The sequence below is a fragment of the Gordonia sp. NPDC003424 genome (assembly GCF_053588655.1).
In genome coordinates this window covers 254937-312607 of record NZ_JBSFQJ010000005.1, presented here as the reverse complement: position 1 = coordinate 312607, position 57671 = coordinate 254937, and the positions used below count along the sequence as shown (strand labels likewise).

The following is a 57671-nucleotide window of genomic DNA, read 5'->3' as shown; positions in this document are numbered from 1 at the left end:
CAGACGCGCCGTGATGTTGTCCCGCAACTCTTCCAGGGTGTCGCCGTGAATGACATGGGAGTCGTCGGTGCCGGGTGGCGGGATCAAGCGCCCGTACTCGGTGTCGGCGCTGTGCTGTTGACTGCGGTCATCCCAGATCTGGATCATCACGAGGTTCGGGTATTCGGCGCGCTGCGCGTCCCACTCGAAGAATCGTTGCGCGAGTTCGTTGTACTGCAGTTTCTCGTTCATCGTCCGGTGTCCGTACTTGTTCACGAACAGCGTCGAATCGCCTGCGACGCAGAAGCTTCCGATGAGTGACACGGGATCGTGGACCGCCTTCTCCAGCGAGAGCGGACACATCCAGGCGTAGTTCATGCTTCGGGTCTGTGCCCCGGCGAACGCCGCGATCCGAACGAAGTCACCCTCGTTGGTGGTTGCCGCGCACCCCGGGAACAGCGGTGCCGAGAGGAAGTTGCGGCGCAACTCGGCGTCGTGGGTGAACCCGCCGGTGGCGAAGACGACTGCCTTGCGCGCCAGGACCGTCACGGTCTGGCCATCGGCGGTCGTGGCCTGGACACCGATCACGCGGCCGTCGTCGATGATGGTGCGTTGCACACGGTGTCCGACGCGGATGTCGACACCGTCACGCTCGGCGGCGGCCGTCATGCTCTCGATGCTGCGCAGGCCGCCGTCGGCCATGGTCTCCTTGGCATCGGCGTGGATGAGTACTCGGCCCTGGGGCGTCTTGTCCTCCTCGATCTCCGACCAATAGTCGTACGCGTCGGGCACATGCCGGTAGGGCAGTGCCCCCTTCTCCGCCAGTAGTTCCGCTGCCGGAGAAGCACTCTCGTAGATGGCGCGGTACGCCGCGTACTCGCTCGGCGGAACACCGAGAGTCGGGCTCGACGGATCGTAGAGCGTCGGCCGGGACAGCCGCGCCACAAACCGGAGGTAATCCTCCTCCCGGTCTTCGATGCCCGCCTCGCGCAACGGGCGGTTGTTCGGCACCCAGTACCAGAACGCGGCTTTGCGGGCGGTGCCGCCCAACTGGTCCGCCTTCTCGAGCAGGACGACGTCGTCTCCGTGCCATCGGCCGAACAGTGCCGCCGGCAGACCGCCACCACCGCCTCCGACGACGATGATGTCGGTCACGACGTCGGCGCGCGGAGTAGAGACGATCGGTGCGGCGGATTCGCGTCGAGCGGTGTGAGTGGTCATGGATTCACTTTCCTGTGGTGGCGGTGGCAGAGTGGAGGATTGCGTCGAGGGCGGTCCGCAGGGACTCGAGGGGTTCGTCGGTGAGACTGGCTGTACGCCAGGCGATATGGTGGTCGGGACGCACCAGTAGTGCTCCGTCGTAGCCGATCTCGCGCAGGCCGGTCCAGGTGCGGAGGGTGTCGCTGTATTCGCATCCGACGCCGACGTGGCGGACGGGCAGATCGATGCCGAGTTCGTCGGCGAGTTTCGCTGCGGCGTCTGCCCATTCCTGCCCGCCCTCGCCGACCAGTACGGTCAGCGCGCCGTGGCCGGTGATGTCCATCGTGGACACCTCGCCGGTGCCGTGCTGCAGCCAGGCGTGCGGCAGTCGCGCACCCGGGTGGGTGGTGGGGTGGTAGTAGAGTTCGGGGTCTCTTGTCGGTGTCGGCCACCCGGTCCCGTCGCCTACCACCGCCGACGATGAATAGTGTTGTCCCAGTTCAACTCCGTGTGCGTTGAACTGGTAGTTCTGCAGTTCGACGGCGGCGTCGAGTTCGCGCCGGCGCTCCTCACCGCGGACAGTTGGCGCGAAGATCTCCTCCAGAGTGCGCCAGCCGTCCTCCGAACTCTGACCGGGCTCGAAACCGAGCGCCTGGGAGATCGGCAGCATGTCGCGAACGCTCTGCATCGCGCGGTCGACGACCTGCTCGCCCACGGGCTGGCGTTCGGCGGTGTAGGTGTCGAGCAGTTCCGTACCGGCCCAGCCGTGCAACACAAACGACAGCTTCCAGGCCAGGTTGAAGGCGTCCTGCACCGAGGTGTTGGTGCCGAGCCCGTTGGCCGGCGGATGCCGGTGCGCGGCGTCCCCGGCGAGGAACACCCTTCCCTTGCTGAAGGTGTCAGCGATGACGTGGTTGATCTGCCACTTGCTGACGGACTTGATGCGGATGTCGATCGAGTCGTCGCCGATGGTCGTGCGGGCACGTTCGATCACCGCCGCCTCCGACGTGTCGGGTTCGCCTTCGGTCGGGTCGTACATACAGAGCAGCACCCATTCCGTCCACGGCTTCACACAGATCCAGGTGCCGCTGCCGACCCAATAGTCGTTGCCCGGCTGCGCCATCCAGTACAGCGTGCCGGGACGATGCGCGGTGTACTCGGTGAGATCGGCCTCGAGCCAGATGTTCATCGCCGCACCGAGTCCCATCTCGCCGCGCATCGGGAACTCCAGTTGCTCGGCGACGGTGGATCGTCCGCCGTCGGCGCCGATCAGATACTTTGCGCGAATCCGGTATTCGGCACCGGTGGTGCGTTCGCGGACGACGGCGTCGACGTGGTCGTCGGTCTGGCTGATCGACACGGCCTCGGTGTTGAACCGCAACTCGGCGCCGTTCTCGCGGGCGGCCTGCAGCAGGATCGGCTCGAGGATGTGCTGCGGGATGTTGCACATCTTGGTCGGGCTGGCCGCGGTGTAGTCGGCGAGCCGGAAAGTGCCGGAGCCCCACGACTTCAGACGGGCGATCTCGGTGCCGGCGAAACTGGTGGCCCAGACGTTGTTGCCCATGTACTCGTTGGGCACGGCCGCCGCGCGTACCCGATCTTCGATGCCGAGATCGCGGAAGACCTCCATCGACCCCTGGTTGGTGATGTGGGCGCGCGGGGAGTTGGCGGTGCCGGAGTAGCGGCTGACGGTGAGCGCGTTCACGCCGTACTTGGCGAGCAACGCCGCTGCGGTGAGACCGGCAGGACCGGCCCCGATGATCAGGACATCGGTGCTGATCGTTTCCATGACTGATCGACCTCCGTGGAAAGGGGAGAGGGTGATGGGAAGTGTTGTGGTGTAAGAGGGTTCAGCGGGCGCTGTGCGCGCCGGTCATCATGGCGGCGAGATCCTCGGGTGCGAGGAAACTGGGAGGTGGGGGTGGGCCCCAGTTGAACAGTCCGCGGGCGCCTTCGAGGTCCTCCGGCGTCCACAGTTCGTCCTCGGGGATGCAGTCCATGTCCGCGTAGTACTCCGAGAAGTTGCCGGCCGGATCCTTGAGATACCAGAAGAAGTTCGAGCCGGCGTGGTGGCGGCCGAGACCCCAGACGTGGCGTTCGGGGTTGCCCTCCAACATCGCGTGGGCACCGCGTCCGACGTCGTCGATGTCGTCGACCTGCCACGACGTGTGATGCAGATAGTTGACGGGCGCCTGCAGCACCAGGATGTTGTGGTGGTCGGTGGAGCAGCGCAGGAACGAGCCGTGTCCCTTGATGTGATCGCTGACCCGGAAGCCGAGGCCGTCGACGAAGAATCGCCGGGTCACCTCGTAGTCGGTCGAGCCGATCACCGCGTGTCCGAGTTTGCGGGGCGTGATCGGGGTGTCCCGCAGCACGCCCGGTGCCCGCCCGATGCGGTCGACTCGGCCCGGACCGTTGTACGGCGTGGGTTCGGTCCGTTCCTGGACGATCCGCGGAAGCACCTTCACCGTCGCACGGATGTTGGCCACCGGCTCTTCGGCGATGACGGCATCGCCTTCGCGTCGGGCGAGAAATCCCTGGGCTTGCAACTCGTGGTCGATGCGGTCGATGTCATCGAGATCGTCGGCGCCCACCACGAGTTCGAGAAGCCGGCGGGTGGGTGCGGCGACGATGCGTAACTGGTCGCCGCCGTCACGGGTGGACAGCCATCCGTCGTTGCCGGTGGTCAGGCCGAACTCGCTGTAATAGTCACGTGTTTCGTCGACGTTGGGGACGCCGATGGTGACCGAGGCCAGTCGATGCAGTGACATGGGATCACTTGTCCCGCTTGTCGGCGGCGACGAAGCGCTGCTCGATGGTGCCGATCCCGGCGATCCGGGAGTTGAGCACGTCGCCGTCGGTGAGGAAGCGTTGCGGAGTGCGTCCGAGGCCGACACCGGAGGGTGTTCCGGTGAAGATCACGTCACCCGGCAGCAGCGGAGTGATAGACGAGAGGTACGAGACCAATTGCGGCACCGAGAAGATCATCTCCGAGGTGCGTCCCTTCTGGACCTGTTCGCCGTTGATGGAGCAGCCCAGTTCGATGTCGTCGCGGTCGGTCAGTTCGTCGGGGCTCACCACCACCGGTCCCATCGGCGAGAACTTCGGATAGGACTTGCCCAGGCCGAACTGTGGTGGGGTGGCATTGAATTGCGTGGCCCGTTCGGAGATGTCCTGTCCGACGGTGAGTCCGGCGACGTAGTCCCAGCCCTCGGATTCCGGGACCCGGTGGGCGTGACGGCCGATGACCGCGACCAGCTCGACCTCCCAGTCGACCTTCGGCCCGGGGAGTTCGACGGTCTCGTCCGGGCCGGCCAGTGAGGTGCGGTACTTGGTGAAAACCGGCGGGAGATCGGGGATTTCGTACTTGGACTCGGCGGCGTGCTCGGCGTAGTTCAGCCCTATTGCGAATACCTGCCGCGGTTCGGGGATCGGATTCTCCACCGCCGACGCATCGATCGCGCTGCCCTCTGCGGGAGTCGCCGATGCGGCCCACTCGGCGAAGGCCGCCCAGTTGTCGTAGATCGCCATCGGGTCGGGTCCGAATCGGCCGCCGCTTGCCGTGGCCACGTCGACGCCGTGTTCGATCGCCTCGTCGACCAAGAGGGTTCGGCCCTCGATGACTGCCAATCGCATTGCTTCTCCTTCGTTCTGACGTGACCGCGGTCACGTGCTCTGACTCATGTCTACGCCGACACATTCGGCAAAGCAATAGATTTTCGAAAATAATTCCCATACGCGTAAATCGGCCGGTTTTACGCTAGGGTGCACACATGAAGGTCGATCAGCGAAAGCGCACGCGCAGCGACTCTGTCTACGAGTGGCTGCGCGCGGGAATCCTCAGTGGACGGTTCCTGCCCGGGACGCGGCTGAAGTTCTCCGAGCTCGCCGCCGAGTGCGACGCGAGCATGAGCGTGATTCGTGAGTCGTTGACCAGGCTGGCCGCGGAAGGCCTGGTGACCACCGAGCCCAACATCGGCTTCACCGTCACCGACATCTCGACCGATCGGTTGCTCGAACTGACCGACGCGCGTCTCGAGCTGGAGGGATTGGTGTTCGCGCGCGCCATCCGCGACGGCGATCTGGCCTGGGAATCGCACGTGGTGGCCGCGCATCACCGGATGGAGGGAACCCCGTTCCTCACCGGCTCGGAGCCGGTTCGCATCACCGAGGAGTGGGCACGGGCGCACGCCGATTTTCATCGTGCACTGCTCGAGGGCTGCGCGAACCGCCGGCTGTTCCACATGGCGAACGGCCTGCGCGACGAGGCCGAACTGTATCGGCGGTGGTCGCAGCAGTTGGGTAGCGAGAAGGACCGCGACCTCGCCGCCGAGCATCGTCGGATCATGGAACTCGCGCTCGCTCGCGACGCTGATGGTGCCGTCGAGGCGCTGCGCGAGCACATCGCGCACACCACTCGGCTGCTCGTGGAGGTGGGGGAGGCGATACATGCAGCCGACGTTGCCGAGCCGAAGGCCAAGCACGTTGGCTGACGCGCGATGCATCGGGCTGATGCCGGCGTCCGCTCTTGCTCGTCTACCTGCCTTCGCGCGGAGTTTCCGCTGAGTAAGGCTTACTCATCCCATGAGTAAGAGGCTCCAGGTTGTGCTCGACGATGCCGAGCCCGCCGAAATCGAATCAGTCGCCCAGCGGCAGGGTGAGACCGTGTCGCAGTGGGTGCGGGCGGCCTTGCGCGAGGCGCGTGCGCAGCAGCCCCGCACTCCATCCGAACCGCGACCGAGCCCGCGACGTCTTGGACCAATTGATCCTCAGCGAGACCAGGCTGGTTGCTGATGCAGAGGTGTATCAGGAGGTGCTGCGCCGATATGCCGCGATCGATCGGCGGGGGGCGATCGAACCTGCATGCACCGCTCTCGACGAACTCATCGACGATGTTTCAGTATCGGCCGTGACGAAATCGAAACCGCCGGGTCGCTTGTGCTCGACGGCGCCGGCGCTTTCCACGTCGCGACTATGCGCGCCAACGACATAACGCGCATCCTCACCTTCGATCGCGGCTTCGACCGGTTCGACGGTGTGGACCGGTTGCACTGAGTCACAGCTTTGCGAGGTACTCCTCGACCTTGTCGGCAACCACCAACGCCGACAACGTGAATCGGAGTTGCGCGGCGATGTAGCGGTCCAGGTCATAGCCGGCATCTGATCGGCCCGCTCGCTGCGCTCCCGGCGCCGGCGCGAAATGCCAATGCTTGAGCGCCCACCCGTGCGCCAGCATCATCAGGTCGAACACCACCAGATCGATGTCGACGTCGTTCATCAGTCCCGCCTCGACGCCTGCGTCGATCGCCTCGCGCATCGGGGCCGACGTCTCCACCTCGAGTTCCTTGATGCGGTCGCGCCCGGCAGCGTCCAACGTCCGACTCTCGCGGTAGGTGAGCACCACTGCGTCACGGTTCTGGTCGACGATGGTGGTGTATTGCCTGAACCCGGCGACCAGGCGCATCACCGGGTCGTCGCCCGCCACGTCCATGGCGGGCTGCAGCTGGTCGCGGAACTTTTCCAGGATGTCCACGATCGCCGCCAGGAGGATGTCCTCCTTGCTGCCGAAGTACTTGTAGAACAGGCCCACGCTGACCTGCGCCTCGTCGGCCAGCGCCTGCATCGACATCGAGTGAAAGCCGGTGCGGCCCATCACCGTGACCGCGGCATCGAGAAGCTGCCGTCGCCGCGACGACGCGCGGACGGCCCGCACGGCCGCCTGAACGTCGTCGGATGTCGTGGTCATGCCTGCAATCCTCTCAGATGCCCAGATCCTTGGCGATGATCGTCTTCATGATCTCGGTGGTGCCGCCGTAGATCGACTGGATGCGGGCGTCGACGAACGCCTGCGACACCGGGTATTCACGCATGTAGCCGTAGCCGCCGTGCAGCTGAAGACACCGGTTGGCGGTGCTGAACTGCAGCTCGGTGGCCCACCACTTGAGCTTGGCCGCGCGCGCCGGGGTGAGCTTGCCCGCGACGTGCTCGGCGATGCAGTCGTCGAGGAAGGTGCGGGCGATGTCGAGTTCGGTGGCCAGTTCCGCGAGGACGAACTGGGTGTTCTGGAACGACGAGATCGGGGACCCGAATGCGGTGCGCTCCTTCACATATTCCAGCGTCTTGGCAAAGGTGCCCTCGGCTGCGGCCACCGCGCCGATCGCCAGCGACAGCCGCTCCTGCGGCAGGTTGTGCACCAGTTGGTAGAAGCCCTGACCTTCCTCGCCGAGCCGGTTCGCGACGGGCACCCGCATGTCGGTGAACGACAGCTCGCTGGTGTCCTGGGCGTGCAGGCCGATCTTGTCGAGGTTGCGGCCGCGTTCGAAGCCGGGGGTGTCGGCTTCGACGACGAGCAGCGTCAGCCCCTTGTGCTTGTCGGGGCTGGTGCGGGTGGCGACGACGAACAGATCGCCGTTGCGGCCGTTGGAGATAAAGGTCTTGGAGCCGTTGACGACGTAGTGGTCGCCGTCGAGGACCGCGGAGGTGCGGATGCCGGTGAGGTCGCTGCCGGTGCCCGGCTCGGTCATCGCGATCCCGAGCACGGTGTCACCCGCCACGACACCCGGGAGCCAACGCGCCTTCTGTTCCTCGTTCGTCATCTCGACGAGGTAGGGCAGCACGACGTCGTTCTGCAGCGAGAATGCGATGGCCTCGGCTGCCGCACCGGTTTTCGCGGTCTCCTCGATGACGATGGCGTTGTAGCGGAAGTCGTCGACGCCGGGCCCGCCGTGTTCCTCGGGGACCGGGAACCCGAGCAGCCCGTTCTTGCCGGCCTCGGTGAACAGGCTGCGATCCCACTGCCCGGCCTGCTCCCAGTTCTCGTGCTGCGGGGTGATCTGCTCGGCGACGAACTTGGCGACGGTCTCGCGGAAGTGCTTGTGTTCGATGTCGTGGGTGAGGGAAGTCATGATTCTCCTTGTTGAGTCGGGGGTTTGCTCCCGCTGATCGAGTAGCCCGGAGAGCTAGCGGAGGGCGTATCGAGATCTCGCGGCCCCTTCGTCGCCGCTACTCGACCATCGGGACGGGCGCCGCCCCCGCTGGTCGAGTAGCCTCCGAGCCGCTAGGCGAGGGGGCGTATCGAGACCACTCCCGCCGGCAGCAGACAAGAGGTCACCGGAACGCACTCTCACCCGTGAACGCCTGCCCGAGCACCAACTGGTGCATCTCCGGCGTGCCCTCATAGGTGAGCACCGATTCCAGGTTGACCATGTGCCGGATCACCGGGAACTCCAGCGAAATTCCGTTGCCGCCCAGGATCGTTCGTGCGGTCCGGCAGATCTCGATCGCTTCGCGGGTGTTGTTGAGCTTGCCGAAGCTGACCTGATCGGGGCGCAGACCGACGGTGTCCTTCAGCCGGCCGAGGTGCTGGGCGAGCAGTGTGCCCTTGTTCAGTTCGACGGCCATGTCGGCGAGTTTGGCCTGCGTCATCTGGAATCCGGCGAGCGGACGGCCGAACTGGGTGCGCTGCATCGAATACTGCCGCGCGGCTTCCCATGCGGAGCGGGCCGCACCCATGGCGCCCCACAGGATTCCGTAGCGGGCCTCCGACAGACTCGACAGCGGCGCTTTGATGCCGGTGCCCTTGGTGAGGTCGTCGGTGCCCGGCATCAGGGCGTCGGCGGGCAGCCGGACACCTTCGAGGACGATCTCGCCGGTGGTCGAGGCCCGCAGGGAGAGTTTGTGTTTGATCTCCGGGGTGGACACGCCGGGGGTGTCGGTGGGCACGATGAAGCCGCGCACACCGGTGGAGCCGTCGTCGAGTTCGGTCTTGGCCCACACGACGGCGACGTCGGAGATGGGGGAGTTGGTGATCCACATCTTGCGGCCGTCGAGGATGTAGTCCGAACCGTCCTTGCGGGCGCGGGTTTTCATCGACGCGGGGTCGCTGCCGGCGTCGGGTTCGGTGAGGCCGAAGCAGCCGATGGTGGTGCCCTCGGCCATCGACGGCAGCCACTGCTGCTTCTGCTCTTCGGAACCGTTGTTGTAGATGGAGTACATCGCCAGCGAGCCCTGCACCGACACCATGGAGCGGATGCCGGAGTCGCTGGCCTCCAACTCGAGGCAGGCCAGGCCGTAGTGCACCGCACTCGATCCGCCGCAGCCGTAGCCCTCGAGGTGCATGCCGAGCACGCCGAGGTCGCCGAACTGTTTCATCAGGTCGCGGGCGATCGGGATGCCGCCGGCTTCGAACCATTCCCCGATGTAGGGGGTGACGTGCTCGTCGAGAAAGCCGCGGACCGAATCACGAACGGCCAGTTCGTCGTCGGAGTAGCCGAGATCGAGGTTCAGCGGGTCGAGAGCAGAGAACTTGGGTGCAGAGGTGATGGTGGACATCGAACTTCCTTTTGGTGTTTCGGCCTAGCTCGAAGCGGTGGTGGTGGTCTTCGGGGCGTTGAACTGGCCGGCGGCCACCTCGGCAGCGGCGCTCTCGGTTGCCTTGTAGTGCAACTTCTTTCCGGTCGCCGACACCGGGAGGGAGTCGACGATGCGGTAGGCGCGGGGACGTTTGAACTGCGAGAGCATCGGATGGGTGCGGCAGTAGTCGTCGAGTTGTTCGGCGGTGGGGGAAGCACCCTCGGCCGCCAGCACATACGCGACCACCCGCTGACCCCACCGGTCGTCGGGCACACCGACGACCAGCGAGTCGGCGACGTCGGGATGTCCGTTGAGCGCCTCCTCGACCTGCACCGGATGCACGTTCTCGCCACCGGAGATCAGCATGTCGTCCTTGCGGCCGACGATGGTCACGAACTCCTGCGCATCCCAGGTGGCCAGATCGCCGATGTGCAACCAGGAGCCGTTGTACTTCGCTTTCTCCTGTTGCGGCGAATCATAGTAGGCGGCAGCGCACTTGGGGGATCGGATGATCACCTCGCCGACCTCGGAGCCGTCGCGGGCGACGATCTCGTCCGGACTGGCGAGATGGCCGTCGTCGTGCACGGTGACCACGCGGACGTCGTCGTCGATGCAGGCGCGGCCGGCGGTGCCGGCGCGGTCGGGCAGGTCGGTGGGGCGCAGGAAGGTGTTCCAGAAGCCCTCGGTGCTGCCGTAGCCGTTGAAGATCCGCGGGGTGAGCACCTCCTGGTAGCGAAGCGCGGCCTCGCGTTCCAGGGGAGCCCCCATCGTCACGATGCCCTTGAGGCTGGACAGATCGCGTGGTTTTGCCTGCTGGGCATTGGCCAGCATCGCCAGGTTGGTCGGTGCGCCGATCAGGAAGTTGAGGCGGTAACGCTCCACCCAGTCCAGGGTCAGTTCCGGGTCGAAGGTCCGCATCGGCACAAGCGACGACCCGAGGTAGAACGTCGGGTTCGGTCCGGCGCAATACAATCCGCCGCGATGGAACCACGGGGTCATGTTCAGGGTCCGGTCTTCCGGCGAGAGCGGGAAGTGCATGATGACGTCGTGCGCGGAGAAGATCTCGATCGCGCTGTTCATCGGCACGGCCTTCGGCATGCCGGTCGTGCCGGAGGTGTACAGGCGGGTGGTCTCATCGAACACGCCGCGGGTGACCGTCGGCGGATTGGGCTCGGAGGTAGCGAGTTCGGCGAACCGCAGCGACGTCTGCGCCTCGATCAGCTCGCCGTCGCCGACTCCGATCAACACCTCGGGGGTGTGGTCGGAGATCTCGATGGCCTGCCGGACCATGTCGGCGAGGTCGGTCTCATAGACGTAGACCTTGGGTCGGCTCACGTCGAGGATCACCGCGGTCTCGCCGGCCGCCAGCCGGAAGTTGACCGGGGAACCGACCGCGCCCGCCGCCTGCGTGGCGAGATACAGCTGGGCGAACTCGGGTCCGTTGAGCAGCTGGTAGGCGACGACATCGCCGTCTGCGACACCCAACTCGACCAGCCCGGTGGCGATCCGGTCGACCGTGTCGCCCAGTTGCGCGTAGGTCCACTCGGTGTCGGTGATCGGGTCGATCATCGCGACCTGCTCGGCGTACCGATGGGTGTTGCGACGAAAACCGTTGAGGTAGGTGAACTCGTTCTCGAAGAAGGTGCGGTACTGGTGGGCGTCGTAGACGTAGGTCATGGCATTCTCACCCGGCCATGGTGAGGCCGCCGCTGACGCTGATCACCTGTCCGGTGATGAACGACGCTGCGGGAGAGGCGAAGAACAGGACCGGCGCGGCGACCTCGTCCGGGCGGGCGAGACGACGGAACGGAATCGCCTTGGTCAGAGCAGCTTTCAGCTTCTCGTCCTGCGCCTGGAACAGCGGGGTGTCGGTGGGGCCGGGGCACACCGCGTTGACGGTGATCTGGTAGCGCGCCATCTCGCGGGCCAGCGACTTCGACAGGGCGATCACGCCGCCCTTGGCGCCGGCGTAGATGCTCTCGCCGGAGCTGCCGACGCGACCGGCGTCGGAGGCGAGGTTGACGACGCGCCCGCCGGCCCAGTCGTCGCCCTTTGCCGCCTCGACCATCCCGGGCAGGAACGCGCTACAGATGTGCACCGGCCCGAGGTAGTTGATGGCGACCACCTTCTCGGCGAATTCGGTTGTCGCGTTGAGGAACTGGTCGGTACGATCCCAGCCGGCGGCGTTGACGACGATGTTCGGGACCCCGACCTCGGCGTTCACGGCCTCACGCAGGGCGTCGACTGTGGCGCGGTCGGCGACGTCGACACTCATCGGGACGATGTTGGCGCTTTCCTCGGCGGTCTGCTTGGCGGCGTCGAGGTTGAGGTCGGCGGCGATGACCGTGGTGCCCTGCGCGGCAAAGGCGAGGGCGATGGCCTTGCCGATGCCCGATCCGGCTCCGGTGACGACGGCGATGTCTTTGGTGCTCATGGGTTTTGGTGTCCGTTCCTTGGGTGACGTGACGGGGCTTCGGCTCAGGCGCCGACGTACTTGTTGAACTCGGGCATCCGCTTCTCGGCGAAAGCCGTTGCGCCCTCGAGGCCTTCGGGGGAGTGGGTGAACAGATCCAGTGAGCTCATCGCCAGGTTGGACAGGCCGGCCTGGTGGTCGGTGTCGGCGTTGAAGCTCTGCTTGAGGAAGCGGATGGCGGTCGGTGACTTCTCGGCGATCTCGGCGGCGACCTTCTTCGCCTCGTCGAGCAGGTCGGCGGCCGGGACGACCCAGTTGACCAGGCCCCAGCGCTCGGCGGTCTCGGCGTCGTACTGGCGGCACAGGTACCAGATCTCCCGGGCACGCTTCTCGCCGACGATGCGGGCGAGGAAGGCCGAGCCGAAGCCGGCGTCGTAGGAGCCGACCTTGGGGCCGGACTGGCCGAAGCGGGCGGTGTCGGCGGCGATGGTCAGGTCGCAGAGAACGTGCAGCACGTGTCCGCCGCCGATGGCGAGGCCGTTGACCGCGGCGATGACCGGCTTGGGGATGTCGCGGATGGTCTTGTGCAGGTTCCCGATCTCGAACATGCCGCTCTCCGACGGCCCGTAGTCGCCGGTCTCGGCGCGCTGTTTGACGTCGCCGCCGGTGCAGAATGCCTTCTCGCCGGCGCCGGTCAGGATGACGGCCTGTACATTCTTGTCGGCCCACGCACGACGGAACGCGTTGATCATCTCCTCCACGGTCTTGGCGCGAAAAGCGTTGTAGCGCTGCGGGCGATTCATGGTGATGATCGCGGTCGGGCCCTCGACGGTGTACTCGATGTCCTCGTAGTTCATCTGCTTCTCGACTCCTCGCTTGGTGATGACGTGGCGGCAGTGTGTGACCGCCTCTTCATGATGAATGAATGTACATTCACCGGAGATGGCGTGTCAAGGGTCACAGGAAATCGGGTTGTTGTTGTGAGATCCACGTGTAAACCCGATTTGTCCAAGTGTTGACGGCGGGCTGCGCGCGTCGCTGTATACCACCCCCTGAGGCCCGACTACATGCCCTCAGCGGGAGGTGCACTTCGAACCATCTTGTGGGACAGCAGCGTTCGATGAGTAGACGATGACACATACGGGGACGTTGTAAGCGGTACCCCATCGATGCGGGCCACTCGGGCCGATGGCGGCTTACAGCTTGCTGTGACTATGGACACCATCGATGAAGTGTTGTATTGTCGACAAGAGAACAACACGACCTCGACTTAGGAGTTCCCATGGGCGACCTACTCGCCGGCAAAACCGTCATCATCACCGGAGCGGGCGGCGGCATCGGTCTTGACACCGCGCTGCACCTGCACGACGAGGGGGCGCAGGTCGTCGCGACGGTGCACTCGGAATCCGGCCTCGGGAAGCTCGAGGTCGGCAGTGACCGCCTCGTCGGCAAGGTCGTCGACGTCACCGACGAACAGCAGGTCAAGGATCTCATCGCGTTCACCGTCGAGAAGTTCGGCAAGCTCGACGGCATCGTGAACAACGCCGGCGTACTCAAGCCCGGCACCGTCCTCGACGCCTCGGTCGAGGACTTCCAGCACACCTTCGACGTCAACGTCAAGGGCGTCTTCCTCGGCACCAAGTATGCCATTCCGGAGCTGCTGAAGGTCGGCGGCGGGTCGATCGTCAACTTCGGATCGATCAATTCCATTGGTGCAGAAAAGATGCTGACCACCTACACGGCCAGCAAGGGCGCGGTGCTGACGCTGTCGAAGGCCGTCGCGCTCGACTTCGGTGCGCAGGGCATCCGCGTCAATACCTTGTGCCCGGGGTTCGTCGACACCCCGCTGAACGTGCCGCACTACACCGCACTCGGCGGTCGCGAAGAGCTCGAGGCCGGCCTGCCCGACTTCCAGCCGATCGGCCGCGCCATCCTGCCGATCGAGATCGCACACTCCGTCGCCTTCCTGCTGTCAGACCACTCGACGGCCATCACCGGCACCGCGTTCGTCGTCGACGGCGGCGTGCTCGCCGGAGCGTGATTCTTCGGGGGCGGCCGATGTCGTCGTTCGGCCGCCCCCGGACCCACCACGCGTCGTAAGGTCGCGGTGGGACCCGGAACAGTCTGACCAACACTCATACAGCCCAAGAGAAATGAGTACTCCCATGGCCGCAGATCATTCACTGGCCACCGCGCCCGTCGAGGTCACCGACGACCCGGTCGACGTCGTGGTCGTCGGCGCCGGACCGTCCGGGGCCGTCGTGACCCATACCGCGGCGACCGCCGGTCTCAACGTTGTTTGCCTGGAGCAGGGGGACTGGGTGAACCCGAGCGACTTCCCGGCCAATCAGCCCGAGTGGGAGTTGCTGATCCAGCATGACTGGGCGCATGACCCCAATGTCCGTGCGCTGCCGTCGGATTACCCCGTCGACGTCACCGACTCGGACATGTGGCCAGTGATGTTCAACGCGGTCGGCGGCAGCTCGATCTATTACGGCGCCGAGTGGCCGCGACTGCTGCCGTCGGACTTCCGGGTCAAGACGCTCGACGGCGTCGCCGACGACTGGCCCATCTCTTACAACGACCTCAAGCCCTACCACGACGAGGTCGACGAGTTCATCGGCGTGTCCGGTCTCGACGGCGACACCGCCTACCCCGACGGCCTCGAATATCCGCTCCCGCCACAGCCATTGGGTAAACCGGGTATGAAAGCCGTAGAGGGCGCCAACAAACTCGGCTGGCACTGGTGGCCGGGTACCAACGCGATCCCGAGCCAGAAGAACAAGAACCTCGAACAATGCGGCCGCTGGGGCGTCTGCGAATGGGGCTGTCCGCAGGGCGCCAAGGCCTCCTTCGACCTCATCTACATGCCGCAGGCCCAACAGGCCGGCGCCCGCATCGAAACCGGCGCGCGCGTCCGCAAGGTTGTCACCGACGACGCCGGCAACGCCTCCGGCGTGGAGTGGATCGACCGAAACGGTGTCGTGCACCTGCAGCCGGCCAAGTCGGTCGTGCTGTGCGCCAACGGCATCGGCACGCCGCGCCTGCTGCTCATGTCAGCCGACGAAGCACATCCCGACGGCCTGGCGAACAGTTCCGGGCTCGTCGGTCGCAACCTCATGCTGCACCCCAACTGCACCGCCCTGGGCTACTACGACGACGAACTCGAGAGCTGGCGCGGCCCGGCCGGACAGCTGATCCACTCCATGGAGTTCTACGAGACCGACAAGTCACGCGGCTTCGTCCGCGGCGCCAAGATGCACGCACTCCCGACACCAGGGCCACTCAACGCCATCGAGGCACACCGCGACGACCTCGACTTCGACGAACTGTGGGGCGAATCCGTCCATGACGTCGCCCGCTCGGCGTCGCGTGGCGTGCTGTGGGCGGCCAACACCGAAGACCTGCCCGAGGAACACAACCGGGTGACGCTCTCGCCCGACCAGCTGGACTCCGACGGATTGCCGGCACCGAAGGTCGAGTACACGGTCAGTGAGAACACGTGGAAAGTCCTGCGCTTCACCGTCGATCGGATGGTCGAGGCGCACCAGGCGGCCGGCGCCACCCGTATCATCACCCAGGAACTCTGGGTGGACCAGCCAGGCCACCTGCTGGGCACCGCGCGGATGGGCGACGACCCCGACACCTCGGTCGTCGACTCCTACGGCCGCGCGCACGACGTGCCCAACCTGCGCATCGCCGACGGCAGCATCTTCGTCACCTCAGGATCGGCCAACCCCACCTGCACGATCACCGCACTCGCACTGCGAGTCGGCAAACAACTCGTCGAGGATCTCCAGAAGGCGAAGTCATGACCACCACACCACTCAACCTCACCGGGACCACCACGGATCAGCGGCTGTCGGTCCCGCCCCGCCACCCGCGCCCGCCGCGCCCGCTCAACTCCGACGAGCTGGCCACCCTGCTGCGGATCGCCGACACCCTGATCCCGGCGTCGGGGGACAATCCCGCAGCGAGCCAGGCCGTGGACTTCCTGCGCTACCTCGATCTCGCGCTTGCCGCCCGCGCGGACGTGTTCGAACTGATCCTCGACGCGATCACCCGGCTGTCCGAGGTCGCCGACCCCGAGATGCGGGCCGCACTCAAGCAGATGTGGGCCGAGGACAAGGCGACGTTCGACCCGCTCTCCAGCATCCTGGCCGGTGCCTACTTCATGACACCACAGGTCAAGGCGCTGATCGGGCAGCCCGGTCCGCATCGGGATCCGGCCGGCTTCGAGGACGCCGCCAACGAACTCGAGACCGGCATCCTAGACCCGGTGCTCGAACGCGGCAGCATCTACGTGTCGGCGGCAGGGGAGTAGTTCACGCTGTCGTACTGTCTACAAGACGGCAATTCTGGTTTACTCGGTGTAACCAGCGAAAGGAAAGCCTCATGAGCCTCACGTCGAAAGACCTTGCCGGTCTGGCGGACCCGTCGGGCGGTGCTGAGCTCTCGCTGGCCCGGATCGAACAGAAGACCACCCCCGGCACCGTTGCCGCCCTGCTGCGCGCGGCCATCCTGGACGGCACCCTCAAGCCGGGCAGCCAGATCCGGGAGATTCCCGTCGCCGCCGCACTCGGTGTCAGCCGCGCGCCACTACGCGAGGGTCTCGCCCTGCTCGTCGATGAGGGTCTTGTGGTCCGTATCCCGTACAAGGGTGCGTTCGTCGCCGAAGTTAGCTCGCAAACCGTCGCCGAGATCGCCAGTCTGCGCCGCCGGCTCGAACCGTTCGCGATCGAACTCGCCCTGCCAAAACTCAAGGGCGCCGGTCGGACCAAGGTGGTCAGTGCGCTGCAGGCGATGGCCAAGGCCGCCGACGCCGGTGATCAGACGCGGACCATCGACGCGCACATGGACTTTCATCGTCGGTTCTACGAGCTGTCGGGCCACAAACTACTCCTCGACGTCTGGCGTAGCTGGGAATCGCAACTGCAGTTGTTCCTCTCCGCCGACCATCAATCCTTCAACGACCTGCACGACGTGGTTGCCGAACACGAGCGACTCCTGTCGATTATCGACACCGGAGATATGGACGCGATCACCAAAGAGGTTGACCGGCACGTCCACGGGCCGGCGATCAGCTCCTCGACCGAAGCCGATGCGTGAGTACATAGATTTCCTCGGTGGCCAACCACCTTATGACGCACTCGAATCACATGATCTGGAGCGGCTGGCCCGTCTCGTCGAAGTTGAGTATTTCGCTGCCGACACCCACATCATCGAGGCCGGACAGCCGCCGCTGGAGCGGTTCTACGTCATCCGGACCGGTGAGGTCGAAGTGCTCGACCGCGGCCGTGTCGTCGACATCCTGGGCCCTGGTGAAACCTTCGGGCATATCTCGGTTCTTTCCGGTCTTCCGCCCCCACTGACGATCCGAGCTCTCGAGGGCACCCTGTGTTATCTGTTTCCTGATCCGCGCGCGCAGTTACGCAACCCCGAACGACTGCAGTTCGCGCACTACGGAACCTTCGTCAGTCACGATCGGCTGGCGCGGTCGGGATTCGTCGACCAGGCGATGCGGGCCGCGCACAACCAGATGCGGCCGGTGGTGTGGTGTCCTGGTAACGCCACCATTGCCGACGCGGCGCGGCTGATCACCGAGGCGGGCCAATCCTGCGCCGTGCTTGACCTCGGCAACAACGAGTTCGGCATCGTCACCGACTCCGACTTTCGGGCGGGACTGAGTAGCCCGGAGATCTCGGGATCGACGCCGGTGGCGGCGGTCGCGTCCTTTCCTGCCGAAACGATCAGTGCCGAGGCGCCTGCCTCGGAAGCCTTCTTGAGGATGGTCGAATGCGGCACTCACCACCTCGTCGTCACAGGAGCAGGTGATCGACCGGTGGGCGTACTGCGCGTCGTCGATCTCGCTTCGGCGGAAGTGCGCAACCCGTTGATCATCCGTCGCGCAATCGATCACGCCGCGTCGATACCCGTACTCACCGAGGCCGCCCGACTCCTGCCCGGCACGTGGATCGAACTCTTCGACACCGGCGTGGCGCCGATGCACATCGCCGGCCTGCTGACCGCGGTGATCGATGCCCTTGTGCAGCGCGCCATCGACCTCACCGGATTCGGTGACGAACCGATTCCGCACGCCACTTCGTGGCTGCTGCTGGGGTCGGTGGCCCGACGGGAGCCCCTACCCGGCTCCGACATCGACACCGCGCTGGTGTGGTCGGATATGCCCGGCGAGCGTAATCCCGCACGGCGCCTGCAGATCTGGGCAGGGCACGTTCTCGACAACCTTGAGATGTGCGGGTTGCCTCGTTGCGCCGACGGCGCCAACGCCACCAACCCCACGTTCGCCCGATCGCAGTCTGATGCCGTCGCCATCGCACAGTCCTGGATCCGAAATCCGACGCAAGAGAACGCACTGCTGCTGACATCGATGATCGCCGACAGTCGGCCCGTCACGGGCATCGCGCTCGGCCGTTCGGTGTCTGATGCGATGCTGGCCACCACCCGCGACCGGGACTTCCTATCGGCCTTGCTGCAGTACACGGTGGCCCATCGTCCGCCGACCGGGTTCGTGCGCAACTTCGTTGCCGAGCACACCGGTGCGCGGCGTGGCCAGCTCGATCTGAAACAGCAGGGTTTGGTGCCGATCGCCTCCCTGGGCAGGTGGGTCGCAGTCGTCACAGGTGACGATCGCGGCTCCACTATCACCCGACTGCGCCGTGGTGCGGATTCAGGGCTGCTGAGTACCGACGAATCCGACACTTTGACCAGGGCATTCGAGTACCTTTACGGGCTGTTGCTCGAACGTGAGGTCAACGGATTGCGTACGGGCACACAGACCACCAGCGAACTAGTAGCGTGTCGCCTTTAATTTAGTTGGTATTTGTGATCGGCTGATTCTGGTTGATAATCGATCAGAGGAGTGACGATCATGCCGCGTCCCAAGCAGTTCACGGTCTCGCTGACCGAGGCCGATCGTGCCGAGTTGACCAAGGTGGTCAGGTCGGGAGTCCATCCTGCCCGGATGATCACCCGCGCGCGGATTCTGCTGTTGTTGGATGAAACCCAGGGCACGGTGTCAGATCGGCGGGTGATCGCCGAGCGTGTCGGAACTTCCGAGGGCACAGTGTATTTGGTGGCCAAACAGTTCGATGCCGCCGGCGGGAACATCGAGGAGGTGATCACGCGGAAGAAGCGGGCCACCCCGCCGATCGAGCCGAAGATCACCGGCGATGTGGAAGCCCGGCTGATCGCGATGGCGTGCTCTGAGCCTCCGCCCGGCAGACAGCGGTGGACGTTGCGGTTACTGGAGAAACACGTGGCCCTGACCGAGGGAATGCCGCCGATGGATCACTCCACGATCGGGAGGGTCCTAAAAAGGGGGATCTCAAACCGCACCTGAAGCGGTGCTGGACGATCCCGCCGAAGGCCAACTCCGCGTTCGTCGCCGCGATGGAAGACGTCCTGGCCGTCTACGCCCGCCCCTACGATCCCCGCCATCCAGTGGTGGTGATGGACGAGAAACCGCTGCAACTGCTCGACGACGCCCGTCCGGGAACACCGTGTGAGCCAGGCCGAATCGCCCACGAGGACTCCGAATACATTCGCCGCGGCACCTGCTCGATCTTCATCTGGGCCGAACCTCTCCAAGGCTGGCGACGCGCCTATGCCGAGCCCACCCGCACTCGACTGGATTGGGCCCGCGGCCTCGAGCACCTGCTCACCATCGACTACCCCGACGCCGAGAAGGTCGTGCTCGTCATGGACAACCTCAACACCCACGCCATCGCCTCCCTGTATGAGGCTTACGCCCCGGACACGGCCTACGCGCTGGCCGGCCGCCTCGAGATCCACCACACCCCCAAACATGGCTCTTGGCTCAACATCGCTGAAATCGAATTGTCCTGCCTGACAAAACAATGCCTCGGTCGACGGATCGGTGACATCGATGTCCTCAACACCGAACTCGACGCATGGACCCAGGCCACCAACACCGACGAACGTCAAGTCGACTGGCGGTTCACCACCGCCGACGCCCGAATCAAACTTCGGCACCTATACCCGACACTTTAGATGCGACAGCGTACTAGTGCTCGCCGACCTTGACACCCTCACCCGACGTTATCTGCGAGAAGCGTTTCGTGCGGTCGCCGACATCCAGGCACGCCTCGAAGGTGACTGGCCGACAAGGCTTCCCCGACCATGAGGTGGCGCCGACGAACTTCGGGGCTGAACAAGCCCTGGCGGGACGCCGACTACATCGCGATAGACCTGGAGACAACCGGCCTCGATCTCAAACGTGACGCCATCATCTCCTACGGAGCCGCCACCGTCCGCGGCGGACGGATCATCGTGGCCGACAACCACTATGGCCTGGCCTGCCCCGACTCCGACATCTCGCCCCAGTCGATCGCGGTGCACACCATCCGGCGCATCGATGTGGCCGACGCCCCGGCACCGGAGGAACTGGCGCACACGCTGTCAACGTTGATCGCAGACCGCGTGGTGATCGCGCATTCCGCATGGATCGAACGGGCCTTCCTCGACACCGCCTTGCGCCGAATAGAAGAGCGGATGCACGCGCCGATGATCGACACCGCCGCCATGTGTCGCGCGCTGGGACTCGATCCTGATCCGATTGCTGATCCGCGTCTCGAGTGGGCCGCCACCCAGCTGGGTCTGCCCGTCGTCGCACCGCATCACGCGATGGGGGACGCGATCACCACCGCGCAGGTGTTTCTGGCCGCGGCCTGCATGCTCGAGGACAGGGGCTACACCACCGCCCAGTCCTTCATCGATCTGACCGTCGGCGATCGGCACACGCGAGCGCGCGGCCGCTGAGTTAACCCAATCGCAAAAATAGGTGACGCAAACCACTCCTGTTTGTGATAGATTGTCGACAGTAGAACAAACATCCTTCGGGTCGATCTACTCAACAAGTTCACAGCGGGCCGCCCAACGGGGCAGGCTCAAGGAAAACCCACCAGCGAGGTCATCATGGCGACAACGCCGAAGACTCCCGAACAACCGCATGGCGAGCACGCGCACCTACCGCACTTGCCGCATCTGGAGCACAATCTGCCGCCGCTGCGCGCGGACGCTCCGATGCTCGACGCCGAGCTCAACGCCGACGAGGCGCTGCTCGAGCAGCTCGGCTACAAGCAGGAACTCAATCGCAGCCTTGGACTGTTCTCCGCGTTCGGCGTGCAGTTCACCTCGATCGCCATCGCGTCCGGCATCTTCACCACGCTGATCGTCGGGTTGGGGTTCTTCGGCCCCGCATCGTTCTGGTCGTTCCTGATCGGCGGTGCGCTGCAGGTGTTCACCGTCGGACTGGCCGTCGCACAGCTCGTCTCCGCCTATCCACTCGCCGGCGGTGTCTACCAGATCACCGGACGCATTACCGGCAAACCTTGGCTCGCCTGGCAGACCGGGTGGTGGCTGCTGATCGCGCACACCGTCGCGGTGACCACGGTGGCGGTGAGTATCGCCCCGTTCGTGGCAGGGTGGTTCGGGGTCACGCTCGACGGTGCATCCGACACCCTGCCCTGGGCGCTGGGTCTGATCGTGCTGGGCACATTCATCAACATCGCAGGCGTCAAGGTCGCGGCCCTGCTCAACAACTTGGGTGTCATCGCCGAGGTCGTCTGCGTCATCTCGCTGATCGGTGTGCTGCTGATCGTCAAGCATCCGACCGCGCCGCTGTCGATCCTCAACGATTCCGGCGGCACAGTGCACAACGGCAACTGGGTGACCCCGTTGCTCTTCGCCATGATCCTGCCCGCGTATGCCATCTCCAGCTTCGACGCCACCGGCAACGCGTCCGAGGAGACCAAGGACGCCGCCCGCAAGGCCCCGATGGCCTCGGTGATGGCCAATGTCTCGTCCTACATCGTCGGCATCATCATGGTCGCTCTGCTGATGCTGGCCATCCAGAACGTGCCCGCCGTCATGGCCAGCGACACCCCGGTCAAACTGATCCTCGACACCGCCGTCGGGTCCGCATTCGCCAACTTCTTCGAGGCCATCGCCATTCTCGCCCTGTTCGCCGCGCTGGTCATGTTGCAGCTCACCGGCATTCGGGTGCTGTGGTCCCAGGCTCGCGATGGCCAGGTGCCGGCCGCCGACTGGCTGCGCAAGGTCAACCGCACCCAGATCCCGATCAACGCCACGCTGACGATCTTCGCGCTGTCGGTGCTCTTCGCACTGTGGTCGTCGCTGCTGTCGGTGCTCGCCGCCATGACCGCACTGGCGTGGGCCATGGCCTACGGCGTGGTCGTCACCGTCGGACTCTGGGCCCTGCTGCGCAAGCGGTTGCCCAAGCACCCGTGGCATTACGGCTTTGCCAGCCCGGTCATCTTCGGTCTCGCCATCGCCTGGTCGATTGTGCTGTGCCTGTTGCTGATCTGGTCGGACCCCAAGCATGTCGGTCTGGGCATGCTCGCGGTGATCGCCGCCGGCGCGGTGGTCTACCGCACCATCCCCGCCAGCCGGCGCGGCAAATCGATCGACGTCATCAACGCCGGCAAGTAACCCGACACCACCACACAGAAAGGCACGACAGTGACCGACGTGATCCAACTCGGAAATGTCATCGACGGAAAGACCGAGCAGGGAAGTTCGGGGGAGATCAACCGGGTACTCAACCCGTCGACCGGTGAGGTTGTCGCCGAGGCGACGCTGTCGACCATCGACGATGCCGACCGTGCCGTCGCCGCCGCCCGCGCCGCGTTCCCCGCGTGGGCGGCAACGACTCCCGGTGAACGCTCACAGATCCTGCACGACATGGCGACTTTGCTCGCCGACAACCTCGACGAGATCGCCCACCTCGAGACCATCGACGCCGGCAAACCTACCGCGGCGGCCCTCGGCGACGAGGTGCCCGGCATCATCGGCGCGCTACGGCACTTCGCCGGCGCCGGACGGGTACTGTCCGCACAGGCATCCGGTGAGTTCGTCGACGGCAACACCAGCTACGTCCGTCGCGAGCCGCTCGGCGTCGTGCTGGGCATCACGCCATGGAATTTCCCGCTGTGGCAAGCGGTGTGGAAGCTCGGTCCGGCACTGGCGGCGGGCAACACCGTGGTCATCAAGGACGCCGAGCTCACCCCGATCGCGACGACGCGGTTCGTCGAGCTCGTGCAGCCGCTGCTGCCGCCGGGTGTGCTGAACCTGGTGCACGGCAAGGGTTCCGTGGTCGGCGATGCGCTCGTCCGCAATCCCGACGTCAACCTGGTCTCGTTCACCGGGTCCACGGCGGCCGGTCGAACCATCGCGACCGCCGCCGGCGGCGCCCCGAAGCGGTGCGTCCTGGAACTGGGCGGCAACGCCCCGGTGGTGATCTATGACGACATCGACCTAGAGGCCGCCCTGCCGATCCTCACCAACGGGGTGCTGTTCAACGCCGGCCAGGAATGCATGTCGGCCACCCGCATGCTGGTCAGTGACAGGATCCACGACAAGTTCGTCGAGGCCATGGCCGCCAGCCTCGCGAAGACCGTTGTCGGCGACGCCGCCGATCCCACAACCGTTCTGGGACCACTGATCTCGGAATCCCAACGAGCACGGGTGGAGAAGATGGTCGCCGACCGTCCCGTCCACGCACAGGTCGTGACCGGCGGCAACCGCGTCGATCGCCCGGGTTTCTTCTTCGAACCCACGCTCATCACCGGGCTGACCCAGGACGACGACCTCGTGCAGCAGGAGATCTTCGGCCCCGTTGCCACCGTACAGACCTTCTCCGACGAAGCCGAAGCCCTCGCCATGGCCAACTCGGTCGAACAGGGACTGGCCGCCTCGGTCTGGACGCGTGACATCGGCCGGGCGCTGCGCACCGTCAACGCGATCGAGTCCGGGGTCGTCTGGGTCAACAACCACATGGCGGTCGGACCGGAAGGACCGCTCGGCGGGTTCAAGGGCTCGGGCTACGGAAAAGAAGGTGGCGCATTGGGTCTCGAGGAGTTCACCCGCGTCAAGCAAGTGATCGTGAGTCTGGCATGACCGCCTCGTTCGTCGAGGCCGGCCGCCTCGACAGCCGTCACCTCGCCGCGCTGATCGGCCGTCGCGTCCAGCGCACATGGATAGCCAACGGTATCCGCCGCCGCGACGAAGGCCGAGTCGCGATGGTCGTGCCGTCGCGACGCGGCGAGTGCCTGATGGTCACCCGCCAGGACGACTCGGTCGACGTCTGGTACGTGGGCGACCTCGACGCCGATTACCGGGTGCTCGGCGAGCACCCCTTCTGATTCCACCCCGGCGAGATAGCGAAAGGAGTTGTCCCATGGCTGTTCTGGCCATCGATCAAGGTACCTCGGGTACCAAGGCCATCGTCGTCGATGATGACGGTGCGGTGCTGGCGATCAGTGAGCAGTCGGTGCAACCTCGCTATCTCGCCGATGGGGGAGTCGAACACGACCCGCAGGTGTTGCTCGCTTCTGTCATCGATACCGGGCGGGACGCGGTTCTGCGATCCGGCTCTTCGATCGACGCCGTCTCGGTGGCCAATCAGGGCGAGACCGTGCTGGCTTGGAACCCCGAGACCGGCGAGCCGCTCAGCGCGGCGATCGTGTGGCAGGACCGACGCGCGGAGACCGTCTGCGAGGCGCTCGCATCCCATCGCGACGAGATCCGTACGCGCACGGGTCTGGAACTCGACTCGTACTTCTCGGCACCCAAGATGCGGTGGTTGCGGGATCAGGTCGGGGACGGCGGAGTGATCACCACCTCCGACACCTGGCTGGTACATGCACTGACCGGTGAGTTCGTTACCGATCGCACCACTGCCGGCCGGTCCTTGATCACCGATCTGCGTACCACCGACTGGGATCGTGGGCTTCAGGAACTCTTTGATCTGGGTGATGAACAGCTGCCCACGATCGTCGACAACGACATCGTGGTGGGCAGCACGCACGCATTCGGTCCGGCAATGCCGGTGGCGGGCCTCGTGGTCGATCAGCAGGCAGCGTTGCTCGCGCAAGGGTGTCTGGAGCCGGGAACTGCCAAGTGCACCTTTGGCACCGGTGCGTTCCTGCTGGCCAACACGGGAACGCAAGCAACGCTGTCCACCCAGGGTCTGGCCGCCTGCGTTGGGTGGCGCCTACGCTCGGAAACCACCTATTGCTTTGATGGGCAGGCATATACAGCCGGCTCGGCGGTTCGGTGGTTGCAGAACCTCGGCATCATCACCGAAGCGGCCGATCTCGACAACCTGGCCGTCGACAACGCCGGCGACGTGGTGTTCGTGCCCGCATTGGCGGGTCTGGCCGCCCCCTGGTGGCGTCCCGACGCCCGCGCCTCCTTCGTCGGCATGGGTCTCGCGACCGGCCGGGGTGAACTGGTGACCGCGGTGCTCGAAGGCCTCGCCGCCCAGACCGTCGAGGTCGTCGCGGCCATGCATGCCGACATCGAACAACCGCTGGATCGATTGCGTGTCGACGGAGGACTCACCAGATCTCGGCGACTCATGCAAGCGGTCGCCGACATCGGCCAGATCCCCGTCGACGTCTACCCGTCCCCACATGCCACCGCGCTCGGCGCCGCCGTGTGCGCCCGCCTATCAATCGACCCATCACTGTCGGTCACCGACGCCGTTCCGCCGTGGACTCCCGCAGCCACCTACGAGCCACGATGGACAGCCGACCGCGCCAACGACTTCCGGACCCGCTGGCACACCGCAGCCACCTCGACGCTTCCACAGAAAGACAAGTCATGACCGTCCAGTCCGACCCACCCATCTATGACTTCGCAGTGATCGGCGCCGGCATCGTCGGCTCGGCCATCGCCCGCGCCCTCGCCGGTCACCACCACAGCGTCGCCCTCATCGAGGCCCGCGAAGACGTGTGCGAGGGCACCAGCAAGGCCAACACCGCCATCCTGCACACCGGCTTCGACGCCAAACCCGGCACCCTCGAATCCCGCATGGTCGCACGCGGATACACACTGCTGTCCGACTACGCCCAACAGACGGGCATCCCGATCGAGCACACCGGCGCACTGCTGGTCGCCTGGACCGAGGAGGAACGCGACGCCCTGCCCGGACTGAAGGACAAGGCCGCGGCCAACGGCTATCACGAATGCGAGATCGTCGACGCCGATGAGGTCTATCGTCAGGTACCGCATCTCGGTACCGGCGCGCTGGCGGGTCTCACGGTGCCCGATGAATCCATCATCTGCACCTGGACCACCAACCTCGCACTGGCGACCGACGCGGTCAACCGCGGGGTCGTACTTCATACCAATTCTCGCGTGGAAGCTGTTGTGCAGCAGCCGGACTCGCAGACCACCCGGCTGCAGACCGGCAACGGGCCGATCGTCGCGCGGTGGGTGGTCAATGCCGCGGGACTCGGCTGCGATTACCTCGATCAGCAGTTCGGCTACGACCGTTTCCACGTCACCCCGCGCCGTGGTGAACTGTTCGTCTTTGACAAGCTCGCCCGCCGGCTCGTGGACAAGATCGTGCTGCCCGTGAATCGCCCCGGGTTTGGTGCACACCTGGTTACTGGTGTGCCTCCACGGATGTGGCGGCACGTTGAGTGTAGTAGTTCTGCTCAGCCTCGATCGGCGGGATACGCCCGAGTCGATGCATGAGCCGACTGACGTTGAACCAGCCGACCCAGACCGCGGTCAGATGTTCGACATCCCCGACGTGGCGTAGCGGACCACTCCGAAACGGCGAATCATCCCGTACCGCTTCGGTTTTGAACAAACCTATGGTCGTCTCCGCGAGGGCATTATCGTAGGCGTCGCCGACCGATCCGATCGACGGCATCAACCCGGACAGTTCCAGCGTTTCCCCACACCGCACCGAGGTATACTGACTTCCCGCGTCCGAATGATGAATAGTGTTGCCGGACAACGGATTACCTTCCTTCTGTCGTAGTTGTGCAGCCTGCCGGATCGCATCACGGACGAACCGGTCAGTCTTGGACGCCGAACACTCCCATCCCACGATCCGGCCGGCGAACGCGTCAATCACGAACGCGGTGTACACATGCGTGCCGTTGGCCAACGGAACGTAAGTGAAATCCGCGACGACCAGCATGTTCGGTGCCGGTACCCGGAACTGGCGGTCCACCAGATCCGGAGCCCGCGACGCGCCCGGATCCGGAATCGTGGTGCGGACCTTCTTCCGCCGAGTCACCCCGCGCCAGCCGTTGGCCCGCATCAGCCGTTCCACCGTGCACCGGGCCACCTCGATGCCCTCCCGCTGCAGGTGCGCCCACATCTTCACCGCCCCGTACAGCGATTCTGGGCGGCGTTTACCCTCCTCGTCGGGTTCGTAGTAGCCGGCCAGGATCTCGGTGATCGTGGTGTCCCACAGGACCCGTTTCGACGGTGGCCGCGCCACCCAGGCGTGGAAGGTTCTCGGGGAGATCGGTGCGCCGTGCGCGGTGAGCACACGGCAGATCTGAGCGACCCCGAACCGAGCCCTATGCTCGGCAATGAACTGGCAGATCACTGGTGTCGCGGGTCGCTCTCCCGCGCGAAGAAAGTTGTTGCCGCCTTGAGGATTTCGACCGTATCCTCCAACTCGGCCACCTTGCGTTTCAACGCGCGAACCTCCGCGGCCTCCTCCCGCGTCACGCCCGGCTTCTGACCTTCGTCGACCTCATGCTGACGCACCCACTTGCGCAGCGTCTCCGGGGTCAACTTGAGCCGTTTGGCTGTCGCGGTGATCGCCGCATACTCACTCGGATACTCATCACGATGCTCGATCACCAACCGCACAGCCTTGGCCCGGGTCGCCTCGTCGTACTTCTTCGGCATGATGCCAACCTTCCCTCACAAAGAGGTGTGCACCAAACCCGGGGACGTTCACCGTGCCGACCGCGCGTGGCAAGGGTGTGCTGGTGAGCCCGACGATCTACGGCAATGTGATGCTCGGCCCCACCGCCGAAGACCTCACCGACCGCACCGACACCGGCACCTCCGAAGGCGGATTCGAGTTCCTCCTCGACAAGGGCCGACGACTCATGCCGGACCTCCTCGATGAGGAGGTCACCGCAACCTATGCCGGACTGCGCGCGGCCACCGACCATGGCGACTACCTGATCGAACTCGACACCGACCAGCGGTACCTACTCGTCGGCGGCATCCGCTCCACCGGTCTGACGTCGGGCATCGCGGTCGCCGAGTACGTGTGCGGACTGCTCGACGACGCCGGGGTGCTCGGCAGCCCCCGCGACGATCTCCCCGCACCGCCGGTGATGCCCAACATCGGCGAAGCCGGCACCCGCCCGTACCAGGACGCCGCGAAGATCGCCGAGGACAGTGCCTACGGCACCGTCGTGTGCTTCTGCGAACGCGTCACCGCCGGCGAGATCCGTGACGCCTACACCTCGACGATCCCCCCGGTGACCCTGGAAGGACTCCGTAAACGGACCCGTGCCATGAACGGTCGCTGCCAAGGCTTCTTCTGCGGGGCCGAAGTCGCCGACATGGCCGAAAAGAACTGTGGTGCACGGGGGTCGAGCATCGTCTGCAAGCAGCCCGCGACCTCGCTGAAAGGCGCTCACCAATGACCAGCCCTCTCCTGACCCCAGACGTCGCGATCGTCGGCGGCGGTCCCGCCGGCCTCGCGGCCGCCACCGCACTCGGCGACCACCATGGCATCAGCGCACTGGTGCTCGACCGCGAACCCACCGCCGGCGGCATACCCCGCCACTGCGACCACCCCGGCTACGGCATCCGGGATCTGCACACCTTCATCAGCGGCCCGAGCTACGCCAAGCGGCTCGTCGAGTACGCGGTCCGGGCGGGTGCCGACATCCGGACCCGCGCGACCGTGACCGCGATGGGCGCCGACCGCACCCTGACGGTCACCACCCCCGACGGTCTGCTGACCGTCGCGCCGAAGGCATTGGTGCTCGCCACCGGAGCCCGCGAACGTGCCCGCCCGGCCCGGCTCATCCCCGGAGACCGCCCACAGGGCGTCTACACCACCGGCCAACTGCAGAACATCGTGCACCTGCAGCACAAGAAGGTCGGCAAACGTGCGGTGATCGTCGGCGCCGAACTCGTCAGCTGGTCGGCGGCCATGACGCTGCGCCACGCCGGATGCCGCACCGTCGCGATGACCACCGAGTACCCGTCGGCCGAGTCCTACGCCGCGTTCACCGTGCCCGGCAAGGCCGTCCTGCGAGTGCCGGTGCGCACCCGCACCCGCATCGTGGGCATCACCGGCAAACACCACGTGCAGAGTGTGGAGGTCGAGCACATCGACACCGGCGCCCGGGAAAAGATCGACTGCGACACAGTCATTTTCAGCGGTGACTGGATTCCCGACCACGAACTGCCCCGAGACGCGGGCATCGCCATCGACCCCGCCACCCGCGGTCCCCTCGTCGACACCGCCCTGCGCACCGACGCCCCCGGTGTCTTCGCCGCCGGCAACATGCTCCACCCCGTCGACACCGCCGACATCGCCGCGCTCGACGGCACTTTTGTCGCCGACCGCGTCGCCGACTACCTCGCCACAACCAGTTGGGCACCGGCACGGCAATTGCGGATCACCTGCGAGGCCCCACTGCGGTGGGTGGCACCCGGCTTGATGGCGCCCGGCGAACCCGCACCGCCGCGCAAGCGGCTGCTGCTGTGGACCGACGAACTCATCCGGCGACCCCGGGTCGCCATCGCGCAGGACGGGCAGACCGTGGCCGTCAAGACCCTGTCCTGGCCGGCCTCACCCGGCCGCGTGTTCCGCGTGCCGTGGTCGATCATGGACGGGGTACACGCAGACGGGGGAGACGTGACCGTGCGCATCGAGAATGCTCGCGCAACGGGATTCGTTCCCGGGCGACAAGCGCTGATCGGCGTTGGCTGATCCTGACCGCGGCCGGCATTCTGTCTCGAGGCATCCCACCGATCCGGGGTGCCTCGAGTCGTTTCGGTAGTCCGACGCACCAACGAGATTCACCACAGAAAGGTCTCGACAAGGGGCTACGGTCCGTGTAGATTGTCTCTTGTCGACAATAATCAAGACGCACGATCCGCCGCTTGAACCGACAACCCCGCAGACCGACGCAATCGAAGGAACACACGATGACCAAGAAGTTGGGCGGCATCATCGCCGCCGTCTCCACCCCGTTCGCCGCCGACGGCTCGGTCGATGAAGGTGCCCTGCGCGCGCACGTCGACTTCCTGATCGACAACGGCCTGCATGGCCTCGTCCCGTGCGGCAGCACCGGCGAGTTCGCCGCGCTGACCTCCGACGAGCGCAAGTTCGTCAACAAGGTCGTCATCGACCAGGCCGCGGGCCGCGTTCCGGTTGCCCCGCAGACCGGTTCGACCAGCACCGCCGAAGCCATCGAACTCACCAAGCACGCCGCCGACAACGGCGCCGACGCTGTCCTGCTGGTACAGCCGTTCTACGAAGCACCCACCCGCGACGAGGTCATAGAGTACTTCGCCACCGTGGGTGAGGCAGGCAAGGTGCCCGTCATCGCCTACAACCTGCCCGGCGTCACCGGGATGAATCTCGACCGCGCCTTCTACCGCGATCTGCTCGAGCGCACCGACGCCGTGCAGTACATCAAGGACACCTCCGGCTCGATCGAGCAGGCCCTCGACCTCATCTTCAACCTCGGCGACGCCATCGACACCTTCGTCGGCTGGGACACCATCCTGCTGCCCGCATTCACCGTCGGAGCTGCCGGATCGATCTGGGGCGCACCGAACTTCGCGCCCAAGGAATGCGTCGCGATCTACGATCTCGTCAAGGAGGGCAAGACTGCCGAAGCACTCGAAATCTTCAAGCGGCTGTGGAACGTCTTCGACTTCCTCGGCAAGGAAGGCTACGCCGTGGCCACCAAGGCTGCAGCTGCGGCAGTTGGGCATGATCTCGGCGCACCTCGAGCACCCTACGGCCCGCTGTCGGCGGACAAACAGGACGAGCTGACCAAGCTCATCGCCGAGACCGGTCTGAACTACGCGTAACCCGCTGGTTTCGACAGATCTCACGCCACAGTGACCCGGGGGCCGTCAGGATGGAACCTGACGGCCCCCGACCAGTAACCACGACTACCCACCATCAACGGCCACCCGGAGGACCTCATGCGCTGGAACCGCGTCATCAACGTCACGAAATGCCATGTGGGCGGCGAAATCAACAATGTCGTCACCGGCGGTATCGGCGACGTCCCCGGCGCCACGGTCTTCGAGAAGATGAAGTACTTCCGCGACCACAACGACGATCTCCGCAAACTGCTCCTGCACGAGCCCCGCGGATCGGTCACCCAGTGCGTCAACTTCATCGTGCCGGCCACCGACCCGGAAGCCCAGATGGGCTACCTGATCGCCGAATCGACCGAGTATCCGGCGATGTCGGGCAGCAACACGATGTGTGTGGCGACCGCGCTGCTCGAGACCGGCATGATCCCGATGACCGAACCGGTCACCGACATCGTTCTCGAAGCCCCGGCGGGTCTCATCCGGATTCGCTGCACCTGTCAGGACGGCAAGGTCACCGGGGTGGAGTTCGAGAACCAGCCCGCGTTCGCCTACCAGGTGTCGGTACCACTTGAACTCGACGGTTTTCCGACCCTGACCGTCGACGTCGCTTGGGGTGGCATGACTTACGTCATCGCCGATGCCGAGCAGTTGGGATTCGCCCTGGTCCCCGACGAGGCCCGCGACCTCTGTGATCTGGGTCAGCGCCTGAAGACCGCTGCTGCCGAACAGATTCCTGTCCAGCATCCGCTCAATCCTGAGTTCGCCGGCATCACCCAGACCGAGATCGCCGGCCCGCTGAGCCGCGTCGACGGGACACTGACCGCCCGCAACGCCGTCATCGTCTCACCCGGCCGGCTCGACCGTTCCCCCTGTGGGACAGGTACATCGGCGCGCCTGTCAGTGCTCAAGGCCAAGGGCCTGATCGACGTGGGGGAGGAGTTCATCCACGAATCGGTCATCGGCAGCCGCTTCCACAGCCGTATCGACCGCCTCACGACAGTTGGTCCCTACGACGCGATCATCCCGCGGGTCCGCGGCCAGGCCTACATCACCGAACTGAGTCAAGTCGGACTCGATCCGGCTGACCCGTACCCCACCGGCTACACCCTGTCGGACACCTGGCCCACCGGAGAGCCCGCGTGAACACCTTGAGCCCCAACCTCGATCGACTCGCCCGTCGTATCGACGATCACCTCGACTCCGCGACGACGCGCACTCTGATCGTCGGCATCGACGGGTCCAGCGCCTCGGGCAAGACCTCGCTCGCCCGTTACCTGCGGTCGGCACATTCCGACCAGATCACGGTGGTACATACCGACGACATTGCCTGGCATCATTCGTTCTTCGGGTGGCACGATCTGCTGCGGACCGAAATTCTGATCCCTGTCACCACCGGTGACCTGCCGATCCGTTACCGGCCACCCGGGTGGGTGCGTAACGATCGTCCCGGCGGTATCGACATCGGCGATTCGACGAAATGCGTGATCGTCGAGGGCGTGGGCGCCGCGCACCGATCAGTGGCCGAATGGCTCGATCTCACGGTGTGGGTGCAGGCCTCGGCGGCCGTCCGCGCCTACCGCGAACGACAACGACTGCGCGCCGGCATCGACAGCCCGGAGTTCATGGATGATTGGAACGCGCGGGAACGACGATTCCACCAGGACGACATGCCCTGGACACGGGCGGACTTCATGATCGACGGCATCGACGCGCGCCTCCGTGAGCAGGCCTTGGTGTGCAGTCGTTGACGACGCCGCGCGTCGGTTGCGTCTTACGTCCCCAACATCCCCCTGAGCTCCTCCCTCAGGTCGCGCGTGCCGCCGATGTGGCCGGCCTGCAGGAGCTGTGGCTGTGGGAGGACTGCTTCCTCTACGGCGGCCTGGCGGCCGAGGCAATCGTGTTGGCGCACAGCCGAACACTGACCGTCGGTATCGGCGTGCTGCCGGTGCCGCTTCGATCGGTGGCGGCAACCGCCATGGAGATCGCCACTCTGGAGCGCACATATCCGGGACGGCTACGCGTCGGCGTCGGTCATGGTGTGCAGGACTGGATGGCGCAGGTGGGTCGTCGCGTGGACTCCCCGCTGACCCTGCTGCGTGAGTATCTGCATTGTCTGCGAGCGCTTCTCGACGGTGAGTGCGTCACCTTCGACGGCCGGTACATTCAGCTCGACGCTGTCCAACTGGCCTTCACGCCCGCTGATCGACTACCACTGCTGGTCGGCGCGACCGGGCCGCGCACCCTCGAGCTGAGCGGCGAACTCGCCGACGGCACCATCCTCACCGGCGGAACCACCCCCGACGCTGTGCGCCGCGCACGTTTGTCCATCGAGCACGGCGTCTCGCGGAAGGATCGCAGTGCACCGCACACGATCGTCGCTTACCTGCCCTGTGTCATCGGCCCCAACGCGACCGACTTGATGGGAAATGAGCTGCGCCACTGGGACTTTTCGGGTGATTCCAACGATCTAGCCGTGTTCGGCGCCACCGCAGGGGACGTCATCGAGCAGTCGGCGCGATGGCTGGACGCCGGCGTCGATACGCTCGTCTTCCAGCCGACGGCCTCGGCCGATCCGGTGTCGTTCGTGCGGCAGATCGCCGCGGCGGTCGAACGCCGGAAAGCGGCTGGCCCCCAGACGATCTGATGCGGTGATGGCATGAGGCCGCTATTGATCACGGCGGCACACTGCCGTATTGTCGACAAGAAGACAATGTATCTACCTCGAGAGGCCTTCGATGCCCACGACTCGTCCACTGAATCCCCAGACCGCAGGGGTGTGCTGATGCCCTTCATCGACGGCTACCACCACCAGATCTACTATCGCCGGTGGTCGGTTGATCAGCCGCGCGCACGCGTTCTGCTCCTGCACGGCTACGGCGAACACACCGGTCACTATCACCGCCTCGCGTACGCGCTCAACGCGCAAGGATTCGAGGTGTTCGGACCCGATCACCTCGGCCACGGGCACACCGGCGGCACACCTCCCGGATACTTTCCGTCGGTCGCCGAACTCGCCGAAAACGCGGCGATCCTGGTCGATCATGTGGAAAGGCAAGGACCACAACTACCTATCGCCATCGTGGGTCACTCCCTCGGCGCGCTCGCCGGTGCGCTGCTGGCGATCACGAGTCCGACCAAGTGGACGTCGCTGGTCATGACCGGCGCGCCACTGTGGGGGCTGCCGGATACCGTAGCGGGGGAGTCCGATCCGATCATGTCGAGAGACGAGGCATACCTCGACGCGCTGGCCAATGATCCGCTGGAATTCGACACCGAGGCCGCCGAGGACAACCTTTGGGCGTGTATCAGCCTGGCCGGGTCCAAGGTCCGCTGCTCGCTGCCCGCACTCGGACTGCCCATCCTGCTCATCAACGGCGAGTACGACGTCTTCGCGCCGGCCGATCAGGCCCGCGAGTTCGCCGGGGAACTCATGTCTGGGCGGGCGGTGTCAATTCCCCTTGGATACCACGACATTCCGAATGATCGAGCCCACGCAGAGGTCGCGCGCGAGATTGCTTGCACCATCAGTGAGTCCATCCCAGTACTGATATCCAGGTGACCGACGGGTTCGTCGCTACATAAACACAACGCTTGTCGCCAGGCACATCGTGCGTGACACGTGTGCCTGGCGACAGGCGTTCTTTCTGGCGGCGCGGTAGTGAGTAGCCGGGCTACTGATTCTGCGGGAAACCGAGGTTCAGGCCGCCGTGGCTGGGGTCGAGCCAGCGGGTGGTGATGCCTTGGCGCGGGTGAAGAAGTGAACGCCTTCGGTGCCGTGGGCGTGGGTGTCGCCGAACAGTGAGGCCTTCCAGCCGCCGAAGCTGTAGTAGGCCATGGGGACCGGGATCGGCACGTTGATGCCGACCATGCCGACCTCGACCTCGTTCTGGAAACGCCGTGCCGCGCCACCGTCGTTGGTGAAGATGGCGGTGCCGTTGCCGTACCGATTCGAGTTGATCAGTTCCAGCGCTTTGTCGTAGAACTCGACGCGGACGACCGACAGGACGGGTCCGAAGATCTCGTCGGTGTAGATGGACATGTCGGGGGTGACGTTGTCGAACAGGGTCGGTCCCAGCCAGAAGCCGTCGGCCCCGCCGTCTGCTTCGACGTTACGGCCGTCGAGAACGATGGTGGCTCCGGCCTTTTCGCCGGCGTCGACGTAGGAGGCGACCTTGTCGCGGTGCGCATTGGTGACCAGCGGCCCCATGTCGGAGTTCTTGGTTCCGTCACCGGTCTTGATGGTGGTGGCGCGCTCGCTGATCTTGGCGACGAGTTCGTCGGCGATGTCGCCGACCGCGACCGCGACCGAGTGGCCATGCAGCGTTCACCGGGCGAGCCGAAGCCGGCGTTGACCATGACGTCGGCGGCCAGATCCAGGTCGGCGTCGGGCAGGATGATCGCGTGGTTCTTCGCGCCGCCCAACGCCTGCACGCGCTTGCCCGCGGCGTAGACGTATTCGGCGATCGGGGTGGAGCCGACGAAGCTGATGGACTTGATGGCCTTGTTGGTGAGCAGTTCGTCGACGGCGGTTTTGTCGCCCTGCAGGACGTTGAAGACGCCGTCGGGCAGGCCGGCTTCGTTCCACAGTTCGGCGAGCCAGATGGCGGCGGTGGGGTCTTTCTCCGACGGCTTGAGGACGACGGTGTTGCCGGCGGCGATGGCGACGGGGAAGAACCACATCGGCACCATGGCGGGGAAGTTGAACGGGGAGATGATGCCGACCGGTCCGAGGGGCTGGCGCACGGAGTGGACGTCGACCTTGGTGGAGGCGTTTTCGGTGCAGCCGCCCTTGATTAGGTGCGGGATGCCGCAGGCGAACTCGGCGAGAAGAGGCCAACCGACGGCGTATTCGATACCGATGGACATGCCCATCAACAGGCGAACGGCGAACAGTTGCATCGGACTGTCCAGGAACAACTGCGCTGCCGACACGGCGGCGAACAGACTGATGTCCCACATCAGCAGTGGCTTGCGGCCGAACCTGTCGGCGAGCCAGCCTCCGATCGGAGCACCGAACATGATGCCGAGTAGGGCCGAGGCGGCAGTCAACCCGATCCAGACCGTGGTCATCGGTTCGCGCGCGGTGACACCCGTCGTCAGAGTGATCGACCCGCCGTCCCGAACGTATGACAACCCATGACGGAGGACCTCGATCTGTGCGAGCGCCTTCGACTTGAACCCCGCAAGGAAGTCGTCTGAGGTCAGCTCGGTCACCGGCTTGAGGGCTACACCCCCGGCCGCGACGACGACAGCGTCCACCTCGCCGATTCGGGCGAAGAGGTCACCGATGGATTGGGCGGACTCGATATCGACGACGTGGTCCGCGGAACGTGCGAATGGCAAGCCTCATTGAGTTGGGGCTCGCCTGCGTGGTCATCGCGCCGAAGCAATGATCGGAGGGGGTGGTGACCGCCCGCCTGGATGAGACGGAACTGTTTTTCGAAGAATCGCTGGACCGCCATCGCCCGAGCCGGCGTAGATTTGAGCCCGGTATTGCCGGGGCGAGCGAGATCTGCCAAGTGTTCGCTGGCGACTCAGAGGGTTTGATTGGACATTGCCAACCCCGGAGGGCCTCACTGGCTCTGAAGAAGGATCTGTGGAGGCCGCCCGTGATCAAGGTACCCGCAGGTAGGGAGTGTCGAGCTGATCGAAGCCTGTTCAGCGTTGCGCATAAGACATCTCAATTGCCCCAGGCGTTCTGCTCAATTCGCCTACGCGCGCGAGATGTTCAAGATGCGCATGTACCTCCAGCACCGCGGTCATTGCGTGGACTGTGCCCAGTTCATGGAGCGCACGTGCGCGACGAGTCCATGTCATCTGCCGTGCAACGTCATACGCGGTTCGATTACCGGCAACGACGATGCCTCGAATCTCCTCGAGTCGGTCGCGGTGGTGGCCGAGCAATTCCCGTGCACGAGCATCGGCCATCTGTGTCACATCTCCGTGGGCGGGCAGCATGCGCAATCCCGATTGGTTGGCGAACGTGCCCAATGAGTTCAGGTACGAAGTCAGTGGGGACACCTCAGGCGCGCGTTCGAATCCGAGCGACGGGGTAATCCGGGGGAGAAGGTGATCTCCGGTGAACAGCAGCGATGTGTCAGTGAGTTCGTACACGACATGGCCGCGGGTGTGTCCAGGTGTCCAGTGCGCGCGAAGGGTTTGATTGCCACACGTGAATGTTGCGTCGTCGTTGACCCAATGGACCGGCGGCCCGAATGGCTGGTCGCGTTCGAAGTCCTCGAGTTCTAGCGTGTCGACGGCGTCGGCCAAGTCAGTCGCGCCACAGCGACGCAGCAACCGTGCCTGTTCAGGATGCGCGCCATCAGCCAGATCAAACGCGTCGATGGTGTGATGTTCTTCAACACCTAGATGAACCGGGATTCCATGGCGCTGTTGCCAATCGATCGCGCGAGTGTAGTGGTCCCAGTGGGCATGGGTCACGAAGATCTGCTCAACATCGGCGGGCGACGCGCCCAAGGCAGACAGCGCCTCGACGAGGACGACCTCGCTGGTCTCGTCACGCCACCCCGGGTCGATCAGGGTGATCCCGGCCTCGCCGACGATGGCGTAGCAATTGACGTTACGCAGGTCGGTCAAGGGGATAGGGAGCACTATGCGGAACACGGTGTCGCTGACCTGTTCGATCACATCTGTCACGCACTTCGTCATCAGGTACCTCTCGTGCTTGCCTCAACTCGGTATTTAATTTATGTTCAAATATAACAATACGTGCTAGACGATGGGAGTGGCAAATGGCAGGTGTGGAGAATCGGGTGGTCATCGTGACCGGAGCCGGTGGCGGGCTAGGAAAGGAGTACGCCAAACTGCTTGCCTCACAGGGCGCGAAAGTAGTGGTCAATGATCTCGGCGGCGCCCGGGACGGCTCCGGCGGCGGATCGGACATGGCTGATTCGGTGGTCGCCGAGATCAAGGAGGCCGGCGGCGAAGCGGTGGCCAACTATGAGTCGGTTGCCACGGCCGAGGGTGCCGTATCGATCGTGCGGACGGCTGTCGAGACATTCGGCGCGGTGCACGGGGTGGTGAGCAACGCCGGCATCCTGCGCGATACCTCGTTCGCCAAGATGACCGATGATCAGTGGGATGCGGTGCTGCAGGTACATCTGTACGGCGGGTACAACATCACGCACGCGGCCTGGCCGTACTTCCGCGAACAGAGTTTTGGTCGGATCGTGGTGGCCACGTCGACGTCGGGTTTGTACGGCAACTTCGGCCAGGCCAACTACGGTGCCGCCAAGCTCGGTCTGGTCGGCTTGGTCAACACCCTGGCCATCGAGGGAGCACGAAGCGGCATCACCGCGAATGCGGTTGCGCCACTGGCCGCTACCCGGATGACCGAGGACATTGCGCCGGCCGAGTTCCTCGCCACCCTGCCGCCGGCCTACGTCGCCCCGGTGGTCAACCACCTGATGTCCGAGCAGTGCACCGACACCGGTTCGGTCTTCATCGTGCGCGGCGGCAGCGTGCAGCGCGTGCAGCAATTCGCGAATGAAGGTGTCCGATTTGCCGAGCCGCCGACCCCGGAGGACGTCACCGCCTACTGGTCGGAGATCACCGACATGTCCGCTGCGGTGCCCGGGAAGAACCCGCTGGGTTGAGCGGGCGATCCGCGGATCCGAACCGGCCCGTCAACCGCAACTTCGATGCGGGTAACGGGCCGATTCGTGTAGCGGAGTTCGAATAGATTGAAGCGCAACAGCTTCGAACGTGGCGAGCTGGTGCAAATGGAAGGCGATCGAACAATGTCGATTGACGTTGGCGCCGATTCAGGACGGGGTCTGGCTCACCGACGTCGCGCTCGAGTGCGCGTAGAGTCGCCCGCGGGAGTCCCGCAGTTCACTGACGACCACGGTCAGACGTCGGCCGCGACGTGCGACCAGCGATTCCCAGTGATAGTCGGTTTCCGCATTCGACGTCGGTGACTTCATGATGTCGAGGGAGATGTCGAGGAGGAAATGATCGGTGTGGCCGTCGTGGTCGGATCGGGCGACCTGCTCCGCCACAGCCGCAGCGCCACTCAGGATCACACCGCCCTGTACAGTGTCGAGTCCATTGGTCATCCACTCGCGAGCCGCCACGGCGTGCTGAAGCGCTCAGGATCAGGATTCCCGGCACGACCGGTCGTGCCGAGTGATAGGTGTTCGAGCGGTTGAGCAGCAACCGATCCGATGGGGTGCAGTGCCGCTACCTGTGCCCGGCCGTTCGCGTGAGACCGGTTCCGAGCTCGCTGCACCCCTACCGAACGGCAGCTGGTCGTCGCGATAAGTTCACCGCCGGAGTCGACCTTACTTGTGGACATCACCGTATCGGTTTTGAGATCGATGTGCCGCGCGTATCCAGTGGAGGTCACCTCGGATTCGGCGTTCGCCCACGCAGCCATCGATACCGATAACCGCGACACCACTAACTCCAGGTCAGCGTCTTGCGTGCGAGGTAGGCCGCCGATCCGAGCGCAGCGTCGATCAACACACCAAGGGTCGGAATACCGATGCGGCCGTGGGAGTCTCGCTGCCACTGCGATACCTGCTGCTGGTAGGTCACCGCAGCGGGATCGTCGTCGACGAGTCGTACGCCCATGGCGAGCGACGCGGGGTACCCCCGAGTTCGACTCGGGGGTGTGATGGGTCGGCGCGCAGGTCGGTCATCGAACTCCTTGGTAGCACTGAAACCGTGCAGTGGTCACCGGGCCAGGTCGCGTCCGATGATCTCTTTCATCACTTCGGTGGTGCCGCCGTAAATGGTCTGGATGCGGGTATCGATGTAGGCCTTGCCGACCGCATACTCCCGCATGTAGCCGTATCCACCGTGCAACTGCAGACAGCGGTCGATGACGCGTTTCTGGAGTTCGCTGATGTACCACTTGCCTTTCGCCGCGTCGACCGGGGTGAGCTTGCCGGCGTTGTAGGCGAGCACACTGCGGTCGACGTAGGCTTCGGCGACATCGATTTCGGTTGCCAGTTCGGCCAATTCGAATCGGGTGTGCTGAAAGTCGATCAGCCGCTGATCGAACATGGCGCGCTCTTTGCAGTAGTCGACCGTCATGTCGTAGATGGCACGCGTTGTCGCCATGGCCTTGGCCGACACCCCGAGCCGCTCTCGAGGCAGGTGACTCATCAAATACGGCAACCCCTTTCCAGCCTCGCGCAGCAGGTTCGCGGCCGGCACGCGGGCGTTGTCGAAGAACAACTCCGCGGTGTCCTGCGCCGGGAGACCTATCTTGTCGAGCTTACGGCCACGATCGAATCCCGGGGTGTCTCGTTCGACCACGAACAGGCTGAAGCCGCGTGATCCTGCCGTCGGATCGGTGCGGGCCGCGACGACGACCAGATCGGCCATGATACCGCTGGAGATGAATGTCTTCTGGCCGTTCAGGATCCAATGATTGCCGTCGAGTGTGGCGGTGGTCCTGATGCCCCGCAGGTCGCTACCCGCGCCCGGCTCGGTCATCGCGAGCGCGCCGATGATCTCGCCGGCCGCAAATCCGGGCAGCCACCGCTGCTTCTGCTCGTCGTTGGTGAGGTCGAGAAGATAGTGTAGGACGAGGTCGTCCTGCAGGCTGACGGTCAGCCCGAACGACAACGCGTTGATGCGCGCGATCTCTTCACAGACGACCATGCGGTAGCGGTAGTCGTTTTCTCCCGACCCGCCGTACCGTTCAGGGATATGGAGGCCATAGAGGCCGGTCTTCGCCGCATGGGCGAAGACCGAGCGGTCGATCCACTTGTCGTCGTCCCACTGGTCCTGAAACGGCACCACCTCGCGAGCGAGGAAGTCACGCACCGATTCCCGGTAGTGCTCGTGATCGGCCTCGTAAAGCCCACGGTCCATCCGTCAGAGCCTTTCGATGATCGTGACGTTGGCCTGGCCGCCGCCCTCGCACATCGTCTGCAACCCGTAGCGCCCGTTGGTGCGTTCGAGCTCGTGCAGCAGCGAGGTCATCAGACGGGTACCGGTGGCCCCGATCGGATGCCCTAGGGCGATGGCACCGCCGTTGATGTTGACCTTGGCCGGATCGGCGCCGGTCTCGGCCAGCCACGACAGCACCACCGGCGCGAAGGCTTCGTTGATCTCGACGGCGTCGATGTCGTCGATGGACAGTCCGGTGCGCTTGAGTGCGTGCTGGGTGGCCGGGATCGGGGCGGTCAGCATCATCACCGGGTCGGCGCCGCGTACCGAGATGTGGTGGATGCGGGCGCGGGGGGTGAAGCCGTAGCGCGCGACGGCATCTTGGGAGGCGATGAGCAGCGCGGCGGCGCCGTCGGAGATCTGGCTGGCGACCGCTGCGGTGAGTTTGCCGCCCTCGGTCAGGTTCTTGAGTGTCGCCATCTTCTCCAGTGTGGTGTCCGCGCGGGGACCTTCATCGGTCGTGACGCCGGCGAACTCGGTGATCTCGCGCTCGAAGCGGCCTTCGTCGATGGCGCGCAGCGCGCGTTGGTGGCTTTCGAACGCGAAGCGCTCGTTGTCTTCCCGGGTCAGGTTCCAGTGATCGGCGATCATCTCCGCACCGCGGAACTGGGAGATCTCCTCATCGCCGTAACGGGCCTGCCACCCGTCGCAGCCGGTCCAGGGGTCGGTGGAGCCGAAGGGCTCACCGGCGCCGAAGGCGGACAGGATGGGGAATTGGCTCATCTTCTGGACGCCGCCGGCGATGATGATGTCCGAGGTGCCGCTCATGACGCCCTGTGCGGCGAAATGTACTGCCTGCTGCGCGGATCCGCATTGGCGGTCGATGGTCACGCCGGGCACGCTCTCGGGCAGTCCGGCGGCGAGTGTGGCGGTGCGGGCGATGTCGCCGGCCTGCGATCCGATGTTGTCGAGACATCCGAGGATCACGTCGTCGATTTCGGCGGGATCGAATTCCTGGCGGCCGACGACGGTCTTGATGACGTGGGCGGCCATGTCGGCCGGATGGGATTGAGCAAAGCCGCCGCCGCGCTTACCGACGGCAGTTCGAACAGCGTCAACGATGTAGGCCTCGGGCATGGGGTATCTCCTTGGATTCAGGTACTCGGATTAATTTAACATAGACTCAAAATGCTTGCATAAGCGTCAGCACCGGCCACGCAGCCCGTCGCCGATCAGCGAACACGCTGTGGCCGCCAATTCGTCCACCAACTGGCCGGGCTGCCACCACTCTGTCGCCCAGTTCAATGCTCCGACGACCAGCATGCGCGCGACGGAGAGATCGAGATCATCATCGACCTCGCCCGCCCCGCGGCCGTCCCGTAGGAGCCGGCGCCACACGTCGTGGTACGCCTCGCTCTCCGCGTGCATTTCGGCGCGGATTGGCTCGGGAACGTGGCCGGCGTTGCGAGTGACCGCCTTGGCGAAGTCGGAGAGCTCCAACTGGATTCGGAGATGGGCGAGCACGGCCGCTGATAGTCGTTCCGGCCACGGTGCGGACGACGTTGACACCAAGGCATTCTGCACGTGTTCACGGACACGCTGCTGGCCGACCCGCAGGGTCGCGGCCACGAGGTCATCACGGGAACTGAAGTGATAGTAGATCGCCGGACTGCGCACTCCCGCTAGGTCGGCGATCTCATCGAGTCGGGTCTGGCCGTATCCCTTCTCGGCGAGAACCGTTGCCGCACTGTGTAATATTCGCTCTTTGGTGTCGCGCGATCGTCGCGGTTTCGGCGGGTTCGCGGTTTCGCGCGTGGTGGAGGAGGTGGTCACCAAAGTCACGGCATCGTGTATCCGCCGCTGACCGAGATCAGCTGCCCGGTGACCTGGCGCGCGGCGGCATCGGAACTGAGCCAGACGACGGCGTTCGCGACGTCCTCGGCGAGGGTGAGCCGGCCCATCGGGGTGTCTTTGAGAAGGTAGTCGATCTGATTCTCGTTGAACACCGCGTCATTGCCGCCGGACCACAGGCTCCCAATGCCCACGGCGTCGGGGCTCTCCGGGACGACCAGACCGGGACAGACGATGTTCGACCGGATTCCGTGGCGGCCGTGTTCACGCGCGGTCGTGCGTGCCAATGCGATCACCGCCGCCTTGGTCGCGCCGTACACACCTTGCCGAATCTGGCCGAAGGCGGCTTCGCTGGCCACGAAGACGACCGAGCCCCCCGACGTGTCACTGGACCGCATCGCGTCGATGGACGCCCGTGTGACCTCGATCGCCGCGAACAGGTTGATGTCGACGAGCTTGCGCCACCGGTCACGGTCGCGGTCGCGTGCCAGGAACTCGCCGATGCTCCAGCCGGCGTTGTTGACAACGGCGTCCAGGCCGCCGAACGCGTTGACCGCGGTGGCCACCACGTCCTCCCCGGCACCTTCCTCGGTCAGGTCGCGAGTCGCAACGACGACCTCCGCGGCACCGAGTTCGAGCGCTTCATGTTCCACTCGTTTGGCCTGGTCTTCATCGATGTCGCAGAGCGCGATCCGGGCCTGCTCGGCCGCAAATGCATGGACAATGCCGCGGCCGATATTGGATGCGCCGCCGGTGATGAGTACCCGCGCATTCTGAAGCTCGAGGTTCATGTCGTACCAATCTCGCCCGTTGACTTCGGACTTTGTTTAATCTAGCTTCAATTCAGTAAGTCGTCCAGTGGCGGGAGATTGCACAGATGCAGGTGTTCAAGGTCGGCGCTTCCGTCGCAGCGGCGGGGGTGAGGTAGGCGTTATGAGTGTTGTTTCGACCTCGATTGGCAGGGGTATTGCACGAATCTCGCTCGACCGTGCCGATCAGATGAACGCGATCACCGTCGATTTGGGGGATGCGCTGCACCAGGCGATCATCACGATCGGCGGCCGAGACGACGTCACGGTGATCGCGATCCGAGGCAGTGGCGGCAATTTCTGTGCAGGTGGAGACTTTGCGGAGGTCGAACGTCTGCGAGCGGAGGGGCCCGATGCGCTTCGGACGCTGTTCGTGAATTTCTCGGCGGCCTGTCGCGCGATCGCCGACTGTCCTGTCCCGGTGGTGGCCTGCGTCGAGGGCGTCGCGATGGCGGGTGGATTCGAATTGATGCAAGCCGCCGACATCGTCCTGGTACGTGACGATGCCCGCATCGCCGACAATCACATCCGGTTCGGCCAGATTCCCGGCGGTGGTAGCAGTCAACGACTCGCGCGCCTCGTCGGCCGCCAGCAAGCGCTCGGCTTCCTGCTCAGCGGAGACCGCCTGTCAGGCAGAGATGCACAACGACTCGGACTCGCGTATGCGAGTTGGCCGGTGGAGACCTTCGACGGCGAGGTCGATCGATTTCTCAACACTCTTGCCGGGCGACGACGAGACGCGGTCATCGGTATCAAAAAGCTTGTCTACGAGACACTCTCGACAAGCATCGACCACGAACTCGATCACGGTCTCGACCGTGAGATCGACGCCGTCGTCGACCACATCAGCAGCGACGCCGGACGAGATGGCGTCGACGCATTCAGCGGACGGAGATAGCCACCACAATGACTTCACTTACTACGACCGAAAGGCAAACAGCTCCTGTGCTGTGCGAGATCGCTGATGGCATCGGCTGGATTCGCCTCAATCGGCCCGAGGCGGCCAACGGCATGGACGTCGACCTGCTGCGGGCGCTCAACGACGCCATTCTGACCTGTCACGGATCGCCCGATGTGCGCGTCGTGGTCCTCACCGGCGAGGGCAAGAACTTCTGTGCGGGAGGCGATGTCAAGACGTTCGCCGCCAAGGGGGAAGCATTGCCCGACTATCTGCGCGAGGCCACTGCCTGGCTGCAGATCGCAACCGCGTCCCTGCTGCGACTCAAGACCCCGGTGATCGCCGGCATCCACGGATTCGCCGCAGGCGGTGGGGGATTGGGGCTCATCTGCGCATCCGACATCGTCATCGCCGCACGATCGGCCAAGTTCTTCTCCGGCGCGGCGCGCGTCGGCATGGCCCCCGATGGCGGTGCGACAGTGACCCTGGCCCAGTTGGTCGGATTGCGTAAGGCTCTCGAGATCCTGCTGCTCAATCCGACCCTCACCGCGTCCGACGCTCTGGATATCGGACTCGTCAGTGAGGTCGTCGACGACGACACTCTGACCGACCGGATCGGCGAACTGGCACGTCAGCTCGCCGACATGGCACCGCTGGCCGTGGCTGCGACCAAGCGACTGGTGTGGGATGGTATTGGCTCGCCGATCGAGGCCCGACTCGGTGAGGAGGCGCGCGTCGTCTCCGAGCTGTCCGGGACCGCAGACTCCCGTGAGGGACTGGCCGCGGTCATCGAACGCCGCGCGCCGAAGTTCATCGGCTCATGACCTCAACGCAGACGGTGCCGACGGTGCTGAGCCAGGACCACGGGGCAGTCCGAGTGGTCACACTCAACCGCCCCGAGCGCCGCAACGCGATTGACATCCCGCTGCGTATCGAATTGGCGGAGATCCTTGAAGACGCTGACGCGAGTTCTTCGGTGCGCGCCATCGTGCTCACTGGCGCCGGCGCGGTGTTCTGTGCAGGCGGGGACATCTCGACCATGAAGCGGATGCCGCCCGAACAGGCGCGTCCGCGGGCTGAGGCCGCGCAGCGGGTGATCCGGGCCATGTGGGCCACCTCCAAGCCGGTGGTGGCCGCGGTCGAGGGCGCCGTTTATGGCGCCGGCGCCTCGTTGGCCCTGGCGTGCGATCGGATCGTCGCCGGCGACACGACACGAGTGTCCACGGCGTTCACCGGTGTCGGTCTCGCCGGCGACATGGGGATCTTCGCCAGCCTGCCCGCTCGGGTCGGTCCGGCCCGAGCTCGTCAACTGTTGCTGATGCCGCGCCCGGTCGATGCCGCCGAAGCCCTCGCGATGGGACTCATCGATCACGTCGTGCCTGCCGGAACCGCGCTCTCAGCCGCACTGGAGGATGCCCACACGCTGGCCGCAGGTCCGCTCGAGGCCTACGGCGTCATCAAATCGATGCTGGCCGACCCGCAGCCCCAGACGCCGGAAGAACTCGACCTCGAGATCGCGCATCAGATCCGACTCTTCGACAGCGACGACTTCGCCGAAGGCGTCGCCGCATTCACCGAGAAGCGCCCCGCGCGCTTCGGCCACGCCCCGTGATTCAGCCCCGCACCACCGAGGAGCCCTGCATGACCACATCCCAGATCACCCAACCGCCCCTCACAGAGTCGTATCTTCCCGCGGATACGTCCGTGCCACTCGAAGAGATCACCGTCGGTGGACTTCTGCAGCGTCGAGCAGCCGAACATCCCGAGCGGACCGCGCTCGTCGGAAACCGGCACGGCACCGGCGCACCTGCTCGACTCACCTACGCCGAACTCCTCGATGAGGCTTCGCGAGTCGCCACCGGACTCGCGCGGCTGGCGCGGCCAGGCGACCTCGTCGCGTTCTGGGCGCCGAATGTCGTCGAGTGGCCGATCATCGAGTATGGCGCCGCCCTCGCCGGTGTCACCTTGGTCGCGCTCAACCCGGTGTTACGCCTCCATGAACTGGACTATGCCATCCGCCATTCCGGCAGTTCGGTGCTGCTGCATGCAGATACGAGTCGCGACTACAACCTGACCGAGGTCGTCTCTCAGTTGCGTGAGATACACCCCGAGCTGACCACCGTCAGCCTGTCCGACACCGAACAGTGGAAGCCATCGCGAGCCGATGCCGCGGTCATCGCGGCAGCACCCACCGACCCCGACGCCCCGGTCATGCTGCAGTACACCTCCGGTACCACCGGCAACCCGAAAGGTGTGCTGCTGCGCCATCGTTCGCTGGTGAACGTCGCCAAGCTGACGATGGAGGCCGTTGGCGCGCAACCGGGTGCGGTCGGGGTCAACCCACTGCCGATGTTCCACACCGCGGCCTGTGTCATCGGCACGCTGGGCCCATTGTGGTTGGGCGGTACCGAAATCCTCATCGAACAGTTCGCGCCCGCGCCGGTCCTCCAGGTCTTGCGCGACGAACAGGCCGACATCCTGTTCTATGTGCCGGCGATTCTCGGGGCGCTGCTGCAGGTGCAGGCCGCCTACGACAAGCCCGCCCCGGAGCTCGATGTGGTGATGGGCGGTGCCGCCAACGTGCCAGCGCCGATGATCGAGAGCGCCGAGGAGATTTTCGGCGCCACCGTCATCAACCTGTTCGGACAGACTGAGCTTGCCCCCGTCCTCACCGCTACCCGCCCGGACGACTCCCGGGTCGACCAGCTCCATACGGTCGGTCATCCACTGCCCCAGGTGGATTGCAAGATCATCGATCCCGTCACCGGTGATGTGGTACCGATCGGCGTCTCGGGGGAGATCTGTGCTCGCGGTTACCAACAACTCATCGAGTATCTGCACGACCCGGACGCCACCGCGTCGACTGTCGACCGTGACGGGTTCGTCCATATGGGTGACCTCGGCAGTATGGACGAGCGGGGCTATCTGACCGTCACCGGACGGCTCAAAGAGCTCATCATCCGGGGCGGCGAGAACATCTCACCCACCGCCGTCGAGAATGCGCTGCTCGACCATCCGGACATCATGTCGGCCACCGTCGTCGGCGTCCCCGACGACCGGTGGGGCGAAATCGTCGCGGCCGTACTCATCCTGAACGGTCCGGCGTCCGATGACCTGGCGACCGAGCTTATCGAGCATGCACGCCAGCGTCTTTCACCGTTCATGGTGCCGACGCGGTGGTTTCTCGCCGACGAGTTCCCGATCACCCCGACCGGCAAAATCCGTAAGTTCGCCATTCGCGATCAGATCACCAACGCCCAGCTACGCGACATCACCCCGGAGACGAAATGAAGACCATCGACGAACGCCGCAGCGCACTGCGCGACCGGTTCCCGACCTGGACACCACGGACACTCGACGGATTCCTCGACGACTGCGCCACCGAGCACGGTGACCGGTCGCTGGTGATCACCGACGACACAACTCTGACCTACCGTGAGGTGGCCGAGCAGGCTCGCATCCTGGCCGATGGCCTGGTGGCACTCGGCGTCAAACCTGGTGACCGGGTGGGCATGCTCATGGCCAATTATCCGGAGTTCGTACCGTTCAAGTTCGCCATTGCCCGTGCCGGCGCGATCGCCATCCCGTTCAACTTCCTCTACCGCACCGAGGAACTCGGCTATGTGCTGCAACAGTCGGAGTGTTCAGTCCTGCTGACGATGACGGGATTCGCGAACCTCGACCACCTCGGCATGCTCGACACGCTGACACCAGGCTGGGAGACCACGCCGTCGATCGGCGTGTTGCGCCAGGTGATCACGCTCTCCACCGACGGGCGTTCCCGCGCCGGCGCGATGACCTACTCGGCACTGTCCGAACTCGGCCGCGCTCACGCGGGTGCATCCGCGCATGCCGAGCACACACCCACCGACATCGGTGACATGCTCTACACCTCGGGAAGTACTGGCTCACCGAAAGGCGTTGTCGTCACCCATGATGCCGTGCTGCGCACCGGCTATGCCTCGGCGTTGACCCGCGCCTACGACGACGGCAGGCGAATCCTGTTCTCGCTGCCGTGCTATCACATGTTCGGCTATGTCGAAGGCATCCTATCGGCGATGATGGTCGGCGGGGCCGTCATCCTACAGACCACCTTCTCCGCCGAGGGATACCTCGCCGGCATCGAACGCCACCGCGCCGACGACATTCTCTGTGTCCCGACGATGGCGGTCGCCATGGTCGAATGCCCCACCCGTGACAACTACGACCTGAGTTCACTGTCGGCTATCCTCTGCGGCTCTGCACCCGCCCCGATCTGGTTGTGGGAGAAAGTCGAAGAGCTCTTCGGGGTGAGCGAGATCGTCACCGGTTATGGCATGACCGAATGCGGCGGCGCGATGACTCTCACCCGACCCGAAGATGACCATGTCCTCACCTCCACCACCGCCGGACGACCCAAAGCCGCCGGCAGCGCCAGTGTGGCCGGCACCGACGACCTCTGCGTGTACTCCACGGTTGACCCGCTGACCAAAGAGCCATTGCCCGCAGGTGAGACCGGTGAACTCGTATCGCACGGGCCGACCACGATGCTCGGTTACTGGAACAAACCCGACGAGACCGCCACGGCGCTCAACGACGACGGGATCCTGTTCTCGGGTGATCTCGGACGCGTCCGGCCCGATGGATACCTCGAGGTCACCGGACGCAGCAAAGAGCTCTACAAGAGCGGCGGCGAACTCGTCATGCCCAAGGAGGTCGAAGATCTCGTCGCACGCATGGACGCCGTGAGCCAGGCCTTCGCCATCGGCGTGATGGATGATCGATGGGGTGAAATCGGTTGCCTGGTCATCGTTCCGGCGCCGGGCGAGAAGATCAGCGAAGAAGCGATCCTCGCACACTGCAAACAGCATCTCGCGCGATTCAAGGTACCCAAACGCGTGGTCTTCCTCGATCCCGACCAACTTCCCACGACACCGACCGGAAAGATCCAGAAATTCCGCCTCGTCGACCTGGTGTCGAAATCCGCCTGAGTATATTAATCTAATTGCAATTAAATGACAGAAGGGATTGGACATGACTGCGGTCGTCCCCGATGCGAGCGCCGACAGCCCCGTGGCGCACCTGATCCGACCCGAACAGGTGCACGGCTCGCTTTACACCAATTCGGCGATCTTCGCCGAAGAGTTGAAGAGAATCTGGTTCACCACCTGGGTATTCGTCGGCCACGAGAGCGAAGTGCCCGAGCCCAACGACTACGTGCGCAAGAAGCTCGCCACGCAGGACGTGCTGATGACCCGTGATCGTGACGGTCAGGTGCACCTGTTGCTCAATCGCTGCGCACATCGCGGTCTGCAGGTCTGTGACGACGCACAGGGCAACTCCAGCTCCTTCCGCTGCCCCTATCACGGCTGGACCTACCGCAATTCCGGTGAGCTGCTGGGCTATCCGTACAACAAGGGATACGGCGGCAAGAAACTCCTCAAGCTGGGCATGGGCAAGGTGCCGCGCGTCGCGAGCTATCGGGGATTCGTCTTCGGGTCGATGGCCGAGGACGGGCCGTCGCTCGAAGAGCACCTCGGTGCCGCCGCTGGCGAGATCGACCGACTGGCAGGACTGTCACCGGACGGCGAGGTCGCCCTCGACGCCGGTTGGCTGGCGCACTTGACTCGCGCGAACTGGAAGTTCCTGGCCGAGAACGAAACCGATGGATATCACCCGCAATTCGTGCACGGCTCGATCTTCGGAGTGACCGGCAGCCCGATCGGTGCGCTCTACCGTGACGCGTCCACGGCGGTTACCCGCGCCCTGGGCAACGGCCACAGTGAAAACGATCTGCGACCGGAGTTCCGTGGCTTCGCCGAACCGATGCGCTGGTTCGGGACCACGCCGGACCGCGTGCCGAAGTACGTGTCGGCCATGCGCGATGCCTACGGGGACGACGCCGAACGGCGCATGATCGAGGGCGCCCCGCATGTGATGATCTTCCCCAACTTGTTCATCGCCGAGATCCAGGTGTTCAACATTCAGCCGATCGCGGTGGGGGAGTGCATCCAGTACGCCACGGCCGTACAGCTGCGCGGCGGCGAAGAACTCAACCGCCGCATGATCTCCCAGTCGATCGGCTCGGTCGGACCGGCCGGCATGTTGCTCGCCGACGACACCGAGATGTACGAGCGCAATCAGTGTGGTGTCGAGATGCTCGACCCGGAATGGCTCGATGTACGGAGGGGCCTCGTGCGCGAAGGCGTCGACGAGAACGGCTTCACCATCGGTGCGGCCACCGACGAAACCGGGATGCGCGGATTCTGGAAGCACTACCGGACCTTGATGGAGGCCTGACATGACCACTGCAGCCCAAAAATCATCCACTGCAGCACCATTGGGTCCGGTTCCGACGGGTTGGTCCTACAGTGAAGTCGCCCAGTTCCTGTACCGGGAAGCCCGTCTGGCCGACGAGAACGACTACGACAACTGGGAAGCCCTCTGGACCGACGACGCGCTCTACTGGGTGCCGTCCGGCGGAGCCGACGTCGATCCGCAGACACACGTCGCGGTCATCTACGACAACCGCAATCGCATCTCGACGCGCATGAAGCAGGTCAAGACCGGCAAACGCTACGCACAGGCACCGCCGTCGGACCTGCGACGCATCATCGGCAATATCGAACTCCTCGGTGGCCGGGAAAACCCCTCCGGAGGTGTAGATCTCGAGGTCGGTGCGAACTTCCTGGCGTACGAGTCCCGACAGCGCGAGAACCAACTGTGGGGTGGCCGCACCACCTATCGACTGCGCCATATCGACGAAGAGATCCGCCTGGTGTACAAGAAGGTCGTTCTGGTGGACAACGAGAAGCCCATCCCGACCATGGCATTCCTCATCTGAGGCGGTGGCGATATGGGTATTGAGATGAATGATCGAGGTCCGTTCGACGTGCCGGGCGTTGGTCCGGTCGTCGGCAGCGAGTTCGCGGAGGTGTCGGTCAATGTCGACACTCACGGCAATTCCACCCGGCTGCGTCTGGAGGATCTTCGCACCGGTCGTGTCCGGTACCTCGATCCTCTCGAACTGGAAACCATCATCTGGCTCGACGAAGGTCACCTGACCGAATTACTGGATCCGTCCGCCGACCGCTGGCGTGATCGGAGTTGATTGGCAAGGAGAAACGCCCGACATGACCAACGCGATTCTGGGCTACGCCACCTATGTCCCGGGATGGCGGGTCGATCCACGCGGGCGGGGCAACGCCGACCGCATTGTCGCCTCGTATGACGAAGACGCCGTGACCATGGCAGTCGCTGCCGCCGGCGCAGTCCTCGACAGGTCCGAGTCGATGGCGAGTAGGGTGCGGGAGTTGGCCTTCGTGACCAGCTCCCCGCCGTATCTCGACAAGACCAATGCAACCACCGTGCACGCCGCACTAGGTCTGGATCGCGTCGCTGCCGCCTACGACACGATCGGCACCGGCCGATCGACCGTCGCGGGCATTCGGAGGGCGTTGAGCGGTGGCGAGACCCTCATCACGGCGGCTGATGTGCGCACCGGGCGTCCCGGCTCCGCGGACGAGCGCAGCGGCTCCGATGCTGCGGCCGCGGTGCTGATCGGTGACCCGCGCGGCAGCTCTCCGGCCATCGCGGAGGTACTCGCATACGCATCGGTGACCGAAGAGTTTCTCGATCGGTGGCGCCCGGCGACCGCACCCTATGGTCAGACCTGGGAGGAACGCTTCGGATTCGAGCGATACGCGCCGCTCATCCGGGAAGCGGTCGCGACTGCCCTCGACGATGCCGGAGTGACCGAGGCCGATCACGTCGTGCTCACGTGCCCGAACACCGCAGTGACCAAACGCGCGGCGACGCTGGTCAAGGGCACCACGTCGACGCAGGGATCACCGATCGGTTTCGCCGGTGCAGCGGACCCGCTTCTGGGTCTGGCGGCCATTCTCGACACCGCTGCGCCGGACGAGACGATCGTGCTGATCTCCGCGGTCGACGGAGCCGACGCCATCGTCCTGCGCACCACCGATGCGCTCGTCGAGGGCCGGCAGGCCGCGCCGATCGCCTCGACCGTCGGTGCCGGGCGCACCGTGAGCTACCCAACCTATTTGTCGTGGCGCGGGCTGCTCGACGTCGAGCCCCCACGACGACCCGAACCCGACGTCCCGGCGGCATCGCCGTCGTCCCGGGCGGCGGGTTGGAAGTTCGGGCTCAACGGAAGTCGCTGTACTGCTTGTGGATTCACTCATCTTCCGCCTATGCGGGTGTGCCGGTCCTGCGGTGCGGTCGACGATATGACCGTCGTACCCTTGGCCGGATCGCACGGGCGTATCGCCACCTACACCGTGGACCGGTTGGCCTACTCGCCGTCACCGCCGGTGGTGGATGTGGTCGTGGACTTTGCCGGCGGCGGCCGGACCACCTTCGAGGTTGCCGACGCGCGCGAGGATCTCCTCGCTGTCGGCGTCGAGGTCGATCTCGTCTTCCGCTGCCTGTTCACCGCCGGTGGAGTGCGCAACTACTTCTGGAAAGCGCGACAGCGCGTTGACATCACGATCGAGGACAAGTCATGACCAGCGCCGGAATCGCCAACAAGGTCGCCATCGTCGCGATGGGCTGCACACAGTTCGGTGAGCTGTGGACATCCTCGACCGAGGACATGCTGATCAGCGCGGTGGGTGAGGCCCTGTCGAGTGCTGATGTGCCACTGGCCGATATCGATGCGTTCTGGCTCGGTACCCTCGGTTCCGGGCAGTCGGGGCTCACGCTCAGCCGCGCACTCGGTATCGACTACAAACCGGTGACCCGCGTCGAAAACTACTGTGCGACCGGTTCAGAGGCATTTCGGAACGCTTGCTATGCGGTGGCGTCCGGCGCGTATGACCGGGTGATGGCGGTCGGTGTTGAAAAGCTGAAGGACTCCGGTTTCTCCGGTCTCTTGCGTGCCGATCCGCCCGGTGATGGCACTGCGCCCGAACAATCGGTCACAGCGCCGGCCGCGTTCTCGTTGCTCGACCCCGCATACTGCGCGAAATACGGGGTCGATCCGGCCGAGATGCGCGACGCGATGACCCACGTCGCGTGGAAGAACCACCGCAACGGGGCACGCAATCCGAAAGCTCAGTTCCGATCCGAGGTCGCCAAGGAAAAAATCGCCGCTGCTCCCACCGTGGCCGGCCGACTCGGCGTCTTCGACTGTTCGGGCGTCTCCGATGGCGCGGCATGCGCGATTATCGTCCGAGCCGAAGACGCGTACACCTACACCGACCGGCCGATCTTCGTCCAAGCGCTTGCGCTGGCCGCCGGACCCGGTCGAGGTGCTGTGGATCCCGCCTATGACTTCACTACCTTCCCCGAGGTGGTGCGTTCCGCGGCGGATGCCTATCACCAGGCCGGCATCACCGATCCCAGCACGCAGATATCCTTCGCCGAGGTCCATGACTGCTTCACGCCCACCGAGCTGGTCCTCATGGAAGACCTCGGCTTCTCCGAACGAGGGCAAGCGTGGAAGGAATCCCTCGCCGGCGATTTCGATGCCGACGGCCGCCTCCCGGTCAACATCGACGGCGGACTCAAGTCGTTCGGACATCCGGTGGGCGCCAGTGGACTACGGATGCTCTATGAGGCGTGGCTGCAGCTGCGCGGCGACGCCGGGGAACGACAGCTCGCCGACCCGCACACCGTGCTCACCCACAATCTCGGCGGGCGGCCGGGAGCCTGCGTGTCGTTCGTGTCCGTGGTCGGGACAGACCGGACGCGGTGACCCAACAAGCTCTCTGTCAAATCGACTCTTGCAATAGTTTCTATTTGAGGTTAAATTAAAAACATGCCTGACACCCTCACCGCGAGCGCGGACACCGCGCGCTCGTTGTACCGCGCCCTTGCCTCGGGGGACACCGAGGCAATCGCAGCGATGCTCACCGCCGATTTCGTCGGAGTGACCGCGGCGGGCCTGCCGCTGGGACTGGGCGGGACCTACCACGGACCCGAGTCGATGATGCGCGACTTCTGGTTTCGTCTCGGCGCAACATTTCGTGCACAGGCCGAACCCGAATCGTTCGACGTCCTCTCCGGCGACCGCTTGCAGGTCACCGGAACCTATCGCGGCACGTGCCGGCCCACCGGCCGTACTCTCGACGCCGCCTTCGTGCACATCCTGACAGTCACCGACGGCCGCATCAGTGCGCTGCACCAGCTGACCGACACCGCGGCCTGGCACGCCGCCCTCGACGGTGCGACGGGTGCTGTCCCGGCGTATCCCGGCCCCACGGTGGATGACCTGGAAACGATCGATTACTCGGTGGCCGACGGCGTCGCTCAGGTCATTCTCAATCGCCCCGACCAGCGCAACGCCATCGATCTACGGATGGGTGAAGAGACCCTCACCGTGGCGCGCGCGATCGCCGCCGACCCTGCCGTGCGCGCTGTGTTGATCGCCGGCAACGGACCGGCCCTGACAGTCGGCGGGGACATCGACTACTTCACCTCGGCCGCCCCCGGCGGATTCGGTGACCTCGCTGAACGGATGACCAGCCCGTTCCACGAGGCCTTCCGCATTCTCGACCGCATCGACGCACCCATCGTCGCCGCCGCACACGGCTCCGTCGCCGGTGGGGGGCTGGGATTCGTCTATGCCGCCGACATCGTCGTCGCCGCCGAAGGCACCATCTTTTCTACTGCGTTCAGCGGTATCGGGCTCTCCGGCGACGGTGGCGGCACCTGGCATCTGCCGCGCATCATTGGCGCGGCGCGCGCCCGACGCATGTACATCGAGAATCTTCGCCTCGACGCGGCCCTCGCCGAACAATGGGGACTCGTCGCCGAGGTCGTTCCGGCTGAGCGGCTCCGCGCACACGCGCTCGAGAAAGCCACCCGACTGGCCGAAGGGCCGACCAAAGCCTTTGGCCGCCAACGCCAATTGCTGCGGGAGACGTGGGACCGCGGTCTGGGAGAACAACTCCGGGCGGAATCCGAAGGCGTCCGGTTCACCGGAAACACCCATGACGCACAACACGCGATCGCTGCGTTTCTCGATAAGACCCGACCCACTTTCGAAGGCAGGTAAGCATCCATGACAGGTCTCATTCACGACTCCGACGAGCACCGCGCCATCCGTGAGAGCGTCGGGGCGATCGCGAAACACTTCGGCCCGCAATACTTTCTGGAACGGGCCCGGAGCGGTGGACACATCGACGAGCTCTGGGCCGAACTCGGCAAGGCCGGTCTTCTCGGCGTTCACCTGCCCGAGGAGTACGGCGGCGGGGGAGGTGGTATGGCCGAGGCCGTGGTGGTCGTTGAGGAACTCTCCGCAAACGGCATGCCCATGCTCATCTGGGTCATCTCCCCAGCGATCTGTGGCAGCATCCTGGCCGCACACGCCGGCGAAGAGATGAAACAGGACTGGCTGCCCGGACTCGCCGACGGCACCCGCAAGATGGCGTTCGGGCTGACCGAACCCGACGCCGGTTCCAACAGCCACAACATCACGACCACCGCCCGGCGCGATGGTGCCGGCTGGGTCATCTCCGGACAGAAGTACTACATTTCCGCGATCGATCAATGCGATGCCGTGCTGCTGATCACCCGCGACGCCGAGAAGTCCACCGACGGCCGAAATGCGTTGTCGATCTTCGTCATCCCAACCGATGCGCCGGGTTTGACGATTCAACAGATCCCCACCTCGATCGTGTCCCCGGACAAGCAGTTCATGGTGTTCCTCGACGAGGTGCGCGTCGGACCCGAGGCACTCGTCGGTGAGGCCGGACAGGGACTGCGGCAAGTATTCAGCGGCCTCAATCCCGAGCGCATCCTGGTCGGCGCGATCTGCGGCGGTGTCGGCCGGTACGCGATCGAAAAGGCCAGCGATTACGCACGAAACCGGAAGGTGTGGTCGACACCCATCGGAGCCCACCAGGGAGTATCACACCCATTGGCCGAGGCGCACGTCAACGTCGAGGTATCGCGACTGGCCACCCGGCACTCGGCGGAACTGGCCGACAACGACTCTCCGGGTGTCGGAGAAGCGGCCAACATCGCGAAGTTCGCCGCGTCGGAAGCCGCCTTGAAGGCGCTCGACCAGGCCATTCAAGTACACGGCGGTAACGGACTCGCCCAGGAGTACGGCCTATCGGATCTGTGGTTCGTGACCCGCCTCATGCGTACCGCGCCGGTCAGTCGGGAGATGGTCCTCAACTTCGTCGCCCAGACTTCCCTCGACCTGCCCCGCTCCTACTGACTCCCATTGGGAGGTGTCAATTCCCTTGATATTTGGAGGATTTTCATGACCAGCAACCCTGACTACGACGCCATCGTGATCGGCGCCGGTGCCGGCGGACTGTTCACCGCCGCGCGATTGGCCAAGAGCGGCTACCGCACCCTGGTCGTCGAGCGCCTCGACAAGGTCGGCGGGCGGGCCTCAACCACCGAGATCGACGGGTTCAAGGTCAACGACGGCGCCATCGTCATCGAGGTCGGCGGGATCACCCAGCAAACCTGCGAAGAGGTCGGCGCCAAGTTCGAGATCCGCGAACCCTCGCCCCCTATCCTGTACCGCATCGGCGGTAAAGATGTCGACGTCACCGGTGGCGGTTGGGGCATGCTGCTGGGCAAACTGACCCGTCAGGGCGCCAAACTCGTCAAGGGTATCGGCGCCGCACGCAATGACTCCGGCCTTCCCGAAGACGAACTGTCGACTGCCGACTGGGTCCGCAAATACACGAAAAACGAAGGCGTACACGGCATCTTCCGCAACATGTGCGCATCGGTGTTCGCCGTGGGGTCCGAAGAACTCCCGGCCCGAGTATTTCTGACCTACTTCACCCGCAAGAGCGCTTTCAAGCGTTTCGGCTTCCACCCCGGGGGCACCATCGGTCTCTGGAACGACCTCGCCGAAGCCTTCGTCGCCCACGGCGGAGATCTGTGGCTGTCGGCCGAAATCACCGGTATCACCACCCAGGACGGAGCGGTCACCGGCGTGACTGTCGTCCGGGACGGAGCCGGAACGGCGGTGACCGCGCCCGTCGTGGTGAGCGACATCGGACCGTACGCAACGCTCGACCTCGCCGGGCGCGAGGCCTTCCCGGCCGCGTACGTCAGCCTCGTCGAACAACGCAACCGCCCGTGCGCCATGATCTCCGTGAACTTCGCCAGCCAGGAGCGCCTGATCGAGGCACCCGGCATGCTCAGCTTTGCCAAGAGTCGTCGCATCGCGTATGTCGCGAACTTCACCGACACGTGCCCGGAGATGGCGCCGGACGGTTGGCACCTCTACGTCGGCACCTCGGTACCCGAGCCGGCCACGGGCGACTTCGACGAAACCGCCGAAACCGAACTGCTGCTTGCCGACCTGCGCGACACGATCCCCGGATTCGACGGCCGGGCCCGCATCCTGTCCACCACCATCACCCGCGACGGATGGCCACCGCAGCGTGCGGTCGCCGGTTTTGACCTCCCGCACACCACT

General features: G+C 65.0%; 53 protein-coding genes and 3 pseudogenes (2 of these 56 cut by a window edge). 35 read left to right on the top strand and 21 right to left on the bottom strand.

Annotated features, from left to right (window positions below):
- The 4 genes from ACWDTI_RS10545 to ACWDTI_RS10530 form a co-directional block, all read right to left on the bottom strand.
- Positions 1-1200: the 5' portion of an FAD-dependent oxidoreductase gene (locus tag ACWDTI_RS10545; protein ID WP_449738015.1), read on the bottom strand. The gene continues 489 nt to the left of window position 1, outside the view; the window shows 1200 of its 1689 coding nt (coding positions 1-1200); its start codon is at positions 1198-1200; its stop codon lies off the left edge, out of view.
- Positions 1201-1204: 4 nt separating this feature from the next.
- Entirely contained in the window at positions 1205-2968 is a 1764-nt protein-coding gene (locus ACWDTI_RS10540) for an FAD-dependent monooxygenase (RefSeq protein WP_449738014.1), read from the bottom strand.
- A gap of 61 nt (positions 2969-3029) precedes the next feature.
- Positions 3030-3950 (bottom strand): VOC family protein, encoded by a 921-nt coding sequence (locus tag ACWDTI_RS10535; RefSeq protein ID WP_449738013.1) that lies wholly within the window; start codon positions 3948-3950, stop codon positions 3030-3032.
- Positions 3951-3954: 4 nt separating this feature from the next.
- Entirely contained in the window at positions 3955-4815 is an 861-nt protein-coding gene (locus ACWDTI_RS10530) for a fumarylacetoacetate hydrolase family protein (RefSeq protein ID WP_449738012.1), read from the bottom strand.
- Positions 4816-4952: 137 nt separating this feature from the next.
- On the opposite strand from ACWDTI_RS10530, the gene ACWDTI_RS10525 reads away from it, so the two are divergent.
- The gene (locus tag ACWDTI_RS10525) at positions 4953-5672 is read left to right on the top strand and encodes a GntR family transcriptional regulator (protein WP_449738011.1); all 720 of its coding nucleotides are present in this window, start codon (positions 4953-4955) and stop codon (positions 5670-5672) included.
- 313 nt (positions 5673-5985) lie between these two features.
- Here the strand turns inward: ACWDTI_RS10525 and ACWDTI_RS10520 are convergent, their stop codons facing one another.
- From ACWDTI_RS10520 to ACWDTI_RS10490, 7 genes are all read right to left on the bottom strand, one after another.
- On the bottom strand, positions 5986-6231 hold the full coding sequence (locus tag ACWDTI_RS10520) for a hypothetical protein (RefSeq protein ID WP_449738010.1): 246 nt from the start codon (positions 6229-6231) through the stop codon (positions 5986-5988).
- A 4-nt stretch (positions 6232-6235) separates the two neighbouring features.
- The gene (locus tag ACWDTI_RS10515) at positions 6236-6925 is read right to left on the bottom strand and encodes a TetR/AcrR family transcriptional regulator (RefSeq protein WP_449738009.1); all 690 of its coding nucleotides are present in this window, start codon (positions 6923-6925) and stop codon (positions 6236-6238) included.
- 13 nt (positions 6926-6938) lie between these two features.
- Positions 6939-8084, bottom strand: a complete 1146-nt coding sequence (locus tag ACWDTI_RS10510) for an acyl-CoA dehydrogenase family protein (RefSeq protein ID WP_449738008.1) — start codon at positions 8082-8084, stop codon at positions 6939-6941.
- A 202-nt stretch (positions 8085-8286) separates the two neighbouring features.
- On the bottom strand, positions 8287-9510 hold the full coding sequence (locus ACWDTI_RS10505) for an acyl-CoA dehydrogenase family protein (protein ID WP_449738007.1): 1224 nt from the start codon (positions 9508-9510) through the stop codon (positions 8287-8289).
- A 24-nt stretch (positions 9511-9534) separates the two neighbouring features.
- A complete protein-coding gene (locus ACWDTI_RS10500) occupies positions 9535-11208 on the bottom strand; it encodes a class I adenylate-forming enzyme family protein (RefSeq protein ID WP_449738006.1) in 1674 nt (557 codons plus the stop codon).
- Between the two features lie 7 nt (positions 11209-11215).
- On the bottom strand, positions 11216-11965 hold the full coding sequence (locus ACWDTI_RS10495; protein WP_449738005.1) for an SDR family NAD(P)-dependent oxidoreductase: 750 nt from the start codon (positions 11963-11965) through the stop codon (positions 11216-11218).
- A 44-nt stretch (positions 11966-12009) separates the two neighbouring features.
- Positions 12010-12801 (bottom strand): enoyl-CoA hydratase-related protein, encoded by a 792-nt coding sequence (locus ACWDTI_RS10490; RefSeq protein ID WP_449738004.1) that lies wholly within the window; start codon positions 12799-12801, stop codon positions 12010-12012.
- 425 nt (positions 12802-13226) lie between these two features.
- Here ACWDTI_RS10490 and ACWDTI_RS10485 point away from each other — a divergent pair, with 425 nt between their 5' ends.
- The 13 genes from ACWDTI_RS10485 (at position 13227) to ACWDTI_RS10425 (ending at position 26491) form a co-directional block, all read left to right on the top strand.
- On the top strand, positions 13227-13985 hold the full coding sequence (locus ACWDTI_RS10485; protein ID WP_449738003.1) for an SDR family NAD(P)-dependent oxidoreductase: 759 nt from the start codon (positions 13227-13229) through the stop codon (positions 13983-13985).
- 124 nt (positions 13986-14109) lie between these two features.
- Positions 14110-15759, top strand: a complete 1650-nt coding sequence (locus ACWDTI_RS10480; protein ID WP_449738002.1) for a GMC family oxidoreductase — start codon at positions 14110-14112, stop codon at positions 15757-15759.
- On the top strand, positions 15756-16268 hold the full coding sequence (locus ACWDTI_RS10475) for a hypothetical protein (RefSeq protein WP_449738001.1): 513 nt from the start codon (positions 15756-15758) through the stop codon (positions 16266-16268). The genes ACWDTI_RS10480 and ACWDTI_RS10475 overlap by 4 nt, the downstream gene beginning before the upstream one ends.
- A gap of 71 nt (positions 16269-16339) precedes the next feature.
- Positions 16340-17053 (top strand): GntR family transcriptional regulator, encoded by a 714-nt coding sequence (locus tag ACWDTI_RS10470; RefSeq protein ID WP_449738000.1) that lies wholly within the window; start codon positions 16340-16342, stop codon positions 17051-17053.
- Positions 17046-18776, top strand: a complete 1731-nt coding sequence (locus tag ACWDTI_RS10465; protein ID WP_449737999.1) for a putative nucleotidyltransferase substrate binding domain-containing protein — start codon at positions 17046-17048, stop codon at positions 18774-18776. Before ACWDTI_RS10470 ends, ACWDTI_RS10465 begins: the two co-directional genes overlap by 8 nt.
- Before the next feature lie 153 nt (positions 18777-18929).
- On the top strand, positions 18930-19307 hold the full coding sequence (locus ACWDTI_RS10460; protein WP_449737998.1) for a helix-turn-helix domain-containing protein: 378 nt from the start codon (positions 18930-18932) through the stop codon (positions 19305-19307).
- Positions 19196-19978 (top strand): IS630 family transposase, encoded by a 783-nt coding sequence (locus ACWDTI_RS10455; protein ID WP_449737997.1) that lies wholly within the window; start codon positions 19196-19198, stop codon positions 19976-19978. The genes ACWDTI_RS10460 and ACWDTI_RS10455 overlap by 112 nt, the downstream gene beginning before the upstream one ends.
- Before the next feature lie 129 nt (positions 19979-20107).
- Complete coding sequence (locus tag ACWDTI_RS10450; RefSeq protein WP_449737996.1) at positions 20108-20746, top strand: 3'-5' exonuclease; 639 nt, start codon at positions 20108-20110, stop codon at positions 20744-20746.
- Between the two features lie 264 nt (positions 20747-21010).
- Positions 21011-22438: an APC family permease gene (locus ACWDTI_RS10445; protein ID WP_449738051.1), complete on the top strand. Its 1428-nt coding sequence runs from the start codon at positions 21011-21013 to the stop codon at positions 22436-22438.
- A 30-nt stretch (positions 22439-22468) separates the two neighbouring features.
- Positions 22469-23905 (top strand): aldehyde dehydrogenase family protein, encoded by a 1437-nt coding sequence (locus ACWDTI_RS10440; protein WP_449737995.1) that lies wholly within the window; start codon positions 22469-22471, stop codon positions 23903-23905.
- Entirely contained in the window at positions 23902-24150 is a 249-nt protein-coding gene (locus ACWDTI_RS10435; protein WP_449737994.1) for a hypothetical protein, read from the top strand. Before ACWDTI_RS10440 ends, ACWDTI_RS10435 begins: the two co-directional genes overlap by 4 nt.
- Before the next feature lie 35 nt (positions 24151-24185).
- The gene (locus tag ACWDTI_RS10430; protein ID WP_449737993.1) at positions 24186-25616 is read left to right on the top strand and encodes an FGGY family carbohydrate kinase; all 1431 of its coding nucleotides are present in this window, start codon (positions 24186-24188) and stop codon (positions 25614-25616) included.
- The gene (locus ACWDTI_RS10425; protein WP_449737992.1) at positions 25613-26491 is read left to right on the top strand and encodes an NAD(P)/FAD-dependent oxidoreductase; all 879 of its coding nucleotides are present in this window, start codon (positions 25613-25615) and stop codon (positions 26489-26491) included. Before ACWDTI_RS10430 ends, ACWDTI_RS10425 begins: the two co-directional genes overlap by 4 nt.
- On the opposite strand, the gene ACWDTI_RS10420 is transcribed toward ACWDTI_RS10425, so the two are convergent.
- Positions 26400-27670, bottom strand: a protein-coding gene (locus ACWDTI_RS10420; protein WP_449737991.1) for an IS3 family transposase whose coding sequence is annotated in 2 segments (ribosomal slippage) — positions 26400-27391 and positions 27391-27670 — 1272 coding nt in all. Because the reading frame shifts where the segments join, the coding sequence is not laid out codon by codon here. The two genes, ACWDTI_RS10425 and ACWDTI_RS10420, sit on opposite strands and share 92 nt — an antisense overlap.
- A 53-nt stretch (positions 27671-27723) precedes the next feature.
- On the opposite strand from ACWDTI_RS10420, the pseudogene ACWDTI_RS10415 reads away from it, so the two are divergent.
- From ACWDTI_RS10415 to ACWDTI_RS10385, 7 genes and pseudogenes are all read left to right on the top strand, one after another.
- Positions 27724-28425 (top strand): annotated as a pseudogene (locus ACWDTI_RS10415) (FAD-dependent oxidoreductase); the annotation flags it as partial.
- Positions 28422-29726, top strand: a complete 1305-nt coding sequence (locus tag ACWDTI_RS10410) for an NAD(P)/FAD-dependent oxidoreductase (RefSeq protein WP_449737990.1) — start codon at positions 28422-28424, stop codon at positions 29724-29726. The pseudogene ACWDTI_RS10415 and the gene ACWDTI_RS10410, both read left to right, overlap by 4 nt.
- A gap of 218 nt (positions 29727-29944) precedes the next feature.
- On the top strand, positions 29945-30838 hold the full coding sequence (locus tag ACWDTI_RS10405; protein ID WP_449737989.1) for a dihydrodipicolinate synthase family protein: 894 nt from the start codon (positions 29945-29947) through the stop codon (positions 30836-30838).
- Positions 30839-30955: 117 nt separating this feature from the next.
- On the top strand, positions 30956-31996 hold the full coding sequence (locus tag ACWDTI_RS10400; RefSeq protein WP_449737988.1) for a proline racemase family protein: 1041 nt from the start codon (positions 30956-30958) through the stop codon (positions 31994-31996).
- On the top strand, positions 31993-32601 hold the full coding sequence (locus ACWDTI_RS10395) for a hypothetical protein (RefSeq protein WP_449737987.1): 609 nt from the start codon (positions 31993-31995) through the stop codon (positions 32599-32601). Before ACWDTI_RS10400 ends, ACWDTI_RS10395 begins: the two co-directional genes overlap by 4 nt.
- Positions 32589-33497 carry an LLM class flavin-dependent oxidoreductase gene (locus ACWDTI_RS10390; RefSeq protein WP_449737986.1) on the top strand — a complete coding sequence of 303 codons (909 nt, stop codon included), beginning with the start codon at positions 32589-32591 and terminating at the stop codon, positions 33495-33497. Before ACWDTI_RS10395 ends, ACWDTI_RS10390 begins: the two co-directional genes overlap by 13 nt.
- A gap of 138 nt (positions 33498-33635) precedes the next feature.
- Positions 33636-34412: an alpha/beta fold hydrolase gene (locus ACWDTI_RS10385; protein WP_449737985.1), complete on the top strand. Its 777-nt coding sequence runs from the start codon at positions 33636-33638 to the stop codon at positions 34410-34412.
- A gap of 112 nt (positions 34413-34524) precedes the next feature.
- Here the strand turns inward: ACWDTI_RS10385 and mmsA are convergent.
- The 3 genes and pseudogenes from mmsA to ACWDTI_RS10370 form a co-directional block, all read right to left on the bottom strand.
- Positions 34525-35680, bottom strand: a pseudogene (gene mmsA / locus ACWDTI_RS10380) (CoA-acylating methylmalonate-semialdehyde dehydrogenase); the annotation flags it as partial.
- Between the two features lie 45 nt (positions 35681-35725).
- Positions 35726-35923: pseudogene (locus ACWDTI_RS10375) on the bottom strand (MFS transporter); the annotation flags it as partial.
- Positions 35924-36511: 588 nt separating this feature from the next.
- Complete coding sequence (locus ACWDTI_RS10370; protein ID WP_449737984.1) at positions 36512-37510, bottom strand: MBL fold metallo-hydrolase; 999 nt, start codon at positions 37508-37510, stop codon at positions 36512-36514.
- A 95-nt stretch (positions 37511-37605) separates the two neighbouring features.
- Here ACWDTI_RS10370 and ACWDTI_RS10365 point away from each other — a divergent pair, with 95 nt between their 5' ends.
- Positions 37606-38469: an SDR family NAD(P)-dependent oxidoreductase gene (locus tag ACWDTI_RS10365; RefSeq protein WP_449737983.1), complete on the top strand. Its 864-nt coding sequence runs from the start codon at positions 37606-37608 to the stop codon at positions 38467-38469.
- A gap of 168 nt (positions 38470-38637) precedes the next feature.
- On the opposite strand, the gene ACWDTI_RS10360 is transcribed toward ACWDTI_RS10365, so the two are convergent.
- The 6 genes from ACWDTI_RS10360 to ACWDTI_RS10335 all read right to left on the bottom strand — a co-directional run bounded on the left by ACWDTI_RS10360 (position 38638) and on the right by ACWDTI_RS10335 (position 43359).
- Positions 38638-38931 (bottom strand): hypothetical protein, encoded by a 294-nt coding sequence (locus ACWDTI_RS10360; protein WP_449737982.1) that lies wholly within the window; start codon positions 38929-38931, stop codon positions 38638-38640.
- A gap of 343 nt (positions 38932-39274) precedes the next feature.
- Positions 39275-39448, bottom strand: a complete 174-nt coding sequence (locus ACWDTI_RS10355; protein WP_449737981.1) for a hypothetical protein — start codon at positions 39446-39448, stop codon at positions 39275-39277.
- Between the two features lie 102 nt (positions 39449-39550).
- Complete coding sequence (locus ACWDTI_RS10350) at positions 39551-40699, bottom strand: acyl-CoA dehydrogenase family protein (RefSeq protein WP_449737980.1); 1149 nt, start codon at positions 40697-40699, stop codon at positions 39551-39553.
- Positions 40700-40702: 3 nt separating this feature from the next.
- The gene (locus tag ACWDTI_RS10345; protein WP_449737979.1) at positions 40703-41854 is read right to left on the bottom strand and encodes an acetyl-CoA C-acetyltransferase; all 1152 of its coding nucleotides are present in this window, start codon (positions 41852-41854) and stop codon (positions 40703-40705) included.
- A gap of 66 nt (positions 41855-41920) precedes the next feature.
- On the bottom strand, positions 41921-42550 hold the full coding sequence (locus tag ACWDTI_RS10340; protein WP_449737978.1) for a TetR/AcrR family transcriptional regulator: 630 nt from the start codon (positions 42548-42550) through the stop codon (positions 41921-41923).
- Between the two features lie 5 nt (positions 42551-42555).
- Positions 42556-43359 (bottom strand): SDR family NAD(P)-dependent oxidoreductase, encoded by an 804-nt coding sequence (locus ACWDTI_RS10335; RefSeq protein WP_449737977.1) that lies wholly within the window; start codon positions 43357-43359, stop codon positions 42556-42558.
- 142 nt (positions 43360-43501) lie between these two features.
- Between ACWDTI_RS10335 and ACWDTI_RS10330 the strand changes: the two genes are divergently transcribed.
- The 13 genes from ACWDTI_RS10330 to ACWDTI_RS10270 form a co-directional block, all read left to right on the top strand.
- On the top strand, positions 43502-44275 hold the full coding sequence (locus ACWDTI_RS10330) for an enoyl-CoA hydratase/isomerase family protein (RefSeq protein WP_449737976.1): 774 nt from the start codon (positions 43502-43504) through the stop codon (positions 44273-44275).
- A gap of 8 nt (positions 44276-44283) precedes the next feature.
- Entirely contained in the window at positions 44284-45099 is an 816-nt protein-coding gene (locus tag ACWDTI_RS10325; RefSeq protein ID WP_449737975.1) for an enoyl-CoA hydratase/isomerase family protein, read from the top strand.
- Positions 45096-45887 (top strand): enoyl-CoA hydratase/isomerase family protein, encoded by a 792-nt coding sequence (locus ACWDTI_RS10320; RefSeq protein WP_449737974.1) that lies wholly within the window; start codon positions 45096-45098, stop codon positions 45885-45887. Before ACWDTI_RS10325 ends, ACWDTI_RS10320 begins: the two co-directional genes overlap by 4 nt.
- A gap of 29 nt (positions 45888-45916) precedes the next feature.
- Complete coding sequence (locus ACWDTI_RS10315; RefSeq protein WP_449737973.1) at positions 45917-47566, top strand: class I adenylate-forming enzyme family protein; 1650 nt, start codon at positions 45917-45919, stop codon at positions 47564-47566.
- Complete coding sequence (locus tag ACWDTI_RS10310) at positions 47563-49245, top strand: class I adenylate-forming enzyme family protein (protein ID WP_449737972.1); 1683 nt, start codon at positions 47563-47565, stop codon at positions 49243-49245. Before ACWDTI_RS10315 ends, ACWDTI_RS10310 begins: the two co-directional genes overlap by 4 nt.
- A 43-nt stretch (positions 49246-49288) precedes the next feature.
- Positions 49289-50554, top strand: coding sequence for an aromatic ring-hydroxylating oxygenase subunit alpha (locus ACWDTI_RS10305; RefSeq protein ID WP_449737971.1), 1266 nt, complete (start codon positions 49289-49291; stop codon positions 50552-50554).
- Position 50555: 1 nt separating this feature from the next.
- Positions 50556-51098 (top strand): aromatic-ring-hydroxylating dioxygenase subunit beta, encoded by a 543-nt coding sequence (locus ACWDTI_RS10300; protein ID WP_449737970.1) that lies wholly within the window; start codon positions 50556-50558, stop codon positions 51096-51098.
- Between the two features lie 12 nt (positions 51099-51110).
- Positions 51111-51365 (top strand): hypothetical protein, encoded by a 255-nt coding sequence (locus tag ACWDTI_RS10295; RefSeq protein WP_449737969.1) that lies wholly within the window; start codon positions 51111-51113, stop codon positions 51363-51365.
- A gap of 22 nt (positions 51366-51387) precedes the next feature.
- On the top strand, positions 51388-52782 hold the full coding sequence (locus ACWDTI_RS10290; protein WP_449737968.1) for a hydroxymethylglutaryl-CoA synthase: 1395 nt from the start codon (positions 51388-51390) through the stop codon (positions 52780-52782).
- Positions 52779-53972, top strand: coding sequence for an acetyl-CoA acetyltransferase (locus tag ACWDTI_RS10285; RefSeq protein WP_449737967.1), 1194 nt, complete (start codon positions 52779-52781; stop codon positions 53970-53972). The genes ACWDTI_RS10290 and ACWDTI_RS10285 overlap by 4 nt, the downstream gene beginning before the upstream one ends.
- Before the next feature lie 63 nt (positions 53973-54035).
- Positions 54036-55274: an enoyl-CoA hydratase-related protein gene (locus ACWDTI_RS10280; RefSeq protein ID WP_449737966.1), complete on the top strand. Its 1239-nt coding sequence runs from the start codon at positions 54036-54038 to the stop codon at positions 55272-55274.
- A gap of 6 nt (positions 55275-55280) precedes the next feature.
- Positions 55281-56444, top strand: a complete 1164-nt coding sequence (locus ACWDTI_RS10275; protein ID WP_449737965.1) for an acyl-CoA dehydrogenase family protein — start codon at positions 55281-55283, stop codon at positions 56442-56444.
- A 45-nt stretch (positions 56445-56489) separates the two neighbouring features.
- A protein-coding gene (locus ACWDTI_RS10270) for a phytoene desaturase family protein (RefSeq protein WP_449737964.1) crosses the window boundary here: on the top strand, positions 56490-57671 show its 5' portion. 132 nt of this gene lie beyond the right edge of the window; 1182 of the gene's 1314 nt are visible here — the first part of the coding sequence; the start codon lies at positions 56490-56492; the stop codon falls past the right edge of the window.

Coding starts and splice junctions, on each gene's coding strand:
- ACWDTI_RS10540 (WP_449738014.1), bottom strand. CDS start 2,968: ATGGAAACGATCAGCACCGATGTCCTGATCATCGGGGCCGGTCCTGCC.
- ACWDTI_RS10535 (WP_449738013.1), bottom strand. CDS start 3,950: ATGTCACTGCATCGACTGGCCTCGGTCACCATCGGCGTCCCCAACGTC.
- ACWDTI_RS10530 (WP_449738012.1), bottom strand. CDS start 4,815: ATGCGATTGGCAGTCATCGAGGGCCGAACCCTCTTGGTCGACGAGGCG.
- ACWDTI_RS10525 (WP_449738011.1), top strand. CDS start 4,953: ATGAAGGTCGATCAGCGAAAGCGCACGCGCAGCGACTCTGTCTACGAG.
- ACWDTI_RS10515 (WP_449738009.1), bottom strand. CDS start 6,925: ATGACCACGACATCCGACGACGTTCAGGCGGCCGTGCGGGCCGTCCGC.
- ACWDTI_RS10510 (WP_449738008.1), bottom strand. CDS start 8,084: ATGACTTCCCTCACCCACGACATCGAACACAAGCACTTCCGCGAGACC.
- ACWDTI_RS10505 (WP_449738007.1), bottom strand. CDS start 9,510: ATGTCCACCATCACCTCTGCACCCAAGTTCTCTGCTCTCGACCCGCTG.
- ACWDTI_RS10500 (WP_449738006.1), bottom strand. CDS start 11,208: ATGACCTACGTCTACGACGCCCACCAGTACCGCACCTTCTTCGAGAAC.
- ACWDTI_RS10495 (WP_449738005.1), bottom strand. CDS start 11,965: ATGAGCACCAAAGACATCGCCGTCGTCACCGGAGCCGGATCGGGCATC.
- ACWDTI_RS10490 (WP_449738004.1), bottom strand. CDS start 12,801: ATGAACTACGAGGACATCGAGTACACCGTCGAGGGCCCGACCGCGATC.
- ACWDTI_RS10485 (WP_449738003.1), top strand. CDS start 13,227: ATGGGCGACCTACTCGCCGGCAAAACCGTCATCATCACCGGAGCGGGC.
- ACWDTI_RS10480 (WP_449738002.1), top strand. CDS start 14,110: ATGGCCGCAGATCATTCACTGGCCACCGCGCCCGTCGAGGTCACCGAC.
- ACWDTI_RS10475 (WP_449738001.1), top strand. CDS start 15,756: ATGACCACCACACCACTCAACCTCACCGGGACCACCACGGATCAGCGG.
- ACWDTI_RS10470 (WP_449738000.1), top strand. CDS start 16,340: ATGAGCCTCACGTCGAAAGACCTTGCCGGTCTGGCGGACCCGTCGGGC.
- ACWDTI_RS10465 (WP_449737999.1), top strand. CDS start 17,046: ATGCGTGAGTACATAGATTTCCTCGGTGGCCAACCACCTTATGACGCA.
- ACWDTI_RS10460 (WP_449737998.1), top strand. CDS start 18,930: ATGATCACCCGCGCGCGGATTCTGCTGTTGTTGGATGAAACCCAGGGC.
- ACWDTI_RS10450 (WP_449737996.1), top strand. CDS start 20,108: ATGAGGTGGCGCCGACGAACTTCGGGGCTGAACAAGCCCTGGCGGGAC.
- ACWDTI_RS10445 (WP_449738051.1), top strand. CDS start 21,011: ATGCTCGACGCCGAGCTCAACGCCGACGAGGCGCTGCTCGAGCAGCTC.
- ACWDTI_RS10435 (WP_449737994.1), top strand. CDS start 23,902: ATGACCGCCTCGTTCGTCGAGGCCGGCCGCCTCGACAGCCGTCACCTC.
- ACWDTI_RS10430 (WP_449737993.1), top strand. CDS start 24,186: ATGGCTGTTCTGGCCATCGATCAAGGTACCTCGGGTACCAAGGCCATC.
- ACWDTI_RS10425 (WP_449737992.1), top strand. CDS start 25,613: ATGACCGTCCAGTCCGACCCACCCATCTATGACTTCGCAGTGATCGGC.
- ACWDTI_RS10410 (WP_449737990.1), top strand. CDS start 28,422: ATGACCAGCCCTCTCCTGACCCCAGACGTCGCGATCGTCGGCGGCGGT.
- ACWDTI_RS10405 (WP_449737989.1), top strand. CDS start 29,945: ATGACCAAGAAGTTGGGCGGCATCATCGCCGCCGTCTCCACCCCGTTC.
- ACWDTI_RS10400 (WP_449737988.1), top strand. CDS start 30,956: ATGCGCTGGAACCGCGTCATCAACGTCACGAAATGCCATGTGGGCGGC.
- ACWDTI_RS10385 (WP_449737985.1), top strand. CDS start 33,636: ATGCCCTTCATCGACGGCTACCACCACCAGATCTACTATCGCCGGTGG.
- ACWDTI_RS10365 (WP_449737983.1), top strand. CDS start 37,606: ATGGCAGGTGTGGAGAATCGGGTGGTCATCGTGACCGGAGCCGGTGGC.
- ACWDTI_RS10360 (WP_449737982.1), bottom strand. CDS start 38,931: ATGACCAATGGACTCGACACTGTACAGGGCGGTGTGATCCTGAGTGGC.
- ACWDTI_RS10355 (WP_449737981.1), bottom strand. CDS start 39,448: ATGGGCGTACGACTCGTCGACGACGATCCCGCTGCGGTGACCTACCAG.
- ACWDTI_RS10350 (WP_449737980.1), bottom strand. CDS start 40,699: ATGGACCGTGGGCTTTACGAGGCCGATCACGAGCACTACCGGGAATCG.
- ACWDTI_RS10345 (WP_449737979.1), bottom strand. CDS start 41,854: ATGCCCGAGGCCTACATCGTTGACGCTGTTCGAACTGCCGTCGGTAAG.
- ACWDTI_RS10335 (WP_449737977.1), bottom strand. CDS start 43,359: ATGAACCTCGAGCTTCAGAATGCGCGGGTACTCATCACCGGCGGCGCA.
- ACWDTI_RS10330 (WP_449737976.1), top strand. CDS start 43,502: ATGAGTGTTGTTTCGACCTCGATTGGCAGGGGTATTGCACGAATCTCG.
- ACWDTI_RS10325 (WP_449737975.1), top strand. CDS start 44,284: ATGACTTCACTTACTACGACCGAAAGGCAAACAGCTCCTGTGCTGTGC.
- ACWDTI_RS10320 (WP_449737974.1), top strand. CDS start 45,096: ATGACCTCAACGCAGACGGTGCCGACGGTGCTGAGCCAGGACCACGGG.
- ACWDTI_RS10315 (WP_449737973.1), top strand. CDS start 45,917: ATGACCACATCCCAGATCACCCAACCGCCCCTCACAGAGTCGTATCTT.
- ACWDTI_RS10310 (WP_449737972.1), top strand. CDS start 47,563: ATGAAGACCATCGACGAACGCCGCAGCGCACTGCGCGACCGGTTCCCG.
- ACWDTI_RS10305 (WP_449737971.1), top strand. CDS start 49,289: ATGACTGCGGTCGTCCCCGATGCGAGCGCCGACAGCCCCGTGGCGCAC.
- ACWDTI_RS10300 (WP_449737970.1), top strand. CDS start 50,556: ATGACCACTGCAGCCCAAAAATCATCCACTGCAGCACCATTGGGTCCG.
- ACWDTI_RS10295 (WP_449737969.1), top strand. CDS start 51,111: ATGGGTATTGAGATGAATGATCGAGGTCCGTTCGACGTGCCGGGCGTT.
- ACWDTI_RS10290 (WP_449737968.1), top strand. CDS start 51,388: ATGACCAACGCGATTCTGGGCTACGCCACCTATGTCCCGGGATGGCGG.
- ACWDTI_RS10285 (WP_449737967.1), top strand. CDS start 52,779: ATGACCAGCGCCGGAATCGCCAACAAGGTCGCCATCGTCGCGATGGGC.
- ACWDTI_RS10280 (WP_449737966.1), top strand. CDS start 54,036: ATGCCTGACACCCTCACCGCGAGCGCGGACACCGCGCGCTCGTTGTAC.
- ACWDTI_RS10275 (WP_449737965.1), top strand. CDS start 55,281: ATGACAGGTCTCATTCACGACTCCGACGAGCACCGCGCCATCCGTGAG.